49 protein-coding genes and 3 tRNA genes (2 of these 52 running past the window's edge) are annotated in these 57,671 nt (G+C 72.5%); 31 read left to right on the forward strand and 21 right to left on the reverse strand.

Annotation, left to right across the window (positions count from 1 at the left end):
• Positions 1–938, forward strand: the 3' portion of a protein-coding gene (locus ABZX65_RS23190) for a cysteine synthase (protein WP_355343092.1). It extends 13 nt beyond the left edge of the window; 938 of the gene's 951 nt are visible here — the last part of the coding sequence; the start codon falls outside the window, past its left edge; the stop codon is at positions 936–938.
• 246 nt (positions 939–1,184) lie between these two features.
• A complete protein-coding gene (locus tag ABZX65_RS23195) occupies positions 1,185–1,937 on the forward strand; it encodes an MBL fold metallo-hydrolase (protein WP_355343095.1) in 753 nt (250 codons plus the stop codon).
• A gap of 79 nt (positions 1,938–2,016) precedes the next feature.
• On the opposite strand, the gene ABZX65_RS23200 is transcribed toward ABZX65_RS23195, so the two are convergent.
• Together ABZX65_RS23200 and ABZX65_RS23205 are read right to left on the reverse strand one after the other, a co-directional pair.
• Positions 2,017–3,276 (reverse strand): PTS transporter subunit EIIC, encoded by a 1,260-nt coding sequence (locus tag ABZX65_RS23200; protein WP_355343098.1) that lies wholly within the window; start codon positions 3,274–3,276, stop codon positions 2,017–2,019.
• A gap of 211 nt (positions 3,277–3,487) precedes the next feature.
• Positions 3,488–4,786 (reverse strand): PTS transporter subunit EIIC, encoded by a 1,299-nt coding sequence (locus tag ABZX65_RS23205; protein WP_355343101.1) that lies wholly within the window; start codon positions 4,784–4,786, stop codon positions 3,488–3,490.
• A gap of 216 nt (positions 4,787–5,002) precedes the next feature.
• Here ABZX65_RS23205 and ABZX65_RS23210 point away from each other — a divergent pair, with 216 nt between their 5' ends.
• The 3 genes from ABZX65_RS23210 to rdgB all read left to right on the forward strand — a co-directional run bounded on the left by ABZX65_RS23210 (position 5,003) and on the right by rdgB (position 6,885).
• Positions 5,003–5,236: a PTS glucose/sucrose transporter subunit IIB gene (locus tag ABZX65_RS23210; RefSeq protein ID WP_188282159.1), complete on the forward strand. Its 234-nt coding sequence runs from the start codon at positions 5,003–5,005 to the stop codon at positions 5,234–5,236.
• A gap of 156 nt (positions 5,237–5,392) precedes the next feature.
• Positions 5,393–6,124 (forward strand): ribonuclease PH, encoded by a 732-nt coding sequence (gene rph / locus ABZX65_RS23215; RefSeq protein WP_355343104.1) that lies wholly within the window; start codon positions 5,393–5,395, stop codon positions 6,122–6,124.
• Positions 6,125–6,279: 155 nt separating this feature from the next.
• Positions 6,280–6,885: an RdgB/HAM1 family non-canonical purine NTP pyrophosphatase gene (gene rdgB / locus ABZX65_RS23220; protein WP_355343107.1), complete on the forward strand. Its 606-nt coding sequence runs from the start codon at positions 6,280–6,282 to the stop codon at positions 6,883–6,885.
• Positions 6,886–6,937: 52 nt separating this feature from the next.
• Here the strand turns inward: rdgB and ABZX65_RS23225 are convergent.
• Positions 6,938–7,024, reverse strand: a tRNA-Leu gene (locus ABZX65_RS23225).
• 84 nt (positions 7,025–7,108) lie between these two features.
• Entirely contained in the window at positions 7,109–7,576 is a 468-nt protein-coding gene (bcp, locus tag ABZX65_RS23230; protein WP_355343110.1) for a thioredoxin-dependent thiol peroxidase, read from the reverse strand.
• Positions 7,577–7,688: 112 nt separating this feature from the next.
• On the opposite strand from bcp, the gene ABZX65_RS23235 reads away from it, so the two are divergent.
• Both ABZX65_RS23235 and ABZX65_RS23240 read left to right on the forward strand, forming a co-directional pair.
• Positions 7,689–8,021, forward strand: a complete 333-nt coding sequence (locus ABZX65_RS23235; RefSeq protein ID WP_355343113.1) for a DUF3618 domain-containing protein — start codon at positions 7,689–7,691, stop codon at positions 8,019–8,021.
• 61 nt (positions 8,022–8,082) lie between these two features.
• A complete protein-coding gene (locus ABZX65_RS23240) occupies positions 8,083–8,385 on the forward strand; it encodes a co-chaperone GroES (RefSeq protein WP_188282170.1) in 303 nt (100 codons plus the stop codon).
• A gap of 138 nt (positions 8,386–8,523) precedes the next feature.
• On the opposite strand, the gene ABZX65_RS23245 is transcribed toward ABZX65_RS23240, so the two are convergent.
• Positions 8,524–10,815, reverse strand: coding sequence for a transglycosylase domain-containing protein (locus ABZX65_RS23245; protein WP_355343116.1), 2,292 nt, complete (start codon positions 10,813–10,815; stop codon positions 8,524–8,526).
• 328 nt (positions 10,816–11,143) lie between these two features.
• Between ABZX65_RS23245 and ABZX65_RS23250 the strand changes: the two genes are divergently transcribed.
• The 3 genes from ABZX65_RS23250 (at position 11,144) to ABZX65_RS23260 (ending at position 13,998) form a co-directional block, all read left to right on the forward strand.
• Positions 11,144–11,947 (forward strand): ABC-2 family transporter protein, encoded by an 804-nt coding sequence (locus ABZX65_RS23250; RefSeq protein WP_355343119.1) that lies wholly within the window; start codon positions 11,144–11,146, stop codon positions 11,945–11,947.
• Between the two features lie 199 nt (positions 11,948–12,146).
• Entirely contained in the window at positions 12,147–12,911 is a 765-nt protein-coding gene (locus ABZX65_RS23255) for an ABC transporter permease (protein ID WP_355343292.1), read from the forward strand.
• Between the two features lie 136 nt (positions 12,912–13,047).
• Positions 13,048–13,998: an ATP-binding cassette domain-containing protein gene (locus ABZX65_RS23260; RefSeq protein WP_355343122.1), complete on the forward strand. Its 951-nt coding sequence runs from the start codon at positions 13,048–13,050 to the stop codon at positions 13,996–13,998.
• Between the two features lie 125 nt (positions 13,999–14,123).
• On the opposite strand, the gene ABZX65_RS23265 is transcribed toward ABZX65_RS23260, so the two are convergent.
• Positions 14,124–15,266, reverse strand: coding sequence for a N(5)-(carboxyethyl)ornithine synthase (locus tag ABZX65_RS23265; RefSeq protein ID WP_355343125.1), 1,143 nt, complete (start codon positions 15,264–15,266; stop codon positions 14,124–14,126).
• Positions 15,267–15,470: 204 nt separating this feature from the next.
• The gene (locus tag ABZX65_RS23270) at positions 15,471–16,604 is read right to left on the reverse strand and encodes an aminotransferase class V-fold PLP-dependent enzyme (RefSeq protein WP_355343128.1); all 1,134 of its coding nucleotides are present in this window, start codon (positions 16,602–16,604) and stop codon (positions 15,471–15,473) included.
• Positions 16,605–17,259: 655 nt separating this feature from the next.
• Here ABZX65_RS23270 and ABZX65_RS23275 point away from each other — a divergent pair.
• From ABZX65_RS23275 to rox, 4 genes are all read left to right on the forward strand, one after another.
• Positions 17,260–18,531: a DUF445 domain-containing protein gene (locus ABZX65_RS23275; RefSeq protein WP_355343295.1), complete on the forward strand. Its 1,272-nt coding sequence runs from the start codon at positions 17,260–17,262 to the stop codon at positions 18,529–18,531.
• Positions 18,532–18,564: 33 nt separating this feature from the next.
• Positions 18,565–19,461, forward strand: coding sequence for a class E sortase (locus ABZX65_RS23280; RefSeq protein ID WP_355343131.1), 897 nt, complete (start codon positions 18,565–18,567; stop codon positions 19,459–19,461).
• A 205-nt stretch (positions 19,462–19,666) separates the two neighbouring features.
• Complete coding sequence (locus ABZX65_RS23285; protein WP_355343134.1) at positions 19,667–20,521, forward strand: fumarylacetoacetate hydrolase family protein; 855 nt, start codon at positions 19,667–19,669, stop codon at positions 20,519–20,521.
• A gap of 259 nt (positions 20,522–20,780) precedes the next feature.
• Positions 20,781–22,208: a rifampin monooxygenase gene (rox, locus tag ABZX65_RS23290; protein WP_355343137.1), complete on the forward strand. Its 1,428-nt coding sequence runs from the start codon at positions 20,781–20,783 to the stop codon at positions 22,206–22,208.
• A gap of 113 nt (positions 22,209–22,321) precedes the next feature.
• Here the strand turns inward: rox and ABZX65_RS23295 are convergent, their stop codons facing one another.
• Complete coding sequence (locus ABZX65_RS23295; RefSeq protein ID WP_355343140.1) at positions 22,322–22,804, reverse strand: heme-degrading domain-containing protein; 483 nt, start codon at positions 22,802–22,804, stop codon at positions 22,322–22,324.
• A complete protein-coding gene (locus ABZX65_RS23300) occupies positions 22,801–23,865 on the reverse strand; it encodes a Gfo/Idh/MocA family oxidoreductase (RefSeq protein WP_355343143.1) in 1,065 nt (354 codons plus the stop codon). The genes ABZX65_RS23295 and ABZX65_RS23300 overlap by 4 nt, the downstream gene beginning before the upstream one ends.
• A gap of 56 nt (positions 23,866–23,921) precedes the next feature.
• On the opposite strand from ABZX65_RS23300, the gene ABZX65_RS23305 reads away from it, so the two are divergent.
• The 11 genes from ABZX65_RS23305 (at position 23,922) to ABZX65_RS23355 (ending at position 34,924) form a co-directional block, all read left to right on the forward strand.
• Positions 23,922–25,382, forward strand: a complete 1,461-nt coding sequence (locus tag ABZX65_RS23305; RefSeq protein ID WP_355343146.1) for an ROK family transcriptional regulator — start codon at positions 23,922–23,924, stop codon at positions 25,380–25,382.
• A gap of 69 nt (positions 25,383–25,451) precedes the next feature.
• Positions 25,452–26,216: a GntR family transcriptional regulator gene (locus ABZX65_RS23310; protein ID WP_355343149.1), complete on the forward strand. Its 765-nt coding sequence runs from the start codon at positions 25,452–25,454 to the stop codon at positions 26,214–26,216.
• A gap of 132 nt (positions 26,217–26,348) precedes the next feature.
• Positions 26,349–27,467 (forward strand): TIGR03364 family FAD-dependent oxidoreductase, encoded by a 1,119-nt coding sequence (locus ABZX65_RS23315; RefSeq protein WP_355343152.1) that lies wholly within the window; start codon positions 26,349–26,351, stop codon positions 27,465–27,467.
• Between the two features lie 5 nt (positions 27,468–27,472).
• A complete protein-coding gene (locus ABZX65_RS23320; protein WP_355343155.1) occupies positions 27,473–28,243 on the forward strand; it encodes a phosphonatase-like hydrolase in 771 nt (256 codons plus the stop codon).
• Positions 28,240–29,397, forward strand: coding sequence for an ABC transporter ATP-binding protein (locus ABZX65_RS23325; protein WP_355343158.1), 1,158 nt, complete (start codon positions 28,240–28,242; stop codon positions 29,395–29,397). Before ABZX65_RS23320 ends, ABZX65_RS23325 begins: the two co-directional genes overlap by 4 nt.
• On the forward strand, positions 29,390–30,388 hold the full coding sequence (locus tag ABZX65_RS23330) for a 2-aminoethylphosphonate ABC transporter permease subunit (RefSeq protein WP_355343161.1): 999 nt from the start codon (positions 29,390–29,392) through the stop codon (positions 30,386–30,388). Before ABZX65_RS23325 ends, ABZX65_RS23330 begins: the two co-directional genes overlap by 8 nt.
• On the forward strand, positions 30,375–31,172 hold the full coding sequence (locus ABZX65_RS23335) for an ABC transporter permease subunit (protein ID WP_355343164.1): 798 nt from the start codon (positions 30,375–30,377) through the stop codon (positions 31,170–31,172). The genes ABZX65_RS23330 and ABZX65_RS23335 overlap by 14 nt, the downstream gene beginning before the upstream one ends.
• Before the next feature lie 91 nt (positions 31,173–31,263).
• A complete protein-coding gene (locus ABZX65_RS23340) occupies positions 31,264–32,352 on the forward strand; it encodes a 2-aminoethylphosphonate ABC transporter substrate-binding protein (protein WP_355343167.1) in 1,089 nt (362 codons plus the stop codon).
• A 267-nt stretch (positions 32,353–32,619) separates the two neighbouring features.
• Positions 32,620–33,399 carry an HAD-IIA family hydrolase gene (locus ABZX65_RS23345; RefSeq protein WP_355343169.1) on the forward strand — a complete coding sequence of 260 codons (780 nt, stop codon included), beginning with the start codon at positions 32,620–32,622 and terminating at the stop codon, positions 33,397–33,399.
• A gap of 224 nt (positions 33,400–33,623) precedes the next feature.
• Complete coding sequence (locus tag ABZX65_RS23350; protein WP_355343171.1) at positions 33,624–34,238, forward strand: hypothetical protein; 615 nt, start codon at positions 33,624–33,626, stop codon at positions 34,236–34,238.
• A 5-nt stretch (positions 34,239–34,243) separates the two neighbouring features.
• Positions 34,244–34,924 carry a class F sortase gene (locus ABZX65_RS23355; protein WP_188283612.1) on the forward strand — a complete coding sequence of 227 codons (681 nt, stop codon included), beginning with the start codon at positions 34,244–34,246 and terminating at the stop codon, positions 34,922–34,924.
• Between the two features lie 174 nt (positions 34,925–35,098).
• Here the strand turns inward: ABZX65_RS23355 and ABZX65_RS23360 are convergent, their stop codons facing one another.
• On the reverse strand, positions 35,099–35,647 hold the full coding sequence (locus tag ABZX65_RS23360) for a hypothetical protein (protein WP_355343174.1): 549 nt from the start codon (positions 35,645–35,647) through the stop codon (positions 35,099–35,101).
• A gap of 198 nt (positions 35,648–35,845) precedes the next feature.
• Positions 35,846–36,715 (reverse strand): GAF and ANTAR domain-containing protein, encoded by an 870-nt coding sequence (locus ABZX65_RS23365; protein WP_355343177.1) that lies wholly within the window; start codon positions 36,713–36,715, stop codon positions 35,846–35,848.
• A gap of 296 nt (positions 36,716–37,011) precedes the next feature.
• Here ABZX65_RS23365 and ABZX65_RS23370 point away from each other — a divergent pair, with 296 nt between their 5' ends.
• On the forward strand, positions 37,012–40,008 hold the full coding sequence (locus tag ABZX65_RS23370; RefSeq protein ID WP_355343180.1) for an FAD-binding and (Fe-S)-binding domain-containing protein: 2,997 nt from the start codon (positions 37,012–37,014) through the stop codon (positions 40,006–40,008).
• Here the strand turns inward: ABZX65_RS23370 and ABZX65_RS23375 are convergent.
• The 4 genes from ABZX65_RS23375 to ABZX65_RS23390 are packed head-to-tail and all read right to left on the reverse strand — an operon-like array spanning position 39,995 to position 42,487.
• Positions 39,995–41,146, reverse strand: a complete 1,152-nt coding sequence (locus tag ABZX65_RS23375; protein WP_355343183.1) for a PP2C family protein-serine/threonine phosphatase — start codon at positions 41,144–41,146, stop codon at positions 39,995–39,997. The genes ABZX65_RS23370 and ABZX65_RS23375 overlap by 14 nt on opposite strands.
• Entirely contained in the window at positions 41,143–41,514 is a 372-nt protein-coding gene (gene mnhG / locus ABZX65_RS23380; RefSeq protein ID WP_355343185.1) for a monovalent cation/H(+) antiporter subunit G, read from the reverse strand. Before mnhG ends, ABZX65_RS23375 begins: the two co-directional genes overlap by 4 nt.
• A complete protein-coding gene (locus tag ABZX65_RS23385) occupies positions 41,511–41,948 on the reverse strand; it encodes a monovalent cation/H+ antiporter complex subunit F (RefSeq protein ID WP_355343188.1) in 438 nt (145 codons plus the stop codon). Before ABZX65_RS23385 ends, mnhG begins: the two co-directional genes overlap by 4 nt.
• Positions 41,945–42,487: a Na+/H+ antiporter subunit E gene (locus ABZX65_RS23390; protein WP_355343191.1), complete on the reverse strand. Its 543-nt coding sequence runs from the start codon at positions 42,485–42,487 to the stop codon at positions 41,945–41,947. Before ABZX65_RS23390 ends, ABZX65_RS23385 begins: the two co-directional genes overlap by 4 nt.
• Positions 42,488–42,722: 235 nt before the next feature.
• Here ABZX65_RS23390 and ABZX65_RS23395 point away from each other — a divergent pair, with 235 nt between their 5' ends.
• Together ABZX65_RS23395 and ABZX65_RS23400 are read left to right on the forward strand one after the other, a co-directional pair.
• The gene (locus tag ABZX65_RS23395) at positions 42,723–44,132 is read left to right on the forward strand and encodes a M1 family metallopeptidase (RefSeq protein ID WP_355343194.1); all 1,410 of its coding nucleotides are present in this window, start codon (positions 42,723–42,725) and stop codon (positions 44,130–44,132) included.
• A 14-nt stretch (positions 44,133–44,146) separates the two neighbouring features.
• Positions 44,147–44,962 (forward strand): pentapeptide repeat-containing protein, encoded by an 816-nt coding sequence (locus ABZX65_RS23400; RefSeq protein ID WP_355343197.1) that lies wholly within the window; start codon positions 44,147–44,149, stop codon positions 44,960–44,962.
• Positions 44,963–45,091: 129 nt separating this feature from the next.
• On the opposite strand, the gene ABZX65_RS23405 is transcribed toward ABZX65_RS23400, so the two are convergent.
• The 5 genes from ABZX65_RS23405 to ABZX65_RS23425 form a co-directional block, all read right to left on the reverse strand.
• Entirely contained in the window at positions 45,092–46,780 is a 1,689-nt protein-coding gene (locus tag ABZX65_RS23405; protein ID WP_355343200.1) for a Na+/H+ antiporter subunit D, read from the reverse strand.
• Positions 46,777–47,262 carry a Na(+)/H(+) antiporter subunit C gene (locus ABZX65_RS23410; RefSeq protein WP_355343203.1) on the reverse strand — a complete coding sequence of 162 codons (486 nt, stop codon included), beginning with the start codon at positions 47,260–47,262 and terminating at the stop codon, positions 46,777–46,779. Before ABZX65_RS23410 ends, ABZX65_RS23405 begins: the two co-directional genes overlap by 4 nt.
• Positions 47,259–50,363 (reverse strand): Na+/H+ antiporter subunit A, encoded by a 3,105-nt coding sequence (locus ABZX65_RS23415; RefSeq protein ID WP_355343206.1) that lies wholly within the window; start codon positions 50,361–50,363, stop codon positions 47,259–47,261. Before ABZX65_RS23415 ends, ABZX65_RS23410 begins: the two co-directional genes overlap by 4 nt.
• Before the next feature lie 133 nt (positions 50,364–50,496).
• Positions 50,497–50,570, reverse strand: a tRNA-Lys gene (locus ABZX65_RS23420).
• An 83-nt stretch (positions 50,571–50,653) separates the two neighbouring features.
• On the reverse strand, positions 50,654–54,400 hold the full coding sequence (locus ABZX65_RS23425) for a S8 family serine peptidase (protein ID WP_355343209.1): 3,747 nt from the start codon (positions 54,398–54,400) through the stop codon (positions 50,654–50,656).
• Positions 54,401–54,527: 127 nt separating this feature from the next.
• Here ABZX65_RS23425 and ABZX65_RS23430 point away from each other — a divergent pair.
• Positions 54,528–54,601, forward strand: a tRNA-Lys gene (locus tag ABZX65_RS23430).
• A gap of 130 nt (positions 54,602–54,731) precedes the next feature.
• Here the strand turns inward: ABZX65_RS23430 and ABZX65_RS23435 are convergent.
• A complete protein-coding gene (locus tag ABZX65_RS23435; RefSeq protein WP_355343212.1) occupies positions 54,732–55,487 on the reverse strand; it encodes an IclR family transcriptional regulator C-terminal domain-containing protein in 756 nt (251 codons plus the stop codon).
• 299 nt (positions 55,488–55,786) lie between these two features.
• Between ABZX65_RS23435 and ABZX65_RS23440 the strand changes: the two genes are divergently transcribed.
• Positions 55,787–57,070 (forward strand): LLM class flavin-dependent oxidoreductase, encoded by a 1,284-nt coding sequence (locus ABZX65_RS23440; RefSeq protein WP_355343215.1) that lies wholly within the window; start codon positions 55,787–55,789, stop codon positions 57,068–57,070.
• Between the two features lie 270 nt (positions 57,071–57,340).
• Positions 57,341–57,671 carry the start of a glycosyl hydrolase family 18 protein gene (locus ABZX65_RS23445; protein WP_355343298.1) on the forward strand. Its footprint extends 1,418 nt past the window's final position, so 331 of the gene's 1,749 nt are visible here — the first part of the coding sequence; the start codon lies at positions 57,341–57,343; its stop codon lies off the right edge, out of view.

Genomic DNA, 57,671 nt, shown 5'->3' on the forward strand with positions numbered 1-57,671 from the left:
GTTCGCTGGCGGCGGTCGGCAACACCCCGCTGGTCCGCCTGCCGCGCCTGTCGCCGTCCGACGAGGTGAGCGTCTGGGCGAAGCTGGAGGACCGCAATCCGACCGGCTCGGTCAAGGACCGCCCGGCCCTGCACATGATCGAGCAGGCCGAGGCGGACGGCCGCCTCACGCCCGGCTGCACCATCCTGGAGCCCACCTCAGGCAACACCGGCATCTCGCTGGCCATGGCCGCCCGCCTCAAGGGCTACCGGATCGTCTGCGTCATGCCGGAGAACACCTCCTCCGAGCGGCGCGAGCTGCTGGCCATGTGGGGCGCGGAGATCATCTCCTCACCGGCCGCGGGCGGCTCCAACACCGCGGTCCGGGTCGCCAAGGAACTGGCCGCCGAGCACCCCGACTGGGTGATGCTCTACCAGTACGGCAACCCTGCCAACCCGGCCGCGCACTACGCCACCACCGGCCCGGAGATCCTCGCCGACCTCCCCACCATCACCCACTTCGTCGCCGGTCTCGGCACCACCGGCACCCTCATGGGCGTCGGCCGCTTCCTGCGCGAGAAGGTGCCGGGAGTCTCCGTCGTCGCCGCCGAGCCGCGCTACGACGACGTCGTCTACGGCCTGCGCAACCTCGACGAGGGCTTCGTGCCCGAGCTGTACGACGAGTCCGTGCTCACCACCCGCTTCTCCGTCGGCTCCGAGGACGCGGTCCGCCGCACCCGCGAACTCCTGTCGCAGGAAGGCATCTTCGCCGGGGTCTCCACCGGCGCGGCGCTGCACGCCGCCCTCGGCGTGGCCGCCAAGGCGCACCGCGCCGCCCAGCGCGCCGACATCGTCTTCATCGTCGCCGACGGCGGCTGGAAGTACCTCTCGACCGGCATCTACACCGCCGAGTCCACCGAGGCCGCCGTCGCGGCCCTGCACGGCCAGCTCTGGGCCTGACCGCTCGTCGGCCGGCCCGTCCGGCGTTCCAGGACACCCCCCGGTGCGCGGGGGCCCGCGTTGGTGTTCGGCAACCGGCCCCGCGGCCCCCCGTACTGGTGATTCCGCCCACAACGAGGTGCGGGAGAGGCGCGTGAGGACCCCCCGCGCCTTACCCTCTCAAGACATGGCGGACCGTCCCGCCAATCCCCCCACTCCAGCCGGAATGGGGTGATCTGTGGCGCGCCCACGGAGGTGTTTCCAGGAATGAAGCTCACCGTCGTCGGCTGCTCGGGGTCGTTCCCGTCCGCGGAATCGGCTTGTTCGAGCTACCTCGTCGAGGCCGACGGCTTCCGGCTGCTGATCGACATGGGCAACGGCGCCCTCGGCGAACTGCAGCGTCACTGCGGCCTGTACGACCTGGACGCCGTACTGCTCAGCCATCTGCACGCCGACCACTGCATCGACATGTGCGGCTACTTCGTGGCCCGCTACTATCGGCACGACGGCGGCCCCGCCGCCCCGATCCCGGTCTACGGCCCCGAGGGCACCGAGCGCCGTCTGAGCATCGCCTACGGCGACGTGCCGGACGAGAAGTGCATGAGCGAGGTCTTCGACTTCCGCACCCTGGAGCCCGGCGCCTTCCGCCTGGGCCCGTTCGGCATCACCACGGACCTGGTCAGCCACCCGGTCGAGGCGTACGGGTTCCGTATCGAGTACGAGGGCAGCACGCTGGCGTACTCCGGCGACACCGGCCCCTGCGCCGCCCTGGACGGGCTCGCGGACGGCGCCGACCTCTTCTTGTGCGAGGCGTCCTTCACGCACGGCAAGGAGGACATCCCCGAGCTGCACCTCAACGGCCGCGAGGCCGGCGAGGCCGCCGCCCGCGCCCGCGCCGGACGCCTGGTCCTCACCCACATCCCGCCGTGGACCAACCCCTCGGTCAACCTGCGTGACGCCAAGTCCGCCTTCGAAGGTCCGGTCGAACTCGCCGTCTCCGGCGCGGTCTACGAACTCTGACCGGAACGCGGACGGCGGGCCCGTAACCGTATCCGGTCCCGGACCCGCCGCGGGTGGCTGAACTGTCAGCGCCCGTACGTCACTTGGTGATGTCCTCGATCTCCTCCTCGGGCTCGCGGCCCGGGGTGGGGATGTTGAACTTGACGATCGCGAACCGGAAGACGAAGTAGTAGATCGCTCCGAAGACCAGGCCGATCGGGATGATCAGATACGGCTTGGTGGCGAGGTTCCAGTTCAGCGCGTAGTCGATGAAGCCCGCGGAGAAGGTGAAGCCCGCGTGCACGCCCAGCGCCCAGGTGATGGCCATCGACGCGGCGGTCAGCACGGCGTGGATCGCGTACAGCAGCGGCGCGATGAACATGAACGAGAACTCGATCGGCTCGGTGACACCGGTCACGAACGAGGTCAGGGCGAGCGAGAGCATCATGCCCATGACGGCCTTGCGGCGCTCGGGGCGCGCGGTGTGCGCCATGGCCAGCGCGGCGGCGGGCAGGCCGAACATCATGATCGGGAAGAAGCCCGCCATGAACTGGCCCGCGGTCGGGTCGTGGGCGAAGAACCGGGTCAGGTCGCCGTGCACGATCGTGCCGGAGGCGTCCTTGAAGTCGCCGATCTGGAACCAGGCGACGGAGTTCACGAACTGGTGCATGCCGACCGGGATCAGACCGCGGTTGATCAGGCCGAACAGGCCGGCGCCGACCGCGCCGAGGCCGGTCATCCACTCGCCGAAGTTGCTGATGCCCTCGCCGATCGGCTTCCAGACCAGGCCGAAGAAGACACCCATGCCGGTGCCGACGAAGGCCATGATGATCGGGACGAGGCGGCGGCCGTTGAAGAAGCCGAGCCAGTCGACCAGCTTGGTGCGGTGGAAGCGCTGCCACAGCACGGCGGCCAGCAGACCCATCAGGATGCCGCCGAGGACACCGGGGTTGTTGTACGTGGCCGCGACGTCGACGCCCTTGTTGGCGGTGGTGTTGACGACCGCGTCGGTGACCGGGAACGCCTGGAGGACCCGGCTGTAGACCAGGAAGCCGACCAGGGCGGCCAGCGCGGTGGAGCCGTCGGACTTCTTCGCGAAGCCGATGGCGACGCCTATGCAGAACAGCAGCGGCAGGTTGTCGAAGACCGCGCCGCCGGCCTCGGCGAAGACGGTCGCGACCTTGCCCCAGCCCAGACCGTCGGCGCCGAAGACGTCGGGCTGGCCGAGCCGGAGCAGGATGCCCGCGGCCGGCAGGACGGCGATCGGGAGCTGGAGGCTCCGTCCCACCTTCTGCAGACCCTGGAACAGGCCGGAGCCCCGCTTCTTCGCGGGAGCCGCCGTGCCGGTGGCCGTACTCATCAGATTCCTCCTGGTGAGGCGGGCGCATGGAAGGGGACGGCCCGCCGCCGTGGTCTATACCACTCAGTGGTGTAGACCAGTTTTAACACGTGAGGGAGGCGTAAAGGAATCCATGATTCCGGATCGTTGCGTGTGCCATGAGTCACACGCTGGGTGACATGACAAAAGCCCCCAAGTCCGGGGACTTGGGGGCTTTTACGACGCCGAATCGTTACTTTACGTTGCCCTGCTCCAGCTCGGCCTCGATCTCGTCCGGCTCCCGGCCCGGCGTGGCCAGGTTGAACTTCACGATCACGAAGCGGAAGAGCGCGTAGTAGACCACGGCGAAACACGCGCCGACGATCAGCAGCAGCCAGGGTTTGGTGGCCAGGTTCCAGTTCAGGCAGTAGTCGATCAGACCGGCCGAGAAGCTGAAGCCGTCCTTGGCGCCCAGCCCCCAGCAGACCGCCATCGAGACGCCGGTCAGCACCGCGTGGAAGGCGTACAGCAGCGGTGCGATGAACAGGAAGGAGTACTCGATCGGCTCGGTGATCCCGGTGACGAACGACGTCAGGCCGACCGAGAGCATCATGCCGCTGATCTCCTTGCGGCGGTGCGGCTTGGCGGTGTGCGCGATGGCCAGCGCGGCGGCGGGCAGCGCGAACATCATGATCGGGAAGAAGCCGGTCTGGAACTGCCCGGCCGTCGGGTCGCCCGCCAGGAAGCGCGGGATGTCGCCGTGCACGACCGTGCCGTCCGGCTTGGTGAAGTCGCCGAACTGGAACCACACGAAGGTGTTCAGGAACTGGTGCAGACCCACCGTGAGCAGCGCGCGGTTGGCGACACCGAAGATGCCCGAGCCGATCGCGCCGAGGTCCACCAGCCACTTGCTGAAGCTGGTCAGCGCGTCGCCGATCGGCGGCCAGACCCAGGTGCAGATCACCGCGAAGACGATCGCGACCCCGGCCATCATGATCGGCACCAGGCGGCGGCCGTTGAAGAAGCCGAGCCAGTCGACCAGCTTGGTGCGGTGGAAGCGCTGCCAGAAGTATGCGGTCAGCAGCCCGAGCACGATGCCGCCGAAGACGCCGGGGTTCTGGTACGTGGCCGCCGCCGCCGTACCGTCCTTGGCGATGCACGCGCCCGCCGACAGTACGGTGCCGGGCCCGCAGTCCTTGGGGAACTGGTGCAGCACGCCGTTGTAGACCAGGAAACCGGCCACCGCGGCGAGCGCGGTCGAGCCGTCGGACTTCTTGGCCATGCCGATGGCCACACCCACGCAGAACAGCAGCGGCAGACCGATCGAGCCGTCCAGCAGCGCGCCGCCCGCGCCGACGAAGACCTTGGCCACCCGGTCCCAGCCGAGGCCGTCGGCGCCGAAGACGTCCGGCTGGCCCAGCCGGTTCAAGATGCCCGCGGCGGGCAGGACGGCGATCGGCAGCTGGAGGCTGCGGCCCATCTTCTGGAGCCCTTGGAACAGCACGCTCAACCAGGGTTTGCGGGGCGCCGCGGACGCGGTGGCCGAACTCATTCGGTGTCCTCCCTGACTGCTGCCTGCGGGCGTTCGCGTACAGTGGCCGTACATTGGTTTAGACCACTTGTACGCAGGCGGCGCCCGTCCGGCAGGGGGGCGCCGCTGAGCGCCATGGTGGTCCACCCGGGGGTCAACCGCCCGTGAAGTTGGGCCAACCGTGCGTTACCGTGACATATCGGACTCACGGTGGGTCAGGGAAACAGGAGACAAGAGATGGCCAGCAAGGCTGAGAAGATCGTCGCCGGTCTCGGCGGACTCGACAACATCGAAGAGGTCGAGGGCTGCATCACCCGGCTGCGCACCGAGGTACGGGACCCCTCCCTCGTCGACGAGGCCGCCCTCAAGGCCGCGGGCGCCCACGGCGTCGTCAAAATGGGCACCGCCATCCAGGTCGTCATCGGCACCGACGCGGACCCGATCGCGGCGGACATCGAAGACATGATGTGACGCGGCGCCCGCGCTGAACGTCCGAGGACCGCGTCACTCCCGTGGCGCGGTCCTCCCCGTTCCCGCCGACGGCCGCGGGCCGCGCCCCCGGCGGGCCCCGCGGTCCCGGACCCACCCGGTCCTGCGCGGCGGCCTCACCCGGATAGGCTCACGCGCATGTCACGATTCGACGGCCGCACCCCTGACCAGCTCCGCCCCGTCACCATCGAGCGCGCGTGGAGCAAGCACGCCGAGGGCTCCGTCCTCGTCTCCTTCGGCGACACCCGCGTGCTCTGCACCGCCAGCGCCACCCAAGGCGTACCCCGCTGGCGCAAAGGCAGCGGCGAGGGCTGGGTCACCGCCGAATACTCCATGCTCCCGCGCGCCACCAACACCCGCGGCGACCGCGAATCCGTCCGCGGCAAGATCGGCGGCCGCACCCACGAGATCTCCCGCCTGATCGGCCGCTCCCTGCGCGCCGTCATCGACTACAAAGCCCTCGGCGAGAACACCGTCGTCCTCGACTGCGACGTCCTCCAGGCCGACGGCGGCACCCGCACCGCCGCCATCACCGGCGCCTACGTCGCCCTCGCCGACGCCGTCACCTGGATGCAGACCAACCGCCTCATCCGCGCCAAGGCCCAGCCCCTCACCGGCACCGTCGCCGCCGTCAGCGTCGGCATCGTCGACGGCGTCCCCCTCCTCGACCTCGCCTACGAAGAAGACGTCAAGGCCGAAACCGACATGAACGTCGTCTGCACCGGCGACGGCCGCTTCGTCGAGGTCCAGGGCACCGCCGAAGGCCAGCCCTTCGACCGCGCCGAACTCGACGCCCTTCTCGCCCTCGCCGTCAACGGCTGCGCCGACCTCACCGCCGCCCAGCAAGCCGCCCTGGCGGCCACCGCCTGAACCCCGCTCGACGCCACCCTCCCGGCGGCTGCCGCGTGTTGACAGCTACGCGCGCCGCACCCGCCGGGAGGCGCGGCCACGGGGGAGGGGGCGCGTGAACCGTCGTCACACGACCGCCTCAACGGCCACGGCATCCGGCCGGAGATAATTCCCCCATGACCCGCCGCCTCGTACTCGCCACCCGCAACGCACACAAGGTCACCGAACTCCACGCGATCCTCGCCGACAGCGGCCTGGACGTGGACCTCGTCGGAGCCGACGCCTACCCCGAGATCCCCGACGTCAGGGAAACCGGCGTCACCTTCGCCGAGAACGCCCTGCTCAAGGCGAGGGCGCTGGCGGCCGGTACCGGGCTGCCAGCCGTCGCCGACGACTCAGGGCTCTGCGTCGACGTACTCGGCGGCGCCCCCGGCATCTTCTCCGCCCGCTGGGCGGGCAAGCACGGCGACGACGCGGCCAACCTCGACCTGCTCCTCGCCCAGCTCGGCGACATCGACACCCCCCACCGCGCCGCCCACTTCACCTGCGCCGCCGCCCTCGCCCTCCCCGACGGCACCACCCGCGTCGTCGAAGGCCGCCTCCGCGGCACCCTGCGCACCGCCCCCGCCGGCACCAACGGCTTCGGCTACGACCCCATCCTCCAGCCCGACGGCTCCACCCTCACCTGCGCCGAACTCACCCCCGCGGAGAAGAACGCCATCAGCCACCGCGGCCAAGCCTTCCGCGCCCTGACCCCCCTGGTGGCGGAGCTCCTGGCCTGACCCCGCGCATGACAATGGCCTGCGATTCGACCTTTGAATCGCAGGCCATACATGGTGCGGCCGGTGGGATTCGAACCCACACGGGATTTCTCCCACTGGGATCTAAACCCAGCTCGGCTGCCTGTTACGACACGGCCGCGTGCAACCTCACCATGATATCGACCCGGTGTGGTCTGCGGTACGTGGTCACACCCGCCCCCGCGTCCGTGGATACGTGGTCACGTCAGACGGCGAGGTCCTTGAGGAGTTTGGCGACGTGGCCGGTGGCCTTGACGTTGTAGAAGGCGTGGGCGACTTTGCCGGATTCGTCGACGACGACGGTGGAGCGGATGACGCCGGTGACGGTCTTGCCGTAGAGCTTCTTCTCGCCGAAGGCGCCGTAGGAGGTGAGCACGGCCTTGTCGGGGTCCGCCACCAGGGTGACCTTGAGGGATTCCTTCTCGCGGAATTTGGCGAGCTTTTCCGGCTTGTCGGGGGAGACGCCGATGACGTCGTACCCGGCGGAGGCGAGGACGTCGAGATTGTCGGTGAAGTCGCACGCCTGCTTGGTGCAGCCGGGGGTGAGGGCGGCCGGGTAGAAGTAGACGATGACCTTGCGGCCGCGGTGGTCGGCGAGGGAGACGGGCTTGCCGTCGGCGTCCGGAAGGGTGAAGTCGGGGGCGGTGTCGCCGGGGGCCAGGCGCTCGGACATGAGGGAGACTCCTTGTGCAATGGGGCGCATTCGGGGGTGCCGACGGGGCGCGGGCCGCGTCGTACTGACAGACTGTCCGAACGCTACCGAATCAGGCGATGGAGGAACCGCGGTGTCGGAAGGGTCGGAAGTCAGGACGGCCGCCCAGATCGAGGCGGAGATCACCCGCAGGCGGCAGGATCTGGCGTCGACGCTGGACGAGATCGCGGTACGGGTGCACCCGGTGACGATTGTCCGGGACACCAAGGCCAAGGCCGTTTCCGCGGTGGACCGCAGTGTCGGGCAGGCGTTCGTGGCGGCGAACCGCGCGGTCGGCAGGACGCGTGCGCACTTCGTCGACGAGAAGGGCGCGCCCCGCCCCGAGCGGGTCATTCCGGCGGCGGTCGCCGGGGTGGCGCTGGTCGCCGCGGTGGCCGGTCTCACGGTGTGGCGGCGCCGCCGGTAACGTCGTGGCCGTGAGTTCGAAGAGTTCGAAGAGCGAGCAGCACGACAAGCTGCCCATCCGCATGCTGCACGACCGCGTTCTGGTGCGCCAGGACAGCGGTGAGGGTGAACGCCGCAGTGGCGGCGGGATTCTGATTCCGGCGACCGCGGCCGTCGGCAAGCGCCTGGCGTGGGCCGAGGTCGTGGCCGTCGGGCAGAATGTGCGGACCGTCGAGGTCGGCGACCGGGTGCTGTACGACCCGGAGGACCGGGCCGAGGTCGAGGTGCGCGGGGTCGCGTACGTCCTGATGCGGGAGCGCGATCTGCACGCGGTCGCCGCCGAGCGGCTCCAGGGCTCGGAGGATTCCACCGGGCTGTATCTCTGAGCCCGGTGGATGACGGACTCTCTGAGGCCGGTGGATGACCGGAATCCCTGAGGCCGGTGGTTCCCCGGAGCCGGGCCGCTGAGGTTCCTGCCCGCGGCCCGGCCCCCGCACATGCCGGGCCCCCCGCGCCCGGCCTCCTCACCCGCCCGGTGAACTGTTCCCGTCCGGCCCCGCCGTACCGCTCCCGTCACCGCCCCCGCCGCCACTGCTCCCGCCGCCCGGACTCGTCCCGCCCGTCACCCCGCCGATCGGGTTGAACGTGTCGGACGGGGTCGGCTCGGTGGTCGGGGGCTGCGTCGTGGGCGGTTCCGTGGTCGGCGGCTGCGTGGTGGGCGGCACGGTGGTCGTCGGGGGAGGGGTGGTCGGCGGCTCGGACGTGGGCGGCGTCGACGTCGGGGTGTCGGTCGGGCTCGCGGTGGTCGCGGGCGGCTGCGTGGGCAGGCCGCTCTGCACGTCCAGCGAGAAGTTCTGCTTGGGCACGCCCTTGAGCGCCGCCGCCGTGTAGTCGGCCCACACCGAGCCGGGCGGCCCGCCGCCGTTGACCCGCGGCAGATTCATCGCGCCGTACAGCTTCTCCTGTTTGCCGTTGTCCGGGTTCATGCCCAACACGGCGACCACGGTGGCGAGTTTGGGCGTGTAGCCGGCGAACCAGGCGGCGATGTCGTCGTCCGCCGTACCGGTCTTGGCGGCCGAGGGCCAGCCGGAGTCCTGGGCGACGGTCGCGGTCGCGCCGGGGCTGTCGACGACGCTGCGCAGGATGGACGTCGTGGTGTCGGCGGCCTGGCGGGGCACGGACTGGACGGCGTCGCGCTTGGGCAGGCTCACGTCGCTGCCGTCCTTGGTGATCTTCAGGACGAGCGAGTACGGGATCTCCTTGCCGTGGTTGGCGAGCGTGGCGTACATCTGCGCCATGTCCAGCGGGCTGGCCCCGAAGGCGCCGAGCGCCATCGCGGGTGTCTCGGGGATCTTGACGTCGTCCGGCATGCCCAGGTCGTGCGCGGTGTCGATCACCTTGCGGGTGCCGACGTCCTGCGCCATCTGCGCGAAGACGGCGTTGACGGACTTGTCCATGGCGCGGGTGACGGTGATGTCGGGGTAGGACCCCTGGTCCTCGTTCTCCGGCTTGTAGCCGGTGGGCCCGTCCGGGCCGATCACCTCGCGCTTGTTGGTGCCGTCGTAGACCGTCTTGGGGGTGATCGGCTCCTTGTCCTGCGTCGAGGACTCGTGCTGGACGGCGGAGGCGAAGATCACAGGCTTGAAGGTCGAGCCGGGCGGATACGTGGCGTTGGTGGCGCTGCTGACGTACTGCTTGGTGTAGTCGATGCCGCCGTAGAGGGCGACGACGTTGCCGGTGGCCGGGTCGATGGACGCGCCGCCCGCGCGGACGTACTTGTCGACGGTCCTGTGGCCGAGTTGGTCGTAGATGTTCCTCTGGGCGGCGGCGACGAAGGCGTCTTCCTTGGGCTTCTGGATCGTGGTGACGATGCGGTAGCCGCCCAGGCGCAGGGTGTCGGCGTCGACGATGTGGTTGTCGGAGAGATAGCGGTTGACGGCTTCGATGATGTAGCCGCGCTGGCCCGCCTTGCTGGCGACGGGCTTGGGCTTGTCGATGCCGGGGAAGACCGTCGCGTTGCGCTCGGACTGGCTGAGCCAGCCCTCCTTGACCATGCCGTCCAGTACGTAGTTCCAACGGCCTTTCGCCGCCGGGGCGTTCTCCGGGTGGGCGACCAGATCGTATTCACTGGGCGCGTTCAACAGCGTTGCCAGATAGGCGCCTTGAGCGGTCGTCAATTCGCTGGCGTTGACGCCGAAGTACGCCTGGGAGGCGGCCTGGATGCCGTACGCGTTGCGCCCGTAGTAGCTGGTGTTGAGATAGCCCTCGAGGATCTGGTCCTTGGTCTCGTTGCGGTCCAGCTTGATGGCGATGAAGAATTCCTTGACCTTGCGGACCGCGGTCTGCGACTGGTTCAGGTAGTAGTTCTTCACGTACTGCTGGGTGATGGTGGAGCCGGATTGCCTGCCCTTGCCGGTGGCGGTGTTCCAGGCGGCGCGGAGCATGGCCTTGGGGCTGACGGCGGACTCGTGGTAGAAATTCCGGTCCTCCGCGGAGAGCACGGCGTGCTGCGCGGTCTTGGCGACGCCGCTGAGGGTGACGTTCTCACGGTTGATCGCGCCGTCGCGGGCGATCTCCGTCGTGCCGTCGGCGTACACGTACACATTGCTCTGGGCGGTGGCGGCGGCGTTCGGGTCGGGGATGGAGACCAGCGCGTAGCCGAGGAAGAAGCCGCCGATGAGGACGATCAGGACGGCGAGTACGCCGCCGGTGACCATGCGCCAGGTCGGCAGCAGCCGGCGCAGGCCGGTACGGCGCGGCCGTCCCCTGCGGTCGGTGAGCGTCGGGCGCGGTCCCCAGCCCTGCCCGCCGGTCATGCCCGCTCGCCCGTCGTCGGTTTCGGCTCGTGGCTCATATCTGTTGGGACTCCTCCGCCGCTGCCGGGGTTGGTCCGCGGCGGAACATGATGGACCAATCGTTACGTACGCTTACGTAGGCCGCCGCCAAACACTGTCGCACCATTAGCCCGCCGGGGTTCAACGCCGCGCATCCGTGACAGGGCTGTGACAGGCCGGACGGCGCACGCGTGTCACCCGTTGGGGTGGGTCGCCGGGGTGCGGAACGCCGCGGTGAAAACCGGTGGTGGGTGGGGTTCGCCGCGTACTAGGCTCGCCGACTTGCGTCTTTTTCGGGGGTGAGTGAGTGATGGGCGGCTTCTACGGGGCCGTGGTGGTGCGCGGTTTCCGGCGTTACGCCACCTACCGGACGGCGACCGCGGCGGGTGTCTTCACCAATACGGTCTTCGGTTTCATTGTCGCCTACAGCTATGTGGCGCTGTGGGGTCAGCGCCCGCACCTCGGCGGTTACACCGAGGCGCAGGCGCTGACGTATGTCTGGATCGGGCAGGCGCTGCTCCAGACGATGGCGTTGATGGGCGGCGGCTTCGAGGACGAGCTGATGGAGCGGATCAGGTCGGGTGACATCGCGGTGGACCTGTACCGCCCGGCCGACCTCCAGGGGTGGTGGCTGGCGGCGGATCTGGGCCGGGCCTCTTTCCAGCTGATGGGGCGCGGTGTGATGCCGATGGTGTGCGGGGCGCTGGCGTTCGATCTGGCGCTGCCGACGCGGCCGGTGACCTGGCTGCTGTTCCTGGTGTCGGTGGCACTGGGGGTGGTGGTGAGTTTCGCGGTGCGGTTCCTGGTGGCGCTGAGCGCTTTCTGGCTGCTGGACGGGGCGGGCGTCAGCCAGGTCGCCTTCCTGGCCGGGCTGTTCTTCTCCGGGATGCTGCTTCCGCTGACCGTCTTCCCGGGCTGGCTCGGCACGCTCGCGCGGTCGATGCCGTGGGCGGCGATGCTCCAGGTGCCCGCCGATGTGCTGCTGGAGCGGCACCGGGGGACGGACGCGCTGCTCGCGCTGGCCTTCCAGGCGGGCTGGGCGGCGGCGCTGCTGCTGACCGGCCGCGCGTTGCAGGCCGTCGCGGCGCGCAGGGTGGTGGTGCAGGGTGGCTGAGGAATCCACGGTCCGCGACGGCGCCGGGCGCGCCGAGGACGGCCGGAGCCTCGGGGGCTCCCGTGGCTTCGACGGCGCCCAGGGCTTCGGGGGCTTCGGCTCCGTCGAATCGGTCGGGGCCGTCGACCCGTACGACACCGCCGGCGGCGCGTGGTTCACCGTCCGTGAGACGTGGCGGACCTACCGGCTGATCGTCGGCATGTGGGTGCGGTCCACGATGGCGTACCGGACGTCCTTCGTCCTCACCGCGTTCGGCAACTTCGCCGCCACCGGCCTGGACTTCGTGACGATCCTGCTGATGTTCTCGCACATCACCGTGCTCGGCGGCTTCACCCTCGCCGAGGTGGCGTTCCTGTACGGCACCACGAGCACGTCCTTCGGCGTCGCCGATCTGGTGCTGGGCTCCATGGACCGGCTCGGCCGCCGGATCAGGGACGGCACGCTCGACACGCTGCTGCTGCGCCCGGTGCCGGTGCTCGCGCAGGTCGCCGCCGACCGGTTCGCGCTGCGCAGGCTGGGCCGGATCACCCAGGGTCTGATCGTGCTCGGCTGGGCGGTCGCGCACGCGGACATCGACTGGTCGCCGGTCACCGTCCTGCTGCTGCCCGTGACGGTGCTGTCGGGCGCGGTCATCTTCTGCGCGGTGTACGTGGCGGGCGGCGCCTTCCAGTTCTGGGCGGGCGACGCCTCCGAGGTGCAGAATTCGGTGACCTACGGCGGCAACACGATGCTCCAGTACCCGCCGGGCATCTTCGCCCGCGACCTCGTGCGCGGCGTCACCTTCGTGGTGCCGCTCGCCTTCGTCAACTGGCTGCCCGCCCTGCGCATCCTCGGCGAACCCGACCCGCTCGGCCTGCCCGGCTGGGTCGACTTCGCCTCCCCCCTGGTCGCCGCGCTCTGCTGCGGCCTGGCCGGGCTCGCCTGGCGCGCGGCCCTTCGTACGTACCGCAGCACAGGGAGTTGAGACGGCCGTGATCGAGCAACGCACAGGAGCAACCGGAGGAACGGGAGCAACCGGAGGAACGGGAGCCGCGGGAACGGGAGCCACCGGAGCAGGCGCCACAGGTGCCGGGGGCGGGCCGGGACCCGGCACAGACACCGTGATCGCGCTGGACGGCGTCGAGAAGGTCTTCGACGTACGCCGTAAAGCGGGCGCGCTGCGCAGGGTGCGCAGCCAGGTGCGGGCGGTGGACGGGATCTCCTTCACCGTGCCGCGCGGCGAGATCGTCGGCTACATCGGGCCCAACGGCGCGGGGAAGTCCACGACGATCAAGATGCTCACCGGCATCCTCAACCCCAGCGGCGGCCAAATCAGGATCTGCGGCCTGGACCCGACGCGCGACCGTACCCGGCTGGCCCGCAGGATCGGTGTCGTCTTCGGCCAGCGCACCACGCTCTGGTGGGACCTGCCGCTGCGCGACTCGTACCAACTGGTCCGCCGCATGTACCGGATCGACGACGCCCGTTACACCCGCAATCTCGCGGCCTGCGTCGAACTCCTCGACCTGGGGCCGCTGTTGGACGTGCCCGTGCGCCAACTCTCGCTCGGGCAGCGGATGCGCGGCGACATCGCGGCGGCGCTGCTGCACGATCCCGAGGTGCTGTACCTGGACGAGCCGACGATCGGGCTCGATGTGATCAGCAAGTCCAAGGTGCGCGACTTCCTGCGCACGGTGAACGCCGAACGCGGCACGACTGTGCTGCTCACCACGCACGACCTCACCGACATCGAGCAGTTGTGCCGCCGGGTGATGGTGATCGACCACGGCCGCCTGATGTACGACGGGGACCTCGGCGGGCTGCACGCGGTCGGGGAGAGCGAGCGGACCCTGGTGGCGGACTTCGCCCGCGAGCTGCCCCCGGTCCAGGTCGAGGGCGCCCGCTGCGTCAAGGTCGAGGGCCCCCGCCAGTGGCTGGCCTTCCCCGCGCAGGCCAGCGCCGCCCCGCTGGTCGCCGCGGTCGCCGCCGACTACCCGCTGGTGGACCTGTCGGTCCGCGAACCGGCCATCGAGGACGTCATCGCCCGGATGTACGGCGCGGACCGCACCTGAACGGACCGCACCTGAACGGACCGCCCCCGACCGGGCGCACCTGACGGACCGCCCCGACGGACCGCCCCCGACCGGCCGGGGCGCGGACGACCGCGAGGCCGTACGCGCCCCGGCCGGCGATACGGCTACGGCCGTGCCGGGACGTGGTCGTGCGGATACTCCTCGGCGCGGTGCTGGAAGGCCAGCACCTTGGGGTTCTGCACGGTCCCGCCGCGGATCTCGATCGCCCGCCGCAGGGTGTCGTCCGCGTCCCAGCCCGCCGGGCCCTCCAGGACGCGCCGCAGATACGGCAGCAGCGCCTCGCTGATCTCCCAGGTGGCCGAGTTCCACAGGTACGACGGGCTGTGGTCGACGCCGTAGTACTGGACGTGGTCGCCGACGGTGAACATCGGGTCGGTGAAGGTGGTGGGCCTGGCCCACGCGAAGCCCATGCCCTCGTCGCAGGACACGTCGATGATCAGCGTGCCGGGCGCGAGGCTGGGCAGGTCGTCCTCTATCAGGAACATCAGCGGCGCGTCGGTGTCCTGGAGCACGCAGTTGACGATGATGTCGTGCCCGGCGAGGAATTCGGCCAGCGGCTGCGGGCCGTCCTCGGTCAGGACGACGCTGCGCCGCGGGTCGAGGGTGTCGTCGGCCTCGTCGTGGTCGAAGTGCACGATCCGCGCGGAGTGGATGGGCGAGCTGACGGCCGTCACACCGCGGGCGGTGAGCACGTCCACATCGTGCACGCCCAGCGCGCTGAGCGCGGTGACCGCGCCGCGGGCGGTCGCGCCGAAGCCGATCACGACCGCGCGCTGCCGCCGCCCGTAGTCACCGGTGACCCCGGTGAGCTGCATGGCGTGCAGCACCGAGGAGTATCCGGCCAGCTCGTTGTTCTTGTGGAAGACGTGCAGGTTGAACGAGCCGTTGCGGTGCCAGTGGTTCATCGCCTCGAAGGCGATCAGGGTCAGCCGCCGGTCGATCGCGGCCTGGGTGACCTTCTCGTCCTGCACGCAGTGCGGCCAGCCCCACAGGACCTGGCCCTCGCGCAGTTCCGCCAGGTCCTCGTGGAGCGGCTTGGCCAGCAGGACGACATCGCACTCGGCGATCAGTTCCTCGCGCCGCCGGAAACCGGCGACGAGCGGCGCGAGCTGTTCGTCCGGCACACCGAAGTGCTCGCCGTAACCGGTCTGGAGATAGATGCTGCCGAGCAGGTCGGCGTCGATGCGTTCGAAGTGGGCCGGATGGATGGGCAGACGGTGCTCGTTCTCCTTGCGCGTCTGCGCCATGATTCCGAGCGTGAGGTGCGGCTGCTGCGGGTTCTGCCTGTGCTGCTTGAGCTGCTGCAAAATGCCCCTTTGGTTACTCCCTGTGTAGCACACGGGGAGTGGGCGCGACGCCCTCCGCGTCAGGGGCGGCACGGGGGACGCGGGGGACGTCGGGGGGACAACCGCTGTGGGCGGCACGCGTGCGCGGGGCCGCCCGCCGCCGGATCAGCGCAGCGACGTCAGGGCCGCGCGGACGCGGTCGACGGCCGCGAGCCGGGTGGAGGCGTGCGCGGACAGCCGTACCGAGTCCGTACGGACCGACGGCGTGACCCCGTGCGCGTGCAGGGCCTTCGCGACGTGCCGCGGGTCGGTGCCGGGCAGCCGGAAGGAGACGATCCCGGCCCGCTCGGCGGGGTCGGTGGGGGACAGGACGTCGCCGCCGCAGGACCGGACGGCGTCGATGAACTGGCCGACCCGCGCGCGGATGTGCGCCTCGACGGCTGGTACGCCGACGCCCTCCACCAGCTCCAGCGCCGTGGCCAGCGCGGCGGCCGTGACCGGGCTCAGATTGGTGGTGCTCCAGCGCTGGGCGCCGGGCGCGGGCGGGTGCTCGACGTCGTCGAAGACGCCCGCGTCCTCGACGCCGGTCCAGCCGCCGAGCGTCGGCTCCAGACGGTCGAGCGCGAGGTCGGAGAGGATTCCGAAGCCGGTCGCCCAGCTCGCCCGCAGCCACTTCTGGCCGCCCGCGACCACCACGTCCGCCGTCGCCCACGGCAGATCCGCCACCCCGAAGCCCTGGATGGCGTCCACCACCAGCAGCCGGTCCTGGCCGATCACCTCGCGCAGCGCCGCCAGATCCGCCCGGTAGCCGGTCCGGAAGTCCACGGCGCTGACCGACACGGCCACGACGTCGTCGGTCAGCGCCGCCCGTACGGCGTCCGCGGTGATGCGCCCCCGCGCGTCCGGCTCCAGCACGCGCGGTACGGCGCGGCCCAGCTCCGCGCTGCGCCGCCACGGGTAGTGGTTGGCGGGGAACTCGCCCGCGGGCACCAGCACCGTGCCCGCCGGGAGGCCGAAGGCCGCGTGGAACAGGCCGGTCGAGGTGTTCGGCAGCAGCACCGTGTGCGCCGCGTCGGTGCCCGCCAGCCGGGCGGCGGCCTCCCGCGCCCTGGGCTCGGCGCGCATCAGGTCGTTCACCGTGTCCTGGTCGGCGTGGGCCGACCTCTCCAGCGCCTCGGCCGTCGCGGCCAGCACGTCCCGCGAGGGCGGACCGTAACGGGCGAAGTCGAGATAGCCCTCCGGCTCCTCGAAGTGCTCGGCGTAACCGGGCAGCCCTCCGGTGGCGTGCGGCGCTGTCATCGCGGTGTGCTCCCTGTCGCTGTCTGTCGCTCGTACGTGGCGGTGCCGTGCGGGGGTATGCGTGCGTCGTGGGCCGTTCCCGGTGCCGGGAGGCACCGGGAACCCGCCGTTCGTTCCCCCATTGTCGGCGCGGGGGGAAAGCGCCGGCACGACGGGTACGGGCGCGCGGACGAGGAGGCGCACGGGAGCGGGAAGCGGGAGCGGGTAGGGGCAGGCGTACGTGCGCGTGTACGGGCAGGCGTACCGGAGCGCGTACGGGCAGGCGTACGTGCGCGCGTACGACAAGGATCACCGGGCCGTGACGGCCGCGGGCGGCGACAATACCCGGGTGGACACGCGGGCGGAGCGGGAGCGGATGGAAACGGCGAGCACGAGCGGCGGGACCGGTACGGGCGGGGCGGCGGGTGCGGGCAGTGCGGCCCCGGTGGCCCATGGCCCCGCGGCCAACGGCGCACGGCCGGAATCAGGCGGACGGATCGCGCTCGGGCCCGAGGCCGGGGACGCTGCGCCGACGGCCGACGGCTCGGGCCCCGGCGGCGCGTCCCGGAACGGCTCAGGCGGCGGGGGCCACGGCGGCTCCGGGGGCTCCGGCGGCTCGGGCTCCGGCTCCGGGCCGGGTTCCGCCCCGCGCGGGCGGCCCTCACCGCGCGGCGGACTGGCCGACGCGCCCGGCGGCGCCGCGGCCGAGGAGGAGCGCCGCAGGGGCCTGCGCCGGATGAAGCTGATCGCGACCGGCTTCCTGCTGGTCGCGACCGTCGTCTACGCGCTCGCGAAGTGGGCGGACTCGCGGGGCGCGGGCGGCTGGGCCGGTTACGTGGCCGCCGCCGCGGAGGCGGGCATGGTCGGCGCGCTCGCCGACTGGTTCGCGGTCACCGCGCTCTTCCGCCGCCCGCTGGGCCTGCCCATCCCGCACACCGCGATCATCCCGACCAAGAAGGACGCCCTCGGCGCCAGCCTCGGCGACTTCGTCGGCGAGAACTTCCTGTCGGCCGAGGTCGTCCGCACCCGGCTGCGGGCGGTCGGCATCGGCACCCGGCTCGGCGGCTGGCTGTCGGAGCCCGCCAACGCCGACAAGGTCACCGAGCAGGCCGCCGCCGCGCTGCGCGGCATGTTCACGGTGCTGCGCGACTCCGACGTGCAGGCCGTGGTCAGCGAGGCGATCACCCGGCGCGCGGAGGCCCAGGAGGTCGCGCCGGGGCTCGGCAAGATGCTGGAGCGGATCGTCGCCGACGGCGGCCACCGCCGCATGGTCGACCTGGTCTGCGTCCGCGCCCACGACTGGCTGGTCGAGCACGGCGACTCCGTCATGGACGCGGTGCAGGGCGGAGCCCCCGGCTGGACCCCGCGCTTCGTGGACCGCAAGGTCGGCGAGCGGGTCTACAAGGAACTGCTGCGCTTCGTCACCGAGATGCGCGATTCCCCCGGCCACCCGGCGCGCGGCGCCGTCGACCGCTTCCTCGGCGACTTCGCCGTCGAGCTCCAGTCCGACCCGGACACCCGCGCCCGCGTCGAGCGGCTGAAGAGGGACCTGCTGGCGCGCGGCGAGGTGCAGGACCTCATCGCGTCCGTGTGGGGCGCGGTGCGCACGATGATGGTCGCCGCCGCCGAGGACGAGCGCAGCGAGCTGCGGATGCGCGCCCGCGCCTCCCTGCTGTCGCTCGGCCGCAAGCTGGCCACCGACCCGCGGCTCCAGGAGAAGGTCGACGTCTGGCTGGAGGACGCCGCCACGTATCTCGTGACCACCTACCGCGACGAGATCACCTCGCTGATCTCCGAGACCGTCGCGGGCTGGGACGCCGACCAGACGTCCCGCAAGATCGAGAACCACGTCGGCCGCGACCTCCAGTTCATCCGGATCAACGGCACCGTCGTCGGCGCCCTCGCGGGCCTGGCCATCTTCGCCATCTCCCGCCTCGCGGGGGGCTGACGGGCGGCGCCGTACCGCCGTATCGTTGCCGATGTGACGGTTCGTCAGATACGGCACGGTCGGCGGGGTGCGACGTCCAGGCGGGGGTCGGGCCCGCCCCGGCGGCGGCGCGTCGTCGCCTACGGGCGCGGCTACGGCCGCCGCTACGGGCAGGCGTACGGCCCCGGTTACGGCCGCGGGCCCCGTCCTCGGCGCTCGCTGACCGGGCGGCTGCTGTGGGCGGCGGCCGAACTGGCCATGACCGCGGGGGTGCTCGTACTCCTGCTCGTCGTCCACCAGTTGTGGTGGACCAATGTGCAGGCGCACGCGGCGGCCCGGCGCGAAGTCGCCGCGCTGGAACGGAGTTGGGGCACGCCGTCGCCCTCTCCCGCGGCGCCCTCGCCGGGTACCGTCGCGCCGGGCGACGATCCGGCCGTCACGCCGAGCGGCCCGGCCCCGTCCGCCGCCGCGCCGCCGCCCTCCTCGAAGGGCGGCACCCGTGATCCGGGCTTCGCCGTCATCCACATTCCCCGGATCGGGATCACCGCGCCGATCGCCGAGGGCATCAGCAAGTCCGCGATCCTCAACCACGGTTACGTCGGCCACTACCCCGGCACCGCGGGGCCCGGCGCCACCGGCAACTTCGCCCTCGCCGGGCACCGCAACACCCACGGCGAGCCGTTCCGCTACATCAACCGGCTCCGCGTCGGCGACACCGTCGAGGTCGAGACGGCCGCCTATCGCTACACGTACGTGATCCGTGAAGTCCTTCCCCAGACGTATGCCTCCGACGGCACCGTCATCGCGCCCATTCCGTACAGCTCCGTCCACTCCTCCGCCCGTATGCGCGGGGTCGCGCACTACATCACGCTCACCACCTGCACTCCCGAATTCACCTCCCGCTACCGCCTCGTCCTCTGGGGCACCCTCCAATCCACCGCCTCCCGCTAGGGCCTGTCCGGGGCCCGGGCCCGTGCGGTTCTCCCGCCGGGGCGGCTGTCCCACGGGGTGGGCCGGGGGTTGCGCGGGCCGGGGGCGGAGTTGGAGGATCGGACAAGACATCCGATGACCGTTCCCACCGGGTGCCGACCGATGACCGAGCCCCGGACCGGGGCAGGTCGCCCAGAGGCGACCGGAAAAAAATGGGAGTACCCACGTGAAGCTGCTGCGAGTCGGCCCCGCCGGGGCGGAGCGCCCGGCCCTGCTCGACGGAGACGGTGTCCTGCGTGACCTGAGCGGTCTGGTGACCGACATCGACGGGAAGCTCCTCGCCGATTCGGCGGCGCTCACCGCGGTGGCCGAGGCCGCGGCCGACGGCTCGCTCCCGTCGCTCGACCCGTCGCTGCGGGTCGGCCCGCCGCTGTCCCGGATAGGCAAGATCGTCTGCATCGGGCTCAACTACCACGACCACGCGGCCGAGACCGGCGCCCAGGCGCCGGGCGAGCCCGTCGTGTTCATGAAGGCCCCGGACACGGTCGTCGGCCCCGACGACACGGTGCTGGTGCCGCGCGGCAGCGAAAAGACCGACTGGGAAGTGGAGTTGGCCGTCGTCATCGGCCGCGAACTGCGCTACGCCGCCTCGCACGAGGAGGCGCTGGCCGCCGTCGCGGGGTACACCATCGCGCACGACGTCTCCGAGCGCGCGTTCCAGATCGAGCGCGGCGGCCAGTGGGACAAGGGCAAGAACTGCGAGACCTTCAACCCCCTCGGCCCCTGGCTCGTCACCGCCGACGAGGTCCCCGACCCGCAGGCCCTGCGCCTCCGGCTCTGGGTCAACGGCGAGCTGAAGCAGGACGGCTCCACCGCGAGCCAGATCTTCCCCGTCGCCGAAGTCGTGCGCTACCTCAGCCACTTCATGACGCTCTACCCCGGCGACGTCATCAACACCGGCACCCCCGCCGGTGTGGCGATGGGCCAGCCCGAACCCAAGCCGTACCTCCGGCCCGGCGACGTCGTCGAGCTGAGCATCGACGGACTCGGCACGCAGCGCCAGCAGTTCACGTCCGCCTGACCCCACCGCGCGGCCGTTGACCGGCACGCGCACAGCGGGCCCGCTCCCGGGCGGGCCCGCCCCGAAGCCCGTCACGCCGTGACGGGCGGAGGCCGGGCATGCGAATGGGCAAGGAGAGTGGGTACTCCTTGCCCTTCTTAAGGTATAGCGCAAGGGGGGCCTTGCGGCAAGGGGGTGCTGGGGTCGCACAATGGGCGGCCGGAGGCCAGAGGTGCGGTGAATCTGGCGGAATGCACGGCTTTGTGGACGGGGACATCTGATGGTGGACGTGACCGTCGTCGGCAGTGGGCCGACGGGGTTGATGCTGGCGAGCGAGCTGCGGTTGCAGGGCGTGGACGTCGTGGTGCTGGACCGGGAGGCGGAGCCGACGTCGTTGGTGCGGGCGCTGGGGCTGCACGCGCGGAGCATCGAGATCATGGACCAGCGCGGGCTGCTGGAGCGGTTCCTGGCGCTGGGGACGCAGCACCGGGTCGGGGGATTCTTCGGGGGGCTCGGCAGGGAGTGGCCGCGGCGGCTGGATACGGCGCACGGATACGTGCTGGGGATCTTCCAGACGGTCACCGAACGGCTGCTGACCGAGCACGCGCGGGAGCTGGGCGTGGAGTTCAGGCGCGGCTGCGAGGTCGTGGGGCTGAGCCAGGACGACGAGGGGGTGACGGCGGAGCTGGCGGACGGTTCGCGGCTGCGGTCGCGGTACCTCGTGGGGTGCGACGGCGGCCGGAGCACGGTGCGCAAGCTGCTCGGCATCGGATTCCCGGGGGAGCCGAGCAGGGTGGAGACGCTGATCGGCGAGATGGAACTGGACGTCGACCAGGAGACGTTGGCGGCCGTGACGGCCGAGGTGCGCAAGACCGAGAAGCGCTTCGGGGCGATGCCGCTCGGTGACGGGACGTACCGGGTGGTCGTGCCCGCGAAGGGCGTCAGTGAGGACCGGGCGGTCCCGCCGACGCTGGAGGACTTCAAGGAGCGGCTGACGGCGTTCGGCGGCACCGACTTCGGCGTGCACTCACCGCGCTCGCTGTCGCGGTTCGGCGACACGACCCGCCTGGCGGACAGCTACCGCGTGGGCCGGGCACTGCTGGCGGGGGACGCGGCGCACATCCACCCGCCGACCGGCGGCCAGGGCCTCAACCTCGGCGTGCAGGACGCGTTCAACCTCGGCTGGAAGCTGGCCGCCGCCGTCAACGGCTGGGCCCCGGAAGGGCTGTTGGACACCTACGAGACCGAGCGCCGCCCGGTGGCCGCCGCCGTACTGGACAACACCCGCGCCCAGATGGAGCTGATGTCCACCGAGCCGGGAGCCATGGCGGTGCGCCGACTGCTGTCGGAACTGGCCGAGTTCGAGAACGTCAACACGTACCTGATCGAGAAGATCACCGCGATCGCCATCCGTTACGACGTCGGCGAGGGGCACGAACTGCTCGGCCGGCGGCTGCGCGACGTGGAGTTGAAGCGCGGCCACCTCTACGGGCTGATGCACCAGGGGCGCGGTCTGCTGCTCGACCGGACCGGCGCGCTCTCGGTCGACGGGTGGGCGGACCGGGTCGACCACGTGGTCGACGTCAGCGAGGAACTGGACGTCCCCGCCGTCCTGTTGCGCCCGGACGGCCATGCCGTGTGGGTCGGCGAGGACCAGGCGGAACTGCGCGCCCTGATGCCGAAGTGGTTCGGGGCCCCCGCCGACTGAGCGATCACGGCGACTGAGCGATCACGGCGACCATGAAGCTCACGGCGACCGTCAAGCTCACGGCGACCGACCGTCAAGCTCACGGCGATCACGGCCACCCACCGCGCTCGCCGTCAGGCGCCCGCCTCCGCCAGATAGCGGGTGAGCGCCGCCACGACCAGCGCGTGGTCCTCGACCTGCGGGAGGCCGGAGACGGCGACGACCCCGACCACGCCGACTCCCGCCACCCGCAGGGGGAACGCGCCGCCGTGCGCCGCGTACAGGTCGGGGTCGAGCCGCGAGGACTCCTCGAAGCTGCCGCCCTTGGCCCGGAACCGCTCGCCGACCAGCAGTGACGAGGCGTGGTAGCGCTCGACGACCCGCGCCTTACGGGCCAGCCAGGCGTCGTTGTCGGGGGTGGTGCCGTCCAGGGCGTGGTGGAAGAGCTGCTGACCGCCGCGCCGGATGTCGACGGTGACGGCGGCGCCGCCCTCGCGGGCCATCTCGACCAGCAGGGAGCCGAGCCGCCAGGCGTCGTCGTGGGTGAACCGGGGGAACACCAACTCCGCTTCCTGCGCCACGAGTTCGGCGACCCGCTCGCCGCCGGGCGCGGTCACAGCGCCACCGTCCGGCCCTGCGCGGCCGAGAGCTTCGCGGCCTCCAGGACGTCCAGGGCGGCGGCGGCCTCCAGCGCCGTGACCGGCGGCGGGGTGCCGTCGCGCAGGGAGGCCAGGACACCGGCGTAGAAGGCGGGGTAGTCGCCGGGCACGGACGGCACCCGGCGCGAGTTGTCGTCGGTGCCGACGGTGCCCCACGAGGACTCCGGCTCCGCGCCCCACGCCGTGCCCTCGCCGGGGCGCAGGCCCTCGCGCAGCGCGGCCTCCTGGGGGTCAAGACCGTAGGTGACGTAGCCGCCGAGGCTGCCGAGGACGCGGAAGCGCGGCCCGAGGCGGGCGGTGGTGGCGCTCATCCACAGGTGGGAGTGGACGCCGTTGGCGTGGGTGACGGCGATGAAGGTGTCGTCGTCCGCGGCGGCACCGGGTCGCTGGACGTCGGACTCGGCGTACACCAGGGCGGCCGGGCCGAACAGCGCGAGCGCCTGGTCGACGAGGTGGCTGCCGAGGTCGTACAGCAGGCCGCCGATCTCGGCAGGGTCGCCGGACTCGCGCCAGCCGCCCTTGGGCTGCGGGCGCCACCGCTCGAACCGCGACTCGAAGCGCTGCACCTCGCCCAACTCGCCCTTGTCCAGCAGCCCTTGGAGGGTGAGGAAGTCGCTGTCCCAGCGCCGGTTCTGGAAGACGGAGAGCAGCAGGCCGCGGCGCTCGGCGAAGGCGGCCAGTTCGCGCGCCTCGGCCGCGGTGCCCGCGAGCGGCTTGTCCACCACGACCGGCAGCCCGGCGTCCAACGCGGCGGTGGCCAGCGGCACATGGGTGCGGTTGGGGGAGGCCAGGACGACCAGGTCCAGCTCGGACGCGCGCGCCCACAGCTCGTCGGCCGCGGCGGCGAAGCGTACGTCCGGGTGCTCGGCCAGCGCCTGGGCGCGGCGCTCGGGGCTGCCGGTGACGATCGTGTCGAGGACCAGGCCCTCGGTGGCGGCGATCAGCGGGGCGTGGAAGAAGGAGCCGGCCGGGCCGTAGCCGACGAGGCCGACGCGAAGGGGAGTGCCGGGGGTGCTCATGCGCTCCACTTTGGCAACAGTGTTGCCAAAGTGCAAGCGCGCGGGACAATGGCGGGGTGAACCCGTCCGCGCCCGGCGCCAACCTCCCCGCCCTCCGCAGCCACAACGCCGCGCTCGTCCTCGGCCTGCTCCGTACGGCCACGCTGTCGCCCGCCGACGCAGGCACGGACAGCGGCGGTACGGACAGCGGGGGTACGAGCGGCGGCGGTACGGGCGGTGGCGGAACGGACGGCGGCGGTACGGACGGCCGCGCGCGGGGCATCAGCCGTCTGGAGCTGGCCGAGCGGACCGGCCTCACCCCCCAGGCGGTCAGCAAGATCACCGCCCGGCTGCGGGCCGAGGGACTGGTCGAGGAGGCCGGGCGGCGCGCCTCGACCGGCGGCAAGCCGCGCACCGAACTGCGGCTCGTCAGCGGCGCCCGGCACGCCGTCGGCGTCCACCTCGACGGGGAACGGCTCACCGCCGTCCTCACCGACCTCACCGGCCGTACCGTCGCCGAACGCGAGGCGCCGCTGGACCTCGGCCTGCCCGTGGAGTCCGCGCTCGCCGCGATCGTCCACGAAGTACGGCTCATCGCCGCCCGCGCCCCCGGCGCCGTCCTCGGCGTCGGCGTCGGCATGCGCGGCCCCCTCGACCACCGCACCGGCACCCTCCACCGCGTCACCGGCTTCCCGCACTGGCAGGGCGTCCCGCTCCGCGCCCGCCTGGCCGCCGCCCTCGGCCTCCCGGTCGCCCTCGACAAGAACACCAACGCGGCGGCCCTGTCGATCCTGGCCGAGGCCGTCCCGGCGGGAAGCGTCCCGACCGGGGTCGTTCTGGCCGGGACCGGGGAGGGCTCACCGCCCCCGGCCGCCGCCCCCGGCGAGTGGTCCGCACCGACGGAGTCCGCCCCGGCCCCCGTCCCCGCCCCGGCCCCCGGAGCCGGTCGTCCCGCGTCCGGAGCCGGTCGTCCCGCGTCCGAAGCCGGTGGTCCCGCGACGGAGTCCGACCCCGCCCCTGGCGGCGAACCGCCGACGACGGCGGAGTCCGCAGCCGCCCGTCCCCGCCCCGCCGCAGGCGGCCCCCCGGCCTTCGCGTATCTGCACCTCGGGGCCGGGCTCGGCGCCGGGCTGGTGCTGGGCGGGGAGGTGTACCGGGGCGGGCGGACCGGGGCGGGGGAGTTCGGGCACCAGGCGGTGGAGCTGGGCGGGGTGCTGTGCGAGTGCGGCAACCGGGGCTGCCTGGAGGCGCTGTGCCTGGCGGCGGCCGGGCGCGGCGACACCGTGGGCGCGGCGCGGCTGCTGGGCGTCGGGGCGGCGAATCTGGTCGCGCTGCTCGACATCGACCGGGTGGTGCTGGGCGGCAGGACCGTACTGGCCGCGCCCGCCGTCTTCGCGGAGCAGGCCGCGGCCGTGCTGGCCGAACGCGGCCGGAGCGTGCCCGTGGGATTCGCCGCGGCGGGCCCCCGCGCGGTGGCCGAGGGCGCCGCCCTGCTCGTCCTGGCCCCGCTCTTCGGCAATGTCCTCACCCACGCCTGACGCGTCCCCGCCCGCCCGTGAGCAGGGCTCCGGGACCGGGCACCCCGTCCGGTCTGCGAGGATCGGGCAATGGCCGACGCAGATCCGCAGAGCCCGATCCGGGCGGGCATCCCGGAGCACGGGCGGGTGCCGAAGTACTTCGCCGTCAAGACCCGCCTCGAAGTCGTGCTCGACGAACTGGGCGAGGGCGGACTGCTGCCCACGGAGCGGGAGTTGGCGGCCCGCTTCGAGGTGGCGCGGGAGACCGTACGGCAGGCGCTGCGCGAACTGCTGATCCAGGGCCGGGTGCGCCGCAGGGGCCGCGGCACCGTCGTGGCCGGACCCAAGCTGGAACAGCCGCTGTCCACCGACAGCTACACCGAGGGCGTACGGCGGCAGGGCCGCGTCCCCGGCCGTAATCTGATCGCGCTGGAGCGGCTGCCCGCCGACCCCGGTCTCGCCGCCGAACTGCGGCTCGCGCCCGGCGACCCGGTGTGGCACATGGAGCGCGTGCTGCTCGCCGACGAGGAGCGGGTCGGCCTGGAGAGCACGTATCTCGCGGTGGCCCGACTGCCGCACCTGGAAAGGGACTTCGCGCCCGACACCTCCTTCTACGCCTTTCTGCGCGAGCGGATCGGCGTCGAGCCGGTCTCGGTGGACGAGCGGATCGAGACGGTGCTGGCCACACCGCGCGAGGCGCTGCTGATCGGTACGCCGCCCGCGCTGCCGATGCTGCTGCTGCACCGGTCGAGCCGGGACGAGGCGGGCGAGCCGCTGGAGCGGGTGCGGTCGCTCTACCGCGGCGACCGCTTCAGCTTCACCGTCCACATGGAGAAGAGCGACCGGCGGGGCTGAGGTCCCCGGTGGCCGACGTCCCCTTTTTAGTCACGGAATGATAACGGGTCTAGTCCAAGCTTGGAGACCTGTTCACCCGGACGTCGGTAGCCGGACGCGAGACGGCCACCCTCCGCCGCGAATCTCGACGGCGTGAGAGTCACTGTCGTAGGAGCCGGAGCGCTGGGCACGATGCATGCCTGGCACGCAGTCAACCGCGGCCACGAGGTCGTCCACCTGGAGCGCGAGCGGGAGGCCCGCGGCGCGTCCGTGCGCAACTTCGGCCTCGTGTGGGTCGGCGGCCGGGCGGCCGGTGCCGAACTGGAGACCGCGCTGCGCGCCCGCGAGCTGTGGGAGGGGATCGGCGCCCGCGTGCCCGGCGTCGGCTTCCGCGCCAACGGCTCGCTCACCGTGGTCCGCACCCCGGCCGAGCGGGCCGTCGCCGAGGACGTCCTGGGCCGCCCCGACGCCGCCGAGCGCGGCTACAAGTGGCTGTCGCCCGCCGAGGTCGCCGCCCACAACCCGGCCCTGCGCGGCGAACTCCTCGGCGCCCTGCTCTGCGAGCGCGACGCCGCCGTCGAGTCGCGTGTCGCCCTGCCCGCCCTGCGCGCCCACCTCGAAGCGACCGGCCGCTACACCTTCGTCGCCGGCCGCGAGGTCCGCGACGTCGACACCGGCCTGGTCCGCGACGACCACGGCACGTCGTACGCATCCGACAGCGTCGTCGTCGCCACCGGCGCCTGGCTGACCGGTCTCGTCAAGGAACTCGCGCCGAGCCTGCCGGTACGCAGGGTCCGGCTCCAGATGGCGCAGACCGACCCGCTGGGCGAACCGCTGACGACCTCCGTCGCCGACGCCGACAGCTTCCGCTACTACCCCGCCTACGACGGCGCCGCGCTCGACGCCCTGCGCGCGGGCCAGCCGCAGCCGCCGGTCGCCGCCGAGCACCGCATGCAACTGCTCATGGTCCAGCGCCTCGACGGCGGCCTCACCATCGGCGACACCCACGAATACGACGAAGCCTTCGCCTTCGACGTGATCGAGGACCCGTACGACCACCTGCTGGAACGGGCCGCCGAACTCCTCGGCCGCCCCCTGCCCACGATCCGCCGCCGCTGGGCCGGGGTGTACGCGCAGTGCGCCGACACCACCCGGGTCGTCCACCGCGAGCAGGTACGCGACGGCGTGTGGCTGGTCACCGGCCCCGGCGGTCGCGGCATGACCTGCTCCCCGGCGATCGGCGAGGACACCGCGAACGAGATCGGCTGGTGAACGACATGACCGAGACCACGGCGGCTGCCGCCGCCCCCGCACCCACGGAGCCGGGACCCGCCGCCTCCGCCTCCGCCCCAGGCGATACGTCCGACCTGCGGCTCGTCGTCCTCGACATGGCCGGGACCACCGTCGCCGACGACGGGCTGGTCGAACTGGCCTTCTCGCGGGCGGCCGAGGAGCTGGGGGTCGAGCCCGGCAGCGCGGACCACAGCGCCAAACTCGACTACGTACGCGCCACGATGGGCGAGTCCAAGATCACCGTCTTCCGCGCCCTGTTCGGTGACGAGCGGGCGGCACGGCGCGGCAACGCGGCGTTCGAGACCGCGTACGCCGCACTCGTCGACGGCGGCCGGTGCGCGCCGCTGCCCGGCGCGCGCGAGACGATCGACGCGCTGCGCGAGGCGGGCCGCAAGGTCGTCCTGACCACCGGCTTCTCCCGCGTCACGCAGGACGCGATCCTCGACGCGCTCGGCTGGCGCGACGTCGCCGACCTCACCTTGTGCCCGGCCGACGCGGGCCGTGGCCGCCCCTATCCCGACATGGTGCTCACCGCGCTGCTGCGCACCGGCACCGACTCCGTCCGCCAGGTCGCGGTGGCCGGCGACACCGCCTACGACATGCTCAGCGGCGTCCGCGCGGGCGCCCCGCTGGTCGCGGGCGTCCTGACCGGCGCTCACACCGAGGCTCAGCTCATCGCCGCGGGCGCCACCCACGTCCTGGCCTCGATCGCCGAACTCCCCGCCGCCGTCGCCCGCCGGGAGACCCCGCGATGACCGCCGCCGACCACCCGGCGGCGGAGCCGACGCCCGCGCCCCCGCGCGCGGGCACGACCGGCCCCGCGGGCATCCGGTTCGCGCAGGTGACCGTCGCCTACCACGGCCAGACGGTGCTGGACTCGCTCGACCTGACCGTCGAGCGCGGGGAGGTCATGGCGCTGCTCGGCCCGTCGGGGTCGGGGAAGACGACGGCGCTGCGGGCGGTGGCGGGGTTCGTGCGGCCGGTCAGCGGGCGGGTGGTGATCGGGGGACGGGACGTGACGGACCTGCCGCCGTACCGGCGGGGCATCGGGATGGTGGTGCAGCAGTACGCGCTCTTCCCGCATCTGCGGGTGGACCAGAATGTGGCGTTCGGGCTCAAGGCGCAGAAGGTGCCGCGCGGCGAGGTGCCCGGGCGGGTGGCGGACGCGCTGGAGATGACCGGCATGGCCGCGTACGCCCGGCGCTATCCGCGGGAGCTGTCCGGCGGGCAGCAGCAGCGCGTGGCCATCGCCCGCGCGCTGGCGATCAGGCCGGGGGTGCTGCTGCTCGACGAGCCGCTGTCGGCGCTCGACGCGCAGCTCCGCTCCGGGATGCTCACCGAACTGGCCCGGCTGCACCGCGAGTTGCCCGAGGTCTCGATCCTGTACGTCACCCACGACCAGATCGAGGCGCTGACGCTCGCCGACCGTATCGCCGTCCTGGACAAGGCCAGGCTCCGGGACTGCGGCACCCCGCACGACCTCTACCGGCACCCGCGCACGGCCTTCACGGCCTCCTTCGTGGGCAACGCCAATCTGCTGAACGTCAGCGCGGGGGAGGACGGCGCCGTACGGCTGGCGGACACCACCCTCCAGGTGGCCGCGAGCGGTACGGACGGCCCGGCGCCCGGCGCCGAGGCGACGCTGTGCGTCCGCCCGCACGCGCTGCGGCTGGCCGCCGCATCCGAGGAAGGCGGCGGCAACGTCCTGCGCGGCACCGTCACCGCCGTGCAGTGGCGCGGCCACACGCACCGGCTGCTCGTCGCGGCGTACGGGCACGAACTGCGCGCCGACGTAGGGGACTTGCGGCAGCCGCCGCGGGCGGGCGACGAGGTCGGGCTGACCTTCGCGGCCGAGGACGCGGTGCTGCTGCCCGCGGGCCTCGGCGCGGGAGGTGTCGGCGTTGGCTAGGACGACGCAGGCGCCGCTCGTACCGGAGGCGAAGCCGGACGCCACGCCGGACGCCCCACCGGCCGCCACACCGGCCGCGCGCACCGCCACGTCCGCCGCGGACAAGGGCGGTTCGCGGCGGCTGACCGTGCCCGGCCCGCTCTGGCCCCTGCCGCCCCTGGCCGCGATCGGCTTCTTCTTCCTCTATCCGCTCTTCCTGGTCGGCAAGCAGTCCCTCTCACCGGACAGCGGCGGCCACTCCGTGTCCGCGTACACCGACGTGTTCACGGAGGAGTCGTTCCGCAAGGCGCTGTGGAACACCGTGTGGATCGCGGTCGGTTCGACCGCGGGCTGTCTGGTCCTCGGCTTCGTCCTGGCCCTGGTGATCGCCTTCGTGCCGTTCCCCGGCGGCAAGGCGCTCAGCCGCTTCATCGACATCTTCCTGGCCTTCCCCTCCTTCCTGATCACCCTCGCGCTGCTGTTCCTCTACGGCACCGTCGGCATGGCCAACGGCCTGTGGACGGACGTGACGGGCGGCGCGAGCGGCAGCGGCCCGATCGACTTCCTGCGCACGCCGTGGGGCGTACTCCTGGCGGAGATCACGTACTTCACGCCCTTCGTGATGCGCCCGCTGCTCGCGGCCTTCTCCCAGGTGGAGACCGCCCAGTTGGAGGTCGCCTCGTCGCTGGGCGCGCGGGCGCCGCGGATCGTACGGCAGGTGATCCTCCCCGAGGCGCTGCCGTCGCTCGCGGCGGGCGGCAGCCTCGTCCTGGTCATGTGCCTCAACGAGTTCGGCATCGTGCTCTTCACCGGCGCCAAGGGCGTCACCACCCTGCCGATGCTCGTCTACAGCAAGGCGATCCTCGACGGCGACTACCCGGGGGCGTGCGTCGTCGCGGTCGTCGCCGTCGTGCTGTCGGTGACGCTCTACGGCCTCTACCGGGCCGTCGTGGCCCGTACCACCACCCTCGCAGGAGGCTTCACCGGAGGTGCCCGCCGTGCTGGTGCATAGCCGCAGCGGTCGCTGGACGGCCTGGGCCGTCTTCTTCGTCCTGTTCCTGCCGGTCTTCGCGCTGCCCTTCCTCGTCGTGCTGATGGCGTCCTTCGCCACCAACTGGAGCGGCGCCTTCCCGTCCCACCCGACGCTGACGCACTATCAGGACATCACCAAGGGCGACTCGGCGCACGCCCTGACCACCAGCCTGTGGACGGCGCTGGCCGCCAGCGTGCTGGCCCTGCTCGTCGGCGGCTGGGCGGCGCTCGCCGCCGAACGCCTGCGCGGCTGGCAACGACGCCTGCTCGACACCCTGTTCATGCTGCCCGTCGCCGTGCCGTCCGTCGTGGTCGGCCTGTCCCTGCTGGTCGCCTTCTCCAAGCCGCCGCTGCTGCTCAACGGCACCCGCGAGATCGTGATCCTGGCCCACACCGTCCTGGTCACCGCCTTCGCCTACCAGTCCGTGAGCGCCGCGCTCGTCCGCCTCGACCCGGCGTACGAGCAGAGCGCCGCGAGCCTGGGCGCGCGGCCCGCGTACGTGCTGTTGCGGATCAGGCTTCCGCTGCTGCTGCCCTCGCTCACCGCCGCCGCCGGACTCTGCTTCGCCCTGTCCATGGGCGAGTTGAGCGCCACGATGATGCTCTACCCGCCCGACTGGCTGCCGCTGCCGGTCCAGATCTACGGCGCGACGAACCGCGGTTCGCTCTACTCGGGCGCCGCCCTGGCCGTCGTCCTCATGGTGACGACCCTGCTCGTCCTGCTCGGGATGTCCCGCGTCCGCACCCGGGCCTCCTACCGCTGAGCCCCGCCGTTTCCCCTTATCTCCAATCCGTTTCCCCTTTTCCCCTTTCTCCTTCCCGATTGACCACACCCAGCAAGGAGTTCGACCTGCCATGCGCAAGCGCAGCCCCATCACCCCGCTCACCGCCGTCGCCGGCACCCTCACGCTCGGTCTCGCCCTCGCCGCCTGCGGCGGCTCCTCCGACTCCGGCTCCGGTTCCTCGGACGGCAAGGCGTCCACCGAGGTCACCGTCTACAGCGCCGACGGCCTGCACAACGAGGCCGGGGACGGCTTCTACGACAAGGTGTTCAAGGACTTCACGGCGAAGACCGGCATCAAGGTCAACTACGTCGAGGGCGGCTCGGGCGAGGTCGTGCAGCGCGTGATCCGCGAGAAGTCCAACACCAAGGCCGACCTGATCGTCACGCTGCCGCCCTTCATCCAGCAGGCCGACGCCAAGGGGCTGCTGACCACGTACAAGCCCGCCGGTTCCGACAAGGTCGACGCCGCCGACAAGGGCGTGGACGGCAACTGGACCTCGATCGTCAACAACTACCTGTGCTTCATCTACAACACCAAGGAACTGCCGACCCCGCCCAAGACCTGGAACGACCTGCTGGACGGCAAGTTCAAGAACAAGCTCCAGTACTCCACCCCCGGTGTCGCGGGCGACGGCACCGCCGTCGTCATCAAGGCCATGCACGACTTCGGCGGCCAGGCCCCGGCGATGGAGTACCTGAAGAAGCTCCAGGCCAACAACGTCGGCCCGTCCGCGTCCACCGGCCAGCTCGCCTCCAAGGTCGACAAGGGCGAACTGCTGGTCGCCAACGGCGATGTGCAGATGAACTACGCGGACCAGGCGACGATGCCGCACCAGGGCATCTTCTTCCCGGCCGCCGACGCCTCGGGCAAGCCGACCACCTTCGCGCTGCCGTACGCGGCCGGGCTGGTGAAGAACGCGCCGCACGAGGACGCGGCCAAGAAGCTGCTCGACTACTTCCTGACCACCGAGGTCCAGCAGGAGGTCTCCTCAATCGGCGGCGGCTTCGCGGCCCGCACCGACGTGACCGCGACCGACGCCAACGCCGCCAAGCTCAAGCAGATCATGTCGGGCGTGGACGTCTTCACCCCCGACTGGTCCGACATCGACGCCCACCTGACCGACTACGTGGACGCGTGGAAGACCGCCACCGGAAGCTGACTCCTGGCCGAGCGGCAGGTCACCGGTCAGCCGGCCGTTGGCTGACCGGGGGACCGCCGTGACGCGGCGGCCGACCAGCACGCGAGACGGCCGGGGCGGGTGCCATCCGCCCCGGCTACGCTGGTGAGTGAAGCCGTGGGCAGAAGCCGGCGTGCTGAGGCCGTGGGCTGAAGCCGGCGTGCTGAAGCCGTGCGCGGAAGCGGCGCGCGGATGCCGCGAGCGGATGCCCCGGGCGCGAGCTGTGCGAGGAACAGGAGAGCGGAACCCGTGTCGACACGCAGGCCCATCGAGTCGTGGCTCACCGACATGGACGGGGTGCTGATCCATGAGGGCACTCCCATCCCGGGCGCCGACGCCTTCATCAAGGGGCTGAAGGAGTCCGGCAAGCCCTTCCTGGTGCTCACCAACAACTCCATCTACACCCCGCGCGACCTGCACGCCCGGCTGACCCGCATGGGTCTCGACGTACCGGTCGAGAACATCTGGACGTCCGCGCTGGCCACCGCCAAGTTCCTGGACGACCAGCGCCCCGGCGGCACCGCGTACGTGATCGGCGAGGCGGGGCTGACCACCGCCCTGCACGACGTCGGCTACATCCTCACCGACACCGACCCGGACTACGTCGTCCTCGGCGAGACCCGTACCTACAGCTTCGAGGCGCTCACCAAGGCGATCCGGCTGATCAACAACGGCGCCCGCTTCATCGGCACCAACCCCGACGAGACCGGGCCGTCCCCCGAGGGCGTGCTGCCCGCGACCGGCTCCGTGGCCGCGCTGATCACCAAGGCCACCGGCAAGGACCCCTACTTCGTGGGCAAGCCCAACCCGCTGATGATGCGCGCCGGGCTCAACGCGATCGGCGCGCACAGCGAGACCAGCGCGATGATCGGCGACCGGATGGACACCGACGTGCTGGCCGGTCTGGAGTCCGGCATGACCACGTTCCTGGTGCTGACCGGCCTCACCGCGCCCGCCGACATCGACCGCCACCCCTTCCGCCCCTCGCGCGTCGTGAACTCGATCGCGGACCTCGTGTCGGAGATCTGAGCCCCGGCCCGCAGCCCCCAGCGCCGGCCCCCGAGCCGGCGCGCGGCCCCCGGAGCCCCGGGCCCGGGAAAGCCGAGCCGACACACCGATTCGTCACTCTCCGTAGAGCGTCCCTCACCCTGATGGACGATTGAGGCGCCCCTCGGGGTGCGGGCGGCGGCCGTCGCAGGGATGTTCGTAAGCACCGGGCGCGAGTCCCCGCTCCCGGACGAGCGGAGGTCTCCATGTTCGGTCTGAAACTGCCCGTCATCGCCGCAGCCGGTGCCGTCGGAGTGTTCGCGCTCGGTGGCGCCTCGGGGCTGCCCAGCCAGGCGATCGCCGACTCGGGCGGAGGGGGATCGTCGTCCTCTTCCTCCTCGTCGTCGTCCTCGTCCTCGTCGTCCAGCTCCTCGGACTCGATGGACGTGTCGCCCGCCAGCGTGGCGCCGGGTGGTGTCGTGAGCCTGCACCTGGAGACCTCCTGCAAGTCCGGCGGCAAGGCCCGCGCCAGCGCCGAGGTCTTCGTGGACACCGTCACCCTCGCCCCGGCGAGCGACGGCTCCCACTCGCTCGAAGGCACCGCGTTCATCAAGTCCGACGCGGTCGACGGCTCGTACGAGATCTCCGTCGAGTGCAACGGCTCCTCCAGCTCCGCGTCCGCGTCCGTGACGGTCACCGGCGCCAGCACCTCGCTGCCGATCGCGCCCGTCCCCGCGGGCGGCGGCGGCACCGCGCAGCTCGCGGCCGGGCCCGGCACGGCCGGTTCCGACACCAGCGCGCTGCTGGTCACCGGCGGCTTCGCGGCCGTCGGCCTGGCGGGCCTCGTGATCCACCGGCGCCGCAGCTCCGACCGCGGCTGACCGGGATGGCGGAAGGGGCGGAGGCCGCGGGCGGCGGCGAGGACGGTCCACGGCCCGACAACAGGACCTGGACGACCGCGGCCGTCGCCCTCGTGCTGCTCGCGGCCTGGCTGTTCGGACACGACGGCGGCGGCAGCGGCACGGAGGCCACCCCCGGCGGCCGGGCGCTGGCCGCCGCCGCTGCCGACCGCCCGCGCGAGGTCTACGCCCCCCACCTGCCGATGCCCGCCTCCACGCCGCTGCGCATCGACATCGCCTCGATCGGGCTGCACGCCAAGCTCGTCGGCCGCGGCCTGAAGGACGGCGCGGTCGACCCGCCGCCGTACGCCACCCCGGACGTCGCGGGCTGGTACCGCGACGGACCGTCGCCGGGAACGGCGGGCGCGGCGCTGATCGTCGGCCACGTCGACACCGAGACCCGCGCGGCCGTCTTCTACGGGCTGAGCACCGTCGAGCCGGGCGCGCTGGTGGAGGTGACCCGCGCGGACGGCACGGTCGCCGAATTCTCCGTCGAGGGCGTCGAGGTGGTGGAGAAGGACCACTTCGACGCCAACCGGGTGTACGGGTCCTCGGGGCGACCGGAACTGCGGCTGATCACCTGCGGCGGCTCCTTCGACAAGGAGAAGCAGGCGTACTCGGCGAACGTCGTGGTCTTCGCGGCGCTGACCGGCAACCGCACGACCTGACGCACGCAGTACGACCTGACGCACGTACGGCCCGACGACGTACGACCTGACGCACGTACGGCCCGGCACGCGGACGGCCTGACGCGCGTGTCGAGACCCGCATCCCTCCCGGGGTGCGTACCGCGCCCGGCCGGTGGCTCGCCTCCCCCGCGAAGCCGCCCGGCCGGGCGCTCCTCACCCTCGGGCGCCTGGACTGCGGGAGGCGTCCGGCGCGGCCGGGGGAGTGGGGGGAACCGTGGGGGCGTGGGGCAGTTGGGTCCTGAAGCGGATGAGCACGGCGCCGTCCACGGCGTGGTGCACCTGGACCCCGTCGATCGTCACCGGGTGGGCCGCGGCCTCGGCGAGCCGCCTGCACAGGTCCCTGGCCTCGTCGCGGGCCGGTTCCGGCACCGGCTCCGCGCCGTCGCCGGGCAGCCCGTGGTCGTAGCCGTAGTCGGTGACCGCGACCGCGCAGTGCCCGCCGTCCACGCCCAGGGTGACGCGGTAGCGCCGGGCCAGGCTGTGGGCGACCAGGTAGGCGCACGCCAGTGAGGTGGCGTCGGTGATCAGGGCGCCGATCCCGCCGTACGGGCCGCCGAGCGTGTCGAGGGCGGCGCGGGTCATACGGGCCGCCAGTTCGTCGCTGCCGGGCAGGCGGCCGACGGAGAAGGTCCAGGACACGTCGAGCACCGGGCGGTCGGCTTCGCGTGGGGGGAGGTACGCGGATGCCGCGAGCTTGACCATGGGCAAACCAAGTCCTGGCGTCGTCGGGCCGTGCCTGAGCGGACGGGAGAGTACGGGTCTGAGCGCCGCGACCGGGGTCGCGGGCCGCGAAGTGCCCCACACCCTAGAACACCGAACTCCCGTGCACCAGAGGGAATATGACGGTTGGTTACACGTTCTCTACGCAATGCGACGTCACCGGCCGCGGCATGGGCGGCGTCACCGGCCGGGGCCCCCGCGCAGCTCCGCCGCGTCCACCGTGCTGTCGAGCAGGCCCTGCGCCAGGTCGGACAGCCGGATGCGGCGCGTCCTGGCGTGGCTGCGCAGCGCGGTGAAGGCGGCGTCCACGCTCACCTGCCAGCGCTCGGCGAGCAGCCCCTTGGCCTGCTCGACCAGGACCCGGCTCTCCAGCGCGGACTGGAGCTGGTCGGCGAGCTGTTCGCGCTGCCGTCTGACCCGGCGCTGGAGCACCCCGATGGTGGTGACGTCGGCGAGCGCCTGGGCCAGCTCGGCGTAGCCGTCGGGGAGCGGGCCGGGCGCCGTACGGAACAGCGTCAGGGCGCCGATGGTCTCCTCGCGCCAGCGCATGGGGACGGCGAGGACGGCGCCGTAGCCCGCGGCCAGCGCGGCCCCGGTGAAATCGGGCCACCGGCCCGCCGCCGCGCCCAGCACGTCGGCGCGCACCGGCGCGCCCGCGCGGTGGCACTCCCGGCCGGGGCCCTCGGCGGCGACCAGCGCCCGTACGGCCTCGTCCGTGACCGCGACCACCTCAGGCTCCGCGCTCCCGCGCGATTCCGCCACCAGCAGCAGCCCGGCCGCCGCCGCCCCGAGCACCCCGACACACCGCCCGACCAGCACGTCCCCGACCGCGCCGCCCCCGTCGAGCGTGTCGGCCACGGCCACGAAGGCCGCCCCGAGCGCGGCGGCGTACGGCTCGGGCGCCGGGGAGTCGGCGGGAGCGCCGGGCCGGACCCCGGAAGGGCCGCTCGTGGCCGGACCGTTCGTGGCCGGACCGTTCGAGGCGGGGCCGCTCGTGGCGGGACCCTTCGTGGGAGGGCCGGAAGGATCACCTGGCGCGCTGTGGCTCATTCTCGCTGCTCCCCGTTCGTGCCCGGCCCCCGTTGCCGGACTCGCAGCCGAGTATCCGCCGTCGGGTCGGCGCGGCGCCTCCGCCGTAGGTCGGAGACGGCGGAGCAGCGCGGGGCCCGCGGGGCGAGCGGGAACGCGGAGTCCGTCATACCTTGGCAATCGGTGGGCTCCTCCCGAGCACCGAGAGCCGAGTACCGAGCACCCGGAGCCGCCGACCCGAGAACCGCCGCGAGCCCAGCGCCCACGACCGAGAACCGGAAGCCACCACGTCCCACGGTCCGCCCGAGGAGGTCCGGATGCCCGTGCCCGATCCGAAGGGCGAGGCACTGCGCCCTGTGCCGCCCGCGAGCGCCGCGCCCGACCGGGTGGAGGAGTCACGGGCCACCGGCACACCGCAGGGCCTCAAGGCCGCGCTGACCGAGCTGCTGGGCGCCGACAAGGTCCTCACCGGCGTCTCCGACCTCGTGCGCTACGCCTCCGACGCCAGCCCGTACCGCTTCGTGCCGCAGGCCGTCGTCCTGCCCGAGAGCGCGCAGGACGTCGTCAGGCTGCTGGCCTACGCCCGCCGCGAGCGCCGCCACCTGGTCTTCAGAGCCGCGGGCACCAGCCTGAACGGCCAGGCGCAGGGCGAGGACATCCTGGTGGACGTGCGCCGCCACTTCAGCGGCGTCGAGGTCGAGGCCGACGGCGCGCGGGCCCGTATCCTGCCCGGCACCGTACTCGCGCGGGCCAACGCCACCCTGGCCCGGCACGGCCGGGTGCTCGGCCCCGACCCGGCCAGCGCCGTCGCGTGCACGGTCGGCGGAGTCGTCGCCAACAACGCGTCCGGGATGGCCGCGGGCACCAGCCGCACCTCGTACCGCACGGTCACCTCGATGACCGTCGTGCTGCCGTCTGGCACCCTCGTGGACACCGGCGACCCCGACGCCGACGCGGCGCTGGCCGCCGCCGAGCCCGAGCTGTGCCAGGGCCTGCTCGACCTGCGGGACGAGATCGAGGCCGACGAGGAGCTGACCGCCAGGATTCGCGCGAAGCACGCGATCAAGAACACCAACGGCTACCGGCTCGACGCCTTCCTCGACGCCGAGACGCCCGCGCAGATCCTGCGCGGTCTGATGGTCGGCTCGCAGGGCACCCTCGGCTTCGTCGCCGAGGCCGTCTTCGAGACGCTGCCGATACGCGCGGCGGCCACCGCCGCCCTGCTGTTCTTCCCGACGCTGCCCGCCGCCGCCGCGGCCGTGCCGCTGTTCAACCAGGCGGGGGCCGAGGCTGTCGAGCTGATGGACGGCAACACCCTGCGGGCCGCCGTGGGCGTGCCCGAGGTGCCGGGGGAGTGGGCCGCGCTGCCGCGCGAGACGACCGCGCTGCTGGTGGAGTTCCGGGCCGCCGACGACACGGAGCTGGCCGCGTACGAGCGGGCCGCCGTCCGGGTCTGCGACGACCTCGGCCTGGTCACGCCCGTACCGTCCGCGGACAACGCCTTCACCCGCGACCCGGCGCGGATCGCCGGCCTGTGGCGTATCCGCAAAGCCTTCGTCGCGGCCGTCGGGAGCGCCCGCCCGTCGGGCACCACACTGATCACCGAGGACTTCGCGGTACCGCCGGAGCTGCTCGCCGACGCCTGCGCCGAGCTGCTGGAACTCCAGGAGCGGCACGGCTTCGACGCGGCCGTCGCGGGCCACGCCGCGCACGGCAATCTGCACTTCCTGCTGACCTTCGACGCGGCCGACCCCGCCGACGTGGAGCGGTACGCCGCCTTCATGGACGACTTCTGCCACACCGTCGTCGAGCGGTTCGACGGCTCGCTGAAGGCCGAGCACGGCACCGGCCGCAACATCGCGCCCTTCCTCGAACTGGAGTGGGGCGCGAAGGCCACCGCCCTGATGTGGCGGGTCAAGCGGCTGCTCGACCCGGACGGCGTCCTCGCCCCCGGCGTCGTCCTCGACCTGGACCCGCGCGGCCACCTGCGCGGCCTCAAGACGATCCCGGCCATCGAGGCCGTCGCCGACGCCTGCATCGAGTGCGGCTTCTGCGAGCCCACCTGCCCCAGCCGCGACCTGACCACCACTCCCCGACAGCGGATCGTGCTGCGCCGCGAGATGCTCCGCCAGCCGCCCGGCTCCCCGGTCCTCCAGGCGCTCCTGGACGCGTACGGATACGACGCCGTCGACACCTGCGCGGGCGACTCCACCTGCGCGCTGGCCTGCCCGGTCGGCATCGACACCGGCGCGATGATGCGGGACTTCCGGCACGCAGGGCACTCCCGTACCGAGGAGCGGGTCGCCGCCTCCGTCGCCACCCACTGGAAGGCCGCGGAACGCGCCGCCCGCGCCGCGGTGGCCGCCGCCGACGCGGTACGCGACCGGGTCGGCGACCGCCCGCTGACCGCGGGCACCGGCCTGGCCCGCAGAGCCGTACGCCCGGACCTGATACCCGAATGGCTCCCCGAGATCCCCGGCGCCGCCCCCCGGCTGCCCCGCACCGAGAAGGACGGCGCGACCGCCGTGTACTACCCGGCGTGCGTCAACCGCGTCTTCGGCGTCCCGGCCACCCGGTACGGGTCGCTGCCGCAGGCCGTCGTCAGCGTCTCCGCGCGGGCCGGCCGCCCGGTGTGGATCCCGGACGACGTCACGGGCACCTGCTGCGCCACCATCTGGCACTCCAAGGGCTACCTGGCGGGCAACGCGGTGATGGCCAACCGGATCGTGGAGGCCGCCTGGCTGTGGACCGGCGGCGGACGGCTGCCGATCGTGGTCGACGCCAGCTCCTGCACGCTCGGCCTGGCCCGCGACGTCGTGCCGTACCTCTCCGACGCCAACCGTGAGCTGCACGGCGAGCTGACCGTCATCGACTCCGTCGTCTGGGCCGCCGAGCACCTGCTGCCGCGGCTGACGGTCACCGACACCGTCGCGTCCGCCGTCCTGCACCCGACCTGCTCGATGCGGCACCTCGGCGACACCGGCGCGCTGGAGACCGTCGCGCGGGCCTGCGCCCGCGAGGTCGTCGTACCCGACGACGCGGGCTGCTGCGCCTTCGCGGGCGACCGCGGGATGCTGCACGAGGAGCTGACCGAGGCCGCGACGCGCCCCGAGGCCGAGGAGGTCGCGGCGCGCGGCTACGACGCGTATCTGTCGGCGAACCGGATGTGCGAGCTGGGCATGGAACACGCCACGGGCGAGGCGTACGAGTCGGTGCTGATCGCGCTGGACCGCGCGACACGCGGCCTGCCGGTCACCCACGCGGCGCCCGCGCCGGACGCCCGGGACACGACGACAGCGGTCACACCGGATTGAGCGGCGGGTCCTGCGGGTGGGCCGGCAGGGGCCGTTGCTGGGGCGCGAGCAGCAGCAGGACCACGTCGTCGGTGAGCGAGCCGCCCGCGTGCTCCAGCAGATCGCTGTAGACCCGCTCCACGGCGTCGTCCAGGTCGTACGAGGCACCGGCCACCAGGCGGCCGACCCGCTCGGCCAGCGGGTAGAAGGAGTTGTCCCGCGGGCTGCGCGCCTCGATCACCCCGTCGGTGCACAGCACCAGCACGTCGCCCGGCATGAGCGGCACCCGCCATGGGGTGGGCCCCTCGGCCACCATGTCGGCCAGGCCCAGCGGCAGCCACGGCTCGTTCGGGTACAGCGTCTCCACCTCGCCGTCCCGCGAGACCCGCAGCGGCGGCACATGGCCGTAGTGCAGCAGTTCCACGCTGTCCGGCTTGTCGAACTGCGCGAACAGCGCCGTGATGAAGTCCCCGCCGGTCACATGCCGGCCGACGCTGATGTCCACCCGGCGCGCCACCCGGTCGAGTCCGCCCTCGTCGAACGCGGCCTCGCGGAAGGCGCCGAGCACCACGGCCGAGGTCTGCACCGCGCCCAGGCCCTTGCCGCGCACGTCGCCGATCAGCGCCCGCACGCCGTACGGGGTGTCGAGCACCGCGTACAGGTCGCCGCCGATCTGCGCCGCGTCGGCCGCCGACACGTACCGCACGGCCAGTTGGATACCGCCCACGCGCGGGGCGGGCGGGCGCATCAGGGCGTGCTGGGCGGCCTCGGCGACGGAGGTGATGGCGCTGAACGCCTTCGCGCCGGTCTCGCGGCGCCAGGCGATGTAGATGCTGAAGAGGGTCACCGAGCCGTACGCGAAGACCTGGCCGAAGAACACGTCGTGATCGGGGATCTCGGCGATGCCGTCGTAGGGCGCGAGCGCCGCCTGGACGATCAGGCCCAGCACGCCGATGAACAGGGTCCGCCGCCAGTTGACGGTGATCGCGGCCAGCGGCGGCGCGGCCACGATGCCCGGCGTGATGAAGTGGTCCCGGCCCGCCGCGAGATCGGCGATCACGACCAGCGCGATGACCAGCAGGGGGAGCGACATACCCATACGTGACAGGTATTCGTCCTCCACATGCTGTAGCGCCCTGACCACGCGGACATTCTTCACACGGTGAACCTATCTGGCCTTTCCGGCCGGGTCAGCCGCTCGTCCAACTCGTCAAGGACCAGCCGGTCGCCGTCCACCTGGCCCGTGCGGTACGCCGCACGGCCCACGATATGAGCCGCGACCGGCACAGTCATCAGCTGAAACGTGCCAATCAGTACCAGCGTTCCCAGATCCACCCAGGAACGCAACCGCAGGGCGACCCCGAGCAGCACCAACAGCAGCCCGAGCACCTGCGGCTTGGTCGCCGCGTGCATACGGGTGAGGGTGTCGGGCAGCTTCAGCAGCCCGACCCCGGCCACGAAGCTCAGCCCCGCGCCGAGCAGCAGGCACACCGCCGCGGCCCAGTCGCCCACCGCGGTCCAGCTCATCCGCCCGTCTCCTCACCGTCAGCGGCCGTGCCCTCCCGGCCGTCATCCCTTTTCGGCCGCTCGGTCCGCTCGGTCCGCTCGGCCCCCTCGGGCTCCACCGGCTCCCCCGGCCGCCCCGGCCCTCCTGGCTCCCCTGACCCCGCCGGCTCCTGCCCGCCCGGCCGCTCCGGGGGCTCCGCGCCGCGCACCGCGATGAAGCGGGCGCTGGCCACCGAGCCGGTGAAGCCGAGGAAGGCCAGGACCAGCAGCACCGGCAGGGTGTACGGGGTGCGCGCCTCCGCGGCCCGCGCGCCGAGTCCGGCCACCACGACCGCCAGCAGCGCGTCCACCGCCACCGCCCGGTCCAGCATCGAGGGGCCGCGCGCCAGCCGGACGAAGACCATCACGCCGGAGGCGACCAGCAGGGCGAGCACCACCCCCGTCACCCAGTTCACGGCGCACCCGTACCCGGCTCGGGGGCCGTCAGGTCCGCGATCTCCGCGCGGGTGCCGAACGCCCGTACCACCAGCTGCTCCAGGCGTCTGACCTCGGCGCGGGCCTGGTCCGTGCCCGCGCTGTCGGAGCCCATGACGTGGACGAAGAGCGTGCCGGTGGAGCGCTGGATCTCCAGTACGGCGCTGCCCGGCACCGCGCAGACCGCCACGGCCGTCGCGGTCAGCATCAAGTCGCTGCGGGAGCGCAGCGGTACGGCGAGCACCGCGCAGGGCAGCGGCGACGGGGTGAGGATCTGCCAGACCGTACGCAGCCCGGCCACCGTCAGATCGGCCAGGAAGTAGGCGGCGAAGCGGACCAGGCCCACCGGGTGCAGCCGCAGTTCGAGTTCGAGCGGCGGGAGGGGGAAGGCCAGGCAGAGCACGACGCCGACGGCCAGGCCGGTCAGCACATTGCCCGCGGTGACCTTTCCCCACAGCAGCACCCAGACCACGGCCAGCCAGAGCACCAGCGGCCACTGGATTCTCCGCAGGGTACGCACCCGCCGAATGCTCGCAGACCGGACACGTGTGACGCGCCTACGACACGGGTGTCACGTTCCGGCCGTTGTGTTGCGCCGGGTGAACGTTCTGCGACAGCAGTGAGTACAGGGGTGGCTGGGACGGTTGGGGCTCCTTAGGGTCGCCGTGTACCTGCCACTCGGCCGCCGCCACCCGCCTCGCGGCGGCGGCCACTTGGCACCTGCCGCTTGTCGTTCACCGTGCTGGAGGACCCCTGTGCGTAAGAGAGTCATCGCGTCCACTGCCGCCGCCCTCGGCCTGCTGCTGGCGATCCCGGCGGCCGCTGCCGACACGGGGCCGGGCGCGCCCGGTATCGGCGACCCGTACTACCCGACCTACGGGAACGGCGGCTACGACGTCTCCCACTACGACCTGAACCTCGACTACCAGCCCAGCACCGACCTGCTGTCGGGCACGGCCGTCATCACGGCGACCGCCACCCAGGGACTGACCAGCTTCGACCTGGACTTCGCGCTGACCGTCAGCCGGGTCACCGTCGACGGGAAGCCCGCCGCCTTCGCCACCAGCGGCGAGCAGGAACTGGTCATCACCCCCGCCAGGCCGATCGCCAAGGGCCACCGGATCACCGTCGCCGTCACGTACTCGGGCGTCCCCTCCACCGTGAAGCGCTACGGCTTCACGTCGTGGCAGCGCACCCCGGACGGCGCAGTCGCCGCCAACGAACCCGAATCCGCGTGGTGGTGGTTCCCCAGCAACGACCACCCGGCCGACAAGGCCACCTACGACGTGCGCGTCACGGTCCCCGACGGCGACCAGGCGATCAGCAACGGGCTGCTGGTCTCGCGGAAGTCCGAGGACGGCCGGACCAGCTACCACTGGCGCGAGACCAAGCCGCAGGCCACGTACCTCACCACGTTGGCCGTCGGCCACTTCGACATCACGCACAGCCGCACCCGCACCGGCGTCCCGGTCATCAACGCGTACAGCGCCGACCTCCCCGCGGCCACCGCCGCCAACGCCCGCGCCAGCGTGGAGCGGACCGCCGAGATCGTCGACTTCCTCAGCGGCTGGTTCGGCCCCTACCCCTTCGACGCGGCCGGCGGCTACGTGCCCAACGTGACGTCGCACTTCGCGCTCGAAGCGCAGACCCGCGTCTTCTACAGCCCCAGTTCCTTCGCCACCAAGGCCAACACCAACGTCGTCTCGCACGAACTGGCCCACCAGTGGTGGGGCGACGACGTGTCGCTGGAACGCTGGTCCGACATCTGGCTCAACGAGGGCTTCGCCAGCTACGCCCAGTTCCTGTGGGCCGAGCACGAGGGCACCGGCACCCCGCAGCAGCTCGCCCGGGACATCTACGACGCGCACCCCGCCGACGACCCGTTCTGGACGGTCAAGCCGGGCGACCCCGGCCCCGACAACCAGTTCGACGACGCCGTCTACGACCGCGGCGCCGTCGCCATCCAGGCGCTCCGCGACACCATCGGCGACCGCGACTTCCGTACCCTGCTCAAGGCGTGGCCCGCCCTGCACCGCTACGGCAACGCCACCATCGCCGACTTCCAGCGGCTCGCGGAGCGGATCTCCGGGCAGCGCCTCGGCACCTTCTTCCAGACCTGGCTCTACACCCCCGCCAAGCCCGCGGTCTTCCCCTCGGCGCCGTGAGGCACCATTGACCGGTGGACACGCCGACGGGTGAGACGAGTGAGCTGCGGGCCGACTGCGGCGACTGCTTCGGGCTGTGCTGCGTGGCCCTCGCCTTCACCCGCTCCGCGGACTTCGCCGCGGACAAGGCCGCCGGGGAGCCCTGCGGGCACCTCGGCGGCGACCACCGCTGCGGCATCCACCGCGAACTGCGGGGCCGCGGCTACCGGGGCTGCACCGTCTACGACTGCTTCGGCGCGGGCCAGAAGCTCTCCCGGATCACCTTCGGCGGGCAGGACTGGCGCGACGCCGCCGACGGGGGGCGGTCGATGTTCGCGCTGCTGCCGGTCGTCCGGCAGCTCCACGAACTCCTCCGCTACCTCGGCGAGACGCTGGCGCTGCCTTCCGCCCGGCCCGTGCACGCCGCCGCAGAGGCGGCCGTCGCCCGGATCTCCGGGCTCACCCTCGGCACCCCCGATGCCCTGCTCGCCCTCGACGTCGCCGCCGAGCGCGCGCCCGTCAACGAGATCCTGCTCCGCGCCAGCGCCCTGGCCCGCGCCGGCACCCCCGGCCGCGACCGGCGCGGCGCCGACCTCATCGGCCGCGGGTTCCGCGGGGCGGACCTGCGCGGCACCGACTTCCGCGGGGCCTATCTGATCGCCGCCGACCTGCGGCGGGCCGACCTGCGCCTCGCCGATCTCATCGGTGCCGATCTCCGCGACGCCGATCTGCGCGGGGCGGATCTGCGCGGGGCCCTCTTCCTCACCCCGCCCCAACTCACCGCCGCCCGCGGCGACTCCACCACCGTCCTTTCGCCAGGTGGCCCGCCCCGCCCCGCCCACTGGACCTGACGCCCGGGGCAGGACGCGCCCCGTCGGGGGCATGGGGAACCGCGCGCTCAACTACCGCGTTCCCGCGGGTCACCACCCGCCCCGGCGGGGCAGTCCGGTTGTCTCCGGACCACCGGCCGGTGGGGACCGTCAGTGGCGGAGGACCGCCGAGACGTACGGGGTTCGGGACAGCAGCTCGCTCGCGGAGCGATCGGCGAGGCCGGTGAGGGGCCCGGCCAGGACGGTGAACGACAGACCGAGCGCGACCATGGCGCAGGTGGCGAGAAGCATCGGCGCGGGGAGGGCCGCCGTGGTGGTGATGGGCCGCCCGCTGAGGGACGCGGCGTGGGCGGCCCCGGCGGGCAGCGGCACGGCGGTCGCCCCGGAGTCCTCCCCGGGCGACGGGGGCGACGGCGGCGACGGTGGCGCGGGTGCCGGCCCCGAGCCGCCCTCCTCCGCGTCGGCGGAGTCCTCGTCGGATTCCAGGACGGTGCCGTCCTCGCACAGATCGGGCGGGGCGGCACGCCAAAAGGCCAGGTTCCAGACCTTCGCCAACGCGTACAGCGTCAGCAGGCTGGTGACGATGCCGCCCGCGACCAGGACGTACGCCCAGCCGCCCCCGTTGGCGATGCCGGCGCGCAGCAGGCCGAGTTTGCCGAGGAAACCGGACAGCGGCGGAATACCGGCGAGGTTCATGGCGGGGACGAAGAAGACGACGGCGAGCAGCGGCGAGATCCGGGCCAGACCGCCCAGCCGCAGCAGATCCGTCGTGCCGCCGCGCCGTTCGATCAGCCCCGCGACGAGGAAGAGCGTGGTCTGCACGGTGATGTGGTGGGCCACGTAGAAGACGGAGCCCGCGATGCCGCCGCGTGAGGCGAGCGCGATACCGAAGACCATGTACCCGATGTGGCTGACCAGCGTGAAGGACAGCAGCCGCTTGAGGTCGGTCTGGGCGACCGCGCCCAGGATGCCGATCACCATCGACAGCAGGGCGACCAGCATCAGCGGGTCGGCGAGCCGCCCGCCGGGGAACAGCAGCGTCTGGGTCCGCAGTATCGAGTAGACGCCGACCTTGGTGAGCAGACCGGCGAAGACGGCGGTGACCGGTGCGGGCGCGGTCGGGTACGAGTCCGGCAGCCACGCCGCCAGCGGGAAGACGGCGGCCTTGATGCCGAAGACGGTCAGCAGCGCCAGTTGCAGCAGCAGCCGTACGCCGGAGGGCAGTTCGGCCAGCCGCCCGGCGAGCAGCGCCAGATTCACCGTCCCGGCCGCCGCGTAGACCATCCCGATCGCGACGAGGAACAGCACCGACGACAGCAGCGACACCACCACGTACGTGGCGCCCGCCCGCATGCGGGCCGCCGTACCGCCGAGCGTCAACAGCACATAGCTGCTGGTCAGCATGATCTCGAAGCCGACGTAGAGGTTGAACAGGTCGCCCGCGAGGAAGGTGTCGCAGACCCCGGCGACCAGGATCAGATACGCCGGGTGGAAGACGGACAGCGGTGTCGCCGCGTCCTGGTCGGCCATGCCCTGGCCGATCGAGTAGATGAGCACGCACAGCGTGACCGCGGCCGACACCACCAGCATCAGCCCGGACAGCCGGTCGGCGACCAGCGTGATGCCGACCGACGCGGGCCAGGTGCCGGTGTGCATGACCTGCGGCCCGTCCCGGTCGGCGGCCACCAGCAGGGCGAGCGACGCGCCGAGCACCGCGCACAGCACGCCCGCGCTGATGAACCGCTGCGTACGCGGCAGCCGTTGGCCGATCGCCAGCTTCACCCCGGCCGCGAGCAGCGGCAGCGCCACCGGCAGCGGCAGCAGGTCGGACGCGGTCACCGGTCGGCCCCCAGTACGTGGTCCCAGACCTCGTCGTCGAGGTCCTCGGTCTCCTCCGCGCGGGCCTGCCGCACCCGGTCCGCCCGCAGCACGGCCCGCAACTCCGCCCGCGTGCCCTCGTGTTCGGCGCGCAGCGCGATCCGGATGTCCTCGACGTCGTCCTGCACGTCGTCGTTCCCCGACAACTGCCAGCTCCGGTACGCCATCGCCAGCAGGAACGCCGTCAGCGCCAGCGTGATGACGATCGCGGTGAGCGCCATCGCCTGCGGCAGCGGGTCGGTGACGTCCTTCGGGTCGGTGCCCGGATACAGCAGCGGCGGCTTCCCCGCCTTGCCCGACGTGGCGAGCACCAGCAGATTCGCCCCGTTGCCGAGCAGCACCGCGCCCAGCAGGATCCGGGTCAGCGGTCTGGACATCAGCAGCGCGGTGCCGCAGCCGAACAGCACACCGCCCACCGCGATGAGCGCGATCGTCGCCTTCACGTGACCTCCCTCTCCCCGCGGCCGTCCCGTTCGATCTGGAGGTCGATCTCGGCGCCCAGGCCGCGCAGCACGTCCAGGACGACGCCGAGCACCAGCAGGTAGACCCCGAAGTCGAAGAGCACCGGGCTCGCCAGATGGACCGAACCGAACAGCGGCAGCCGCGCGTGGTACGTGCCCGCGTCGAGCACCGCGCGCCCGAACACCAGCCCGCCCAGGCCCGTACCGACCGACACGACCAGGCCCGCGCCCAGCAGGAAACCGGCGTCCACCGGGGCCGCGGCGGCCAACTCGTACCGCCCGCCCGCCAGATAGCGCACCACCAGCGCCAGGCCCGCGACGAGCCCGGCCGTGAAGCCGCCGCCGGGCAGATTCTCCGCGCTGAACAGCAGGTAGAGGGAGAGCACCAGGATCGGGTGGAAGGTCAGCCGGGCCACCACCTCGAAGACCACCGAGCGGCGCTCCTGCGCGAGGGTGCCGCTCGCCGACAGCCAGGTCCGCTCGGGGGCCAGTGACGCCGGGCCCGGCGCCTCGCGCGGCCCCGCCCGCCATACGGTGCCCGGTTCCTCGCCGTCCGCTGCCCGTGGCAGCGAGCCCGCGCGGCGGCGCAGGAACAGCAGACTCGTCACGCCGACCGCGGCGACCGCCAGCACCGCGGACTCGCCCATCGTGTCCCAGGCGCGCAGATCCACCAGGATCGTCGCCACCACGTTCTTCACGCCGTCGTGCTCGGTCGCCTCGATCAGCGCGGCGCGGGCGTCGCTCGCCCGGCGGGCCGCCGCCGTCAGATACGTCAGGCCCGCGACGAGGGCGCCCGCGGCGGCGCCCACCGCGTAGTTTGCCGCGCGGCGGCGCGGGGCGGTGCGCGGGAAGCGCGCCGGTAGGCGGCGCAGCACCAGCACGAACACCACGATGCTGGCCGTCTCCACGGTGAACTGCGTCAGGGCCAGGTCGGGGGCGCCCTGGAGCACGAACAGCACCGCCGTGCCGTAGCCCGTGGTGCCCGCCAGCACCACCGCCTTCATCCGCAGCCGGGCCGTCACGCACAGCACCGCCGCCGCCATCACCGCGACCGCCACGGCGGCCTGCGCCGCGTCGTCCGCCAGGCGGGGGCCGCCGCCGGGGGTGTGCCAGGGGGCGTCGTGGACCAGGGCGTACGACTCGGTGCCGGTGAACACGAGGAGGGCGGTGGTCAAGTAGACCGCGAGGGAGCCGCGTTGCACCGTGCCGGTGAGCTGGAGGGCGAACCATTCGGTGCCGCGGATCATGCGGGCGAAGGCCGCTTCGGCGGTGGGGAGGGCCGTTTTCCGGGCGAGCCGGATCAGGGGGGTGTTCCCCGCGAAGAGGGCTGCGCCCAGGGCCCAGGCGACCAGGGACAGGGCCAGGGGGGTGCCCCAGCCGTGCCACAGCGCCAGGTGGTACGGCGTGGCGCCGTCCGCTTCCGGTACGGAGTGGGCGTACTGCCCGAGCAGCGGTTCGAGGTGGGTGACGTAGGGGCCGAGGACCGTCCCGGCGAGTGCCAGCGTTCCTACGGGCACCGCCTTTTCCCAGCCCTTCAGGTGTGGGCTGGCCGTGTGTGGGCGGGGTGTGTGTGCGCTGGCCGTGCGTGGGCTGGCCGTGTGTGCGCTTGCCGTGTGTGCGCGGGTCGGTCCCGGGCCGGGGTACCTCCTCGAGCTGCGTGCTGCCTGCTCCCGCGCATCCGTCGCCGCCCTGTCGGCACGCAAATCTGCGGGGGCACCCCGGCCCGTCCCCTCCGGTGCGTCGGCGGCTGCGGGGGGAGGGGCGGCAGGGGGCTCGCTCGCGCTTGACGGTGCCTCGCGGACCGCCTCGCTCGGTCCGAAGGCGCCCCACAGGAAGCGCAGGGTGTATGCGACGGTCAGGGCGGAGCCGAGGACGGACAGGGAGAGGGGGAGGGGGGTCAGGGCGTCGAAGGCGGCTTCTTTGGCGGGGAAGCCGAGGAAGGGGGGGAGGCCGGTCATGGAGGCGGCGGCGAGGGTGGCGGCGGCGCACAGGAGGGGGGAGGTGCGGGCCAGGCCCGACAGGCGGCGGATGTCGCGGGTGCCGGTGGTCTGGTCGACGGCGCCGACGACGAGGAAGAGGGCGGCCTTGAAGAGGGCGTGGGCGAACAGGAGGGTGACTCCGGCGAGAGCGGCGTTGTGGGAGCCGGTGCCGACCAGGGCGGTGAGGAAGCCGAGTTGGCTGACGGTGCCGTAGGCGAGGATCCGTTTGAGGTCGAATTCGCGCAGGGCGCGCCATCCGCCGAGGAGCATGGTGGCCAGGCCGAGGCCGACGGTGAGGGCGCGCCAGGGGCCGACGGGGGCGAAGGCGGGGGAGAGGCGGGCGACGAGATAGACACCGGCCTTCACCATGGCCGCCGCGTGCAGGTAGGCGCTGACGGGGGTGGGCGCGGCCATCGCGCCGGGCAGCCACAGGCTGAAGGGCCACACGGCGGACTTGGACAGGGCGCCCGCGAGGACCAGGACGAGGGCGACGCGTACGGCGGGACCGGTGGCGGGCGGGTGGGCGATCAGCGCGGACAGCCGGTAGGTGCCCGCGAGGTGGCCGAGCATCAGCAGCCCGACGAGCATGGCGAGGCCGCCCGCGGTGGTGACCACCAGGGCCTGGAGGGCGGAGCGCCGGTTGGCCTTCTTCTCGGCGCTGTGGCCGATCAGCAGGAAGGACAGGACGGTGGTCAGCTCCCAGAAGACGTACAGGAGCATCAGGTCGTCGGCCAGGACGAGGCCGAGCATGGCGCCCGCGAAGGCGGTCAGGGTGCCCGCGAAGCCGCCGAGTCCCGGCTCGTCGTCGCGGAAGTACCCGGCGCAGTAGACCAGGACGAGGGCGCCGACGCCGCCCGCGAGGACGGCGAGCAGCAGGCTCAGCGCGTCGAGGCGCAGCGCGATCTCCAGGTCGAGGGCGGGCGCCCAGTGCCAGGTCTGTTCCCGGACCCGGCCGTCCGCGACCGCGTTCCACTGGAGGGCCGCCCAGACGGCGGTCGCGGCGGGCGCGGCGGCGAGCACGAGGAAGGCCCGGCGGCCCCACCACCGCGTGAACACCCCCGCGAAACCCGCCAGCACGAAATGACCCACGATCAGCCCCAGCACGGGCCGACCTTCCTCCGCCCGCCCCGCCCCGTACGCCTGCCGCGCCCGCCGCCGCCCAGGACCACCCGTGCGGAGCACACCGGCGGGCACACGGAGAAGGCCCCCCGCTCGCGCGGAGGGCCTTCTGGGCAAGTGCGCCGCCAGGGACTCGAACCCCGGACCCGCTGATTAAGAGTCAGCTGCTCTAACCAACTGAGCTAGCGGCGCTTGCGGGGACCATCATACGTGGTCGGAGGGGGTGGTCTCGACCACCCCCTCCGACCATCCCCTCCGCCCGGTGGGTCAGCCGGTCACCTCAGGCCGAAGGCCCTGATGATCTCCTGGCTCACCGAGCCGCCCGCGCCGTCGGACGCGCTCGCCTTCAGCGACACGGAGCCGCCGGGGTCGCGCGGAGTCCGGATCAGCGTCGTCCAGTGGCCCTTGCGGTCCTTGATCAGCAGCGTCGGCAGCCAGGTCCTGCCGTCGTCGTAGGAGACCGACAGCTTCGCCGAGGCCGCCTTCGTCGCGCCGACCAGCCACTCCTGCGTGGTGGACCCCAGACCGACCGGGATCAGCCGGCCGCCGGGCACATCGCCCGCGGTGTCGGTGGGCACGTCGTAGTCGAGCTGGAGCAGCTTGACGTCGTCCTGGCCGACGCCCTCGGGCAGCGGCCCCGAGACGAAGTTCCACTCGGTGTGCGTACGGATCGAGGTCCGCCACTCCTTGGCGTCCCGCGCCGAGTCGAGCACCAGCCGGTAGGGCAGCTTCTTCGCGGGCTGGTCCCAGATGCCGCCCGCCCGGCCGACTCCCTGGGCGACGAGGGTGTCGCCCTGGTAGGCGGCGTAGGTGGTGCGGCCGTCGTACTCGTCGGCGGGCATGTCGCCCGAGTGGCCCGCGCCGCCGTCCGTCCACGGCGTGATGTTGAACTGGATGTCGTTGTACGACGAGCGGTTCGGCCCCCAGAAGGCGGAGCCGAGGCGCGGCCGGAAGATTCCCCCGAACCAGGAGACCGCGTACGAACGGCCCGGTGTGAACGAGTCGTTGCCGCCGCGCTCCTCCAGGAGCTGGTTGCTGTAGTCCGCGTCGTAGACGGAGTGGTCCTCGTACCAGAATCCGGCGCCGTGCTCGGGCGAGACGTACTCGGTACGGGTGCCCGGGTAGGACTCCTGCTCGGCGAAACCGATGCCGTAGCCCCAGGCGGGGATGTCGTAGCGGAAGCCGGCGCCCGCGCGGGCGCGGTCGCCGTTGTAGGTGGCGGTGACCTTGGCCAGGTCGCGCCTGGGGTCGGGGGTGTAGGCCAGGGAGCGGTCAGGGATGGTGCCGTCGTGCTGGTCGAGCAGGTCGTAGACGACCCGGGTGTACTCGCGCTGTTCGACGCTCAGCGAGAGCTTGCCGCCCTTGGCGTCGGCGACGAGCTTCGCGCCCGCGCCCTGCTGGACGGAGACCACGGTCAGCGGCGTGTCCTGGTAGCCGTTGTCGGGGTCGGCGTAGGACTCCAGCAGCCTGCCGCGGCCGTCGTTGACGACGATCAGCAGCTTCGCGCCCGCGGCGGTCGCCGCCGCGGCCCGCTGGACCGGCGTGACGGCGTCGGAGCGCTCGACCACCACGACCTTGCCCCTGGCGTCCAGACCCCGGTAGCCGGCCGCGCCGCCCTGCCCGGCGTAGACCGCGCGGAGCGTGCCCTTGCCGTCGGTGACGGTGGCGCCGGGCTGCGGGGTGGTGTCCAGGTCCTGCCCGCGCCCGGTGACGGCGACCTGCCGCTCGCCGAGCCGCCAGCGGGTCAGGAAGTCGAAGGTGCCGTTGCCGACCTTGGCCGTCGGCGACGCGTACAGCGTGTCGTACGTCAGCGGCAGGACCGCCGCGTCACGGACGACCTCGCCGTCGGCGAAGGTGCGGGCGATGTCCACGTGGAGCTGCCGCGTCTGGGTCCGCTGACCCGGCACGGCCGCGCTGACCTTGCGCGCCTTGCTCGCGTCGAGCGTGACGGTGGTGTCCTTGCTCAGCACCGTCTCCGGGTTGATCAGCACGGCCAGGCCCAGCGAGTCCGGCGCGTCGCCTGCCACGTCGATCTCCGCGTACGCCATGTACGTGCCGGGCGCCAGCCGCAGCGTGCGCTCGCCGTCGACCGCGACCGGCGACGGGTTGGGGTTGCCCTCCTGCGCCAGCACGACGGTGCCCGCGGCGGGCTTTCCGTCCCGGCCGCGCAGCTTGACCGTGTAGTCGTACAGCTCCTGTTCCTTCTCCAGCGCGAAGCCGGTGTGCGCGACGACGTGTCCGGTCGCCGCGTCGGTGGCCAGCACCTGGCCGGAGAAGGTGGTCGCCGACGGCACCCCGGCCGGGTCGAGCGTCAGCGTGACGTCCGCGCTGCCGCCCGCGGCGACGGTGACGGACGGCGCCGACAGCGTGTACGCCGGGTCCTTGGTGTCCGTCGCCAGATCCAGCGTGACCGGGGCCTTGCCGCTGTTGCGGTACGTGATCACGCGGGTGGCCGGGGCCGCGCCGTCGTGCGGCCAGGAGTAGACGGCCGTGTCGACCGAACCGGTGGCCTGGACCGGGGAGTCGACCGCGGCCAGTACGTCGACCCGGCCGGTGCCCTGCTCGAACGGCGTGTAGTCGGCGAGCACCTTGGACGTGCTCATCAGCGCGTCCTTGAGCCGCGCCGCCGTCCAGTCGGGGTGCCGCTGCTTGAGGATCGCGGCGGCGCCCGCCACGTGCGGGGTGGCCATCGACGTACCGGACATCGTCTGGTAGCCGCCGCCGGGCATCGCCGCGGTGATGTCGACGCCGGGCGCCGACAGGTCCGGCTTGAGTCCGTAACCGCCGCTCAGCGGGCCCATGCTGGAGAAGTCGGCGCGCTGGTCGGACTTGTCGACGGCGGCCACGGTCAGCGCGTCGCGCGCCGAGCCGGGGGCGCCGATGGTGCCCGCGCCGTAGGAGTTGCCCGCGGCGATCACGTACAGCGGACCGCCGTTCGCCGACAGGGAGTTGACGGCCTGGGCCATCGGGTCGGTGCCGTCGTCGGGTATCGGGGAGCCGAGGCTCATGCTCACCACGTCGGCGCCCTGGGCCTTGGCCCACTCCATGCCCGCGATGATCCAGGAGTCCTGGCCCTCGCCCTCGTTCGAGAGCACCTTGCCGACCAGCAGCTTCGCGCCCGGCGCGACGCCCTTGTAACTGCCGTCGGAGGCCGCGCCGCTGCCCGCGATGGTGGAGGCGACGTGCGTGCCGTGGCCGTTGCCGTCGGTGACGGCCTGGCCGGGCACGAAGCTCTGCTCGATGGCGATCCGGTCCTTCAGGTCGGGGTGGGTGTCGTCCACGCCGGTGTCCAGGACGGCGACCTTCTCGCCCGCGCCGTCGTAGCCCTCGGCCCACGCCTGCGGCGCGTTGATCTGCGGCACCGAGTCCTTGAGGTCGGCCGTCACCCGGCCGTCGAGCCACAGCTTGTCGATGCCGGTGGCGCCGTTGAGCGAACGGGCGTTGCCCGCCGGGCCCGCCAGGCCGGTCCAGAAGGCGCGGGACCGCTTCTTGTCGGCCTTCAGGGCCGCGCCGCCGATGCTCGGCAGCGTCCGTACGGTGCTCGCGCCGGCCGGAGCCGCGGGCTGCGACCGTGCCGTGTGGGCGGCGTCGGTCCAGGTGGCGATCAGCGGCAGTCCGGCGCTGTGCGCGTCGTCGTAGCCCATCGCGGCCAGGGCGGACACGTCGAACAGCCGCCGGTCCAGCTTCCCCGCGGCCAGCAGCGGCTCCGCCTCGTCGGGAATGACGTACGTGTCACCGCCGTACTGCTGGATCCGTACGATCCCCCGCGCTCCGGGCGCGCGGTCGACGGTGACGGTGTCCTGCTTGCCGGGGCCGTCGGCGATGTGCACGACATCGCCGGTGAGCAGGGTGACGGTGGTCGAGGTGGCGGAGGGGGTGGAGTTGGCTGACGAGGGCGCGGACCGCGGGGCCGCCGCGGGGGTCGCCGCGGCGGCGGGGCCCGTGGGCAGCAGGAGTGCGGTACCGAGGGCGAGCACGGTGGTGCCCGCCGGTACGGTGATCCGGCGTCGAGTCGAAGTCATGCACATGATCTACCGGCCGTACGCCCGCCACCGCACGGATCGGCGGTGGCGCGATTCCGCCTGGCGGCAATCCGCCGCCGCTTTGAGCCCGGCCCCGACCATCGGGTACGATCTCCCACGTCAGCAGGCGCCGCTAGCTCAGTTGGTTAGAGCAGCTGACTCTTAATCAGCGGGTCCGGGGTTCGAGTCCCTGGCGGCGCACATGCCCACGAAGGCCCTCCGTACACGCGGGGGGCCTTTGTCGTACCGAACCTTTGTCGTACCGAACGCTCGCCGTGCCGGGTCTTCGCCGTGCCGGGCTTTCGTCGTGCCAAGCCCGTGCCGTGGCGGATCAGATGCTGAAGGAGAGCAGGACCGGGGCCGCGCGGGTGTGGAGGGTGTCCACGGCGGGCTTGAGGCGGTGGGCCTGGGCGTACGGCATCGACAGCGCGAGGCAGGCGACCGTCTTGCCGATGGTGACCGGGATCGCGGCGCAGACGGTGCCGACCGCGTATTCCTGGAGGTCGAGCGTGGGCACCGAGGTCGGCTGCCGTTCGAGCTTGGTCAGCAGGACGCGGTCGTCCACGACGGTGCGCGAGGTCAGCCGGGCCGGGCGGTGCCGCGAGAGGTGTTCCATCCGGCCGTCGTGGTCGAGCTGCGAGAGCAGGCACTTGCCGACCGCGCTGGCGTGGGCGGAGGAGCGGAAGTCCACCCACTCGTTGACCTTCGGCGCGTTGGGGCCGTCGGCGAAGTCGATGACGTGCACCTCGCCGTCGTCGTACCGGCTGAAGTAGACGGCCGCGCCCACCTCGTCGCGCAGTTCGGCCAGGACCGTCTGGAGCTTCTCCGCGAGGGCGTGGTCGCGGTTGGCGGCACCGAGGAGCACCATGGACTCGCCGATGACATATCCGCCGCCGGGCAGAAATCCGAGATAACGCTCGCGGCGCAGCATTGCCAGCAGATGGGAGAGATAGTCCAGCGGCACACCGATTTCGCGGGCCAACTGTTCGGCGGTGACGCCGTGCCGATGGGTGTCGACGGATTCGAGCACGCGCAGCGCGTACTGGACCGCGTACACCGGCTCGATCTGTCGGTGTTCAAGCGCCACGGTAGCCCCCTGCAGGTATGACCGTTTGCGTCCTGGCTGTCGCCGCCGGTCACGGACGGGTATCCGAGACGACCGGACCCGGCGGCTGGGCCGGTCTCCACGATAGCCCCAATCCCGTTTCAGGTAGAGGCGGTTGGCCGGTTATCCGGGGCTCTTCAAGCGTATATGCAGGACGGGGCCACCCTGGCATATGCCGACGTCATTACCCGAAAAGGAAACGGCGGGGGAACCGTACAATCCGCGCCCGGGAATAACCGGACGCGGGCTCCGGTTGTCGGTCGGGCAGGGGTGGGGCAGACATGGGCACGGAGACGATCGAGGAGGCGCCCGCCGTGGGTGACGAACGACAGGGCGAACAGCAGGGCGAACGGACGGACGGGCGGTCCGCTACGGACGGCCGGTCCCGTACGGACGGCCGGGACGGCGACACCGGTACGCTCCGCGGCCGGGGCATCCGCGGCCCGGTCCGCGGCACCGCCCCCGTACCGCTGTCCGTACTGGATCTGGCCACCGTCGGCAGCGGCTTCACCGCCACCGACGCGCTGCGCACCAGCGTCGAGATCGCCAGGACCGCGGAGACCCGCGGCTACCACCGGATGTGGGTGGCCGAGCACCACTCGATGCCGGGCGTCGCCAGCTCCTCGCCCGCGGTGATCCTCGCCCACCTCGCCGCCCACACCCGCACGCTGCGGCTCGGCTCCGGCGGGGTGATGCTGCCCAACCACGCGCCGCTGGTGATCGCCGAGCAGTTCGGCACCCTGGAGGCGCTGGCCCCCGGCCGGATCGACCTCGGTCTCGGCCGCGCGCCCGGCACCGACGGCGCGACGGCCGCCGCGCTGCGCCGCACCGACCGGCTGCACGAGGGCGCGGACGAATTCCCGCAGCAGCTCGCGGAGTTGACCCGGTTCCTGGACGACGACTTCCCCGACGGGCACCGCTACGCGCGCATTCACGCCATTCCCGGCCCGGTGCAGGGCACGGCGCCCGGCGGCGTCCAGTCGGCGGGCCGCCCGAGCGTGTGGCTGCTGGGCTCCTCCGGCTTCAGCGCGCGACTGGCGGGCACGCTCGGCCTGCCGTTCTCCTTCGCGCACCACTTCTCGGCCGCCAACACCGTTCCCGCGCTGGCCCTTTACCGCGAGTCCTTCCGGCCCTCGGAGATCCTGGACCGCCCCTACGCCTCGATCGGCGTCGCCGCGCTGGCCGCCGACGACCCGGCCGAGGCGCGCCGCCAGGTGCTCTCCGGCGCGCTGAGCATGCTGCGGCTGCGCACCGGACGCCCCGGCCTGGTGCCGACGCCCCAGGAGGCCGAGGCGTACGAATTCAGCCCGGCGGAACGGGACTTCGTGGACTCGTGGCTGGTGAACATCATCCACGGCGACCCGGACACGGTGCGTACCGGACTCGACCAGCTCGTGGACCGCACCGGCGCCGACGAGTTGGTGATCACCGCCAACGCGCACACGCCGTCGGTCCGGCTGCGTTCCTACGACCTCATCGCGGACGCGTACGGCTTCCCGAAGGACATCGCGACGGCCTCCGCCGAGGCCCCGTCGGGTGTCTCCTCCGAGGTCGCCGCCGGTTAAAGACTCATTTCCGGCCGGTGCGTGGTCCAACGTCGCGCGACGGCCCCTGACCAGCCTTAAGTCAGCGTTAAAGCCGCTCGTCACCCGGTTGACGAGCGGCTTTGCCGTTGTCGCGGAACGCTACCGGCCGGTCGCCTTCCGCAGGATTGGTCTAGTCCAAGTCTGGTTCAGACCATTGACGTGCACTTGACGAGGGGTTATCCATTCACCAGCCCCCTGTTGTTCCTCCCTCTCCCCCCGGAGGTACTCGTGCAGTCCAGGAAGAGAGCGATCGTGGCAGCCGTCACGACCGCCGCCCTCACCGCCGGAGCGCTCACCGCGCTCGTCGCCGGAGTGGGCACAGCCCAGGCGGACACCACCGCCGCCGCCAAGCCCGCGGCCGCCGCCGCGAGCAGCGGCGGCGTGAAGATCGCCTATTACGACCAGTGGAGCGTGTACGGCAACGCCTACTACCCGAAGAACCTCGACACGTCGGGGGTGGCGGGCAAACTTGACATCCTCAACTACTCGTTCGAGAACATCGACCCCTCGAACCTGACCTGTTTCGAGGCCACCAAGGCGTCGGACTCCACGAACGAGTCCAACCCCAATGCCGGTGACG

Origin of the sequence: Streptomyces sp. NPDC003300, from assembly GCF_040610915.1 — a bacterium.
Lineage (GTDB): Bacteria > Actinomycetota > Actinomycetes > Streptomycetales > Streptomycetaceae > Actinacidiphila.

Bases quoted from the DNA above. Each gene is read 5' to 3' on its own strand.
- ABZX65_RS23195 (WP_355343095.1), top strand. From the start codon at position 1,185: ATGAAGCTCACCGTCGTCGGCTGCTCGGGGTCGTTCCCGTCCGCGGAA.
- ABZX65_RS23200 (WP_355343098.1), bottom strand. From the start codon at position 3,276: ATGAGTACGGCCACCGGCACGGCGGCTCCCGCGAAGAAGCGGGGCTCC.
- ABZX65_RS23205 (WP_355343101.1), bottom strand. From the start codon at position 4,786: ATGAGTTCGGCCACCGCGTCCGCGGCGCCCCGCAAACCCTGGTTGAGC.
- ABZX65_RS23210 (WP_188282159.1), top strand. From the start codon at position 5,003: ATGGCCAGCAAGGCTGAGAAGATCGTCGCCGGTCTCGGCGGACTCGAC.
- rph (WP_355343104.1), top strand. From the start codon at position 5,393: ATGTCACGATTCGACGGCCGCACCCCTGACCAGCTCCGCCCCGTCACC.
- rdgB (WP_355343107.1), top strand. From the start codon at position 6,280: ATGACCCGCCGCCTCGTACTCGCCACCCGCAACGCACACAAGGTCACC.
- bcp (WP_355343110.1), bottom strand. From the start codon at position 7,576: ATGTCCGAGCGCCTGGCCCCCGGCGACACCGCCCCCGACTTCACCCTT.
- ABZX65_RS23240 (WP_188282170.1), top strand. From the start codon at position 8,083: ATGCTGCACGACCGCGTTCTGGTGCGCCAGGACAGCGGTGAGGGTGAA.
- ABZX65_RS23245 (WP_355343116.1), bottom strand. From the start codon at position 10,815: ATGACCGGCGGGCAGGGCTGGGGACCGCGCCCGACGCTCACCGACCGC.
- ABZX65_RS23250 (WP_355343119.1), top strand. From the start codon at position 11,144: ATGGGCGGCTTCTACGGGGCCGTGGTGGTGCGCGGTTTCCGGCGTTAC.
- ABZX65_RS23255 (WP_355343292.1), top strand. From the start codon at position 12,147: ATGTGGGTGCGGTCCACGATGGCGTACCGGACGTCCTTCGTCCTCACC.
- ABZX65_RS23265 (WP_355343125.1), bottom strand. From the start codon at position 15,266: ATGGCGCAGACGCGCAAGGAGAACGAGCACCGTCTGCCCATCCATCCG.
- ABZX65_RS23270 (WP_355343128.1), bottom strand. From the start codon at position 16,604: ATGACAGCGCCGCACGCCACCGGAGGGCTGCCCGGTTACGCCGAGCAC.
- rox (WP_355343137.1), top strand. From the start codon at position 20,781: ATGGTGGACGTGACCGTCGTCGGCAGTGGGCCGACGGGGTTGATGCTG.
- ABZX65_RS23300 (WP_355343143.1), bottom strand. From the start codon at position 23,865: ATGAGCACCCCCGGCACTCCCCTTCGCGTCGGCCTCGTCGGCTACGGC.
- ABZX65_RS23310 (WP_355343149.1), top strand. From the start codon at position 25,452: ATGGCCGACGCAGATCCGCAGAGCCCGATCCGGGCGGGCATCCCGGAG.
- ABZX65_RS23320 (WP_355343155.1), top strand. From the start codon at position 27,473: ATGACCGAGACCACGGCGGCTGCCGCCGCCCCCGCACCCACGGAGCCG.
- ABZX65_RS23325 (WP_355343158.1), top strand. From the start codon at position 28,240: ATGACCGCCGCCGACCACCCGGCGGCGGAGCCGACGCCCGCGCCCCCG.
- ABZX65_RS23340 (WP_355343167.1), top strand. From the start codon at position 31,264: ATGCGCAAGCGCAGCCCCATCACCCCGCTCACCGCCGTCGCCGGCACC.
- ABZX65_RS23350 (WP_355343171.1), top strand. From the start codon at position 33,624: ATGTTCGGTCTGAAACTGCCCGTCATCGCCGCAGCCGGTGCCGTCGGA.
- ABZX65_RS23355 (WP_188283612.1), top strand. From the start codon at position 34,244: ATGGCGGAAGGGGCGGAGGCCGCGGGCGGCGGCGAGGACGGTCCACGG.
- ABZX65_RS23360 (WP_355343174.1), bottom strand. From the start codon at position 35,647: ATGGTCAAGCTCGCGGCATCCGCGTACCTCCCCCCACGCGAAGCCGAC.
- ABZX65_RS23365 (WP_355343177.1), bottom strand. From the start codon at position 36,715: ATGAGCCACAGCGCGCCAGGTGATCCTTCCGGCCCTCCCACGAAGGGT.
- ABZX65_RS23370 (WP_355343180.1), top strand. From the start codon at position 37,012: ATGCCCGTGCCCGATCCGAAGGGCGAGGCACTGCGCCCTGTGCCGCCC.
- mnhG (WP_355343185.1), bottom strand. From the start codon at position 41,514: ATGAGCTGGACCGCGGTGGGCGACTGGGCCGCGGCGGTGTGCCTGCTG.
- ABZX65_RS23425 (WP_355343209.1), bottom strand. From the start codon at position 54,400: ATGACTTCGACTCGACGCCGGATCACCGTACCGGCGGGCACCACCGTG.
- ABZX65_RS23440 (WP_355343215.1), top strand. From the start codon at position 55,787: ATGGGCACGGAGACGATCGAGGAGGCGCCCGCCGTGGGTGACGAACGA.